General features: G+C 67.6%; 54 protein-coding genes and 1 other RNA gene (2 of these 55 running past the window's edge). 34 read left to right on the forward strand and 21 right to left on the reverse strand.

All coding sequences use genetic code 11. The features are described from left to right. From HNR11_RS08920 to dapF, 12 genes are all read left to right on the forward strand, one after another. Positions 1–1,484, forward strand: the 3' portion of a protein-coding gene (locus HNR11_RS08920; RefSeq protein WP_179442003.1) for a ribonuclease J. 199 nt of this gene lie to the left of the window's left edge; 1,484 of the gene's 1,683 nt are visible here — the last part of the coding sequence; its start codon lies beyond the left edge, outside the window; its stop codon occupies positions 1,482–1,484. Positions 1,485–1,693: 209 nt separating this feature from the next. Beyond that, positions 1,694–4,993 (forward strand): DNA translocase FtsK 4TM domain-containing protein, encoded by a 3,300-nt coding sequence (locus tag HNR11_RS08925; protein ID WP_179442004.1) that lies wholly within the window; start codon positions 1,694–1,696, stop codon positions 4,991–4,993. Positions 4,994–5,000: 7 nt separating this feature from the next. Further along, positions 5,001–5,696: a CDP-diacylglycerol--glycerol-3-phosphate 3-phosphatidyltransferase gene (gene pgsA, locus HNR11_RS08930; RefSeq protein WP_179442005.1), complete on the forward strand. Its 696-nt coding sequence runs from the start codon at positions 5,001–5,003 to the stop codon at positions 5,694–5,696. Then, positions 5,689–6,363: a CinA family protein gene (locus tag HNR11_RS08935; protein WP_179442006.1), complete on the forward strand. Its 675-nt coding sequence runs from the start codon at positions 5,689–5,691 to the stop codon at positions 6,361–6,363. Before pgsA ends, HNR11_RS08935 begins: the two co-directional genes overlap by 8 nt. 94 nt (positions 6,364–6,457) lie before the next feature. After that, positions 6,458–6,904 carry a helix-turn-helix domain-containing protein gene (locus HNR11_RS08940; RefSeq protein ID WP_179442007.1) on the forward strand — a complete coding sequence of 149 codons (447 nt, stop codon included), beginning with the start codon at positions 6,458–6,460 and terminating at the stop codon, positions 6,902–6,904. A gap of 77 nt (positions 6,905–6,981) precedes the next feature. Next, positions 6,982–7,542 carry a MarR family winged helix-turn-helix transcriptional regulator gene (locus HNR11_RS08945; RefSeq protein WP_179442008.1) on the forward strand — a complete coding sequence of 187 codons (561 nt, stop codon included), beginning with the start codon at positions 6,982–6,984 and terminating at the stop codon, positions 7,540–7,542. Beyond that, entirely contained in the window at positions 7,539–7,757 is a 219-nt protein-coding gene (locus HNR11_RS08950) for a DUF3046 domain-containing protein (protein WP_179442009.1), read from the forward strand. The genes HNR11_RS08945 and HNR11_RS08950 overlap by 4 nt, the downstream gene beginning before the upstream one ends. A gap of 294 nt (positions 7,758–8,051) precedes the next feature. Beyond that, entirely contained in the window at positions 8,052–9,095 is a 1,044-nt protein-coding gene (gene recA, locus HNR11_RS08955; protein ID WP_058888603.1) for a recombinase RecA, read from the forward strand. A 12-nt stretch (positions 9,096–9,107) separates the two neighbouring features. Further along, positions 9,108–9,965 carry a regulatory protein RecX gene (locus HNR11_RS08960; protein ID WP_246310367.1) on the forward strand — a complete coding sequence of 286 codons (858 nt, stop codon included), beginning with the start codon at positions 9,108–9,110 and terminating at the stop codon, positions 9,963–9,965. A gap of 11 nt (positions 9,966–9,976) precedes the next feature. Continuing rightward, positions 9,977–11,551, forward strand: a complete 1,575-nt coding sequence (gene miaB / locus HNR11_RS08965; RefSeq protein ID WP_246310368.1) for a tRNA (N6-isopentenyl adenosine(37)-C2)-methylthiotransferase MiaB — start codon at positions 9,977–9,979, stop codon at positions 11,549–11,551. After that, entirely contained in the window at positions 11,548–12,519 is a 972-nt protein-coding gene (gene miaA / locus HNR11_RS08970; protein ID WP_179442010.1) for a tRNA (adenosine(37)-N6)-dimethylallyltransferase MiaA, read from the forward strand. The genes miaB and miaA overlap by 4 nt, the downstream gene beginning before the upstream one ends. A 132-nt stretch (positions 12,520–12,651) precedes the next feature. Continuing rightward, positions 12,652–13,626 carry a diaminopimelate epimerase gene (gene dapF, locus HNR11_RS08975; RefSeq protein ID WP_343050631.1) on the forward strand — a complete coding sequence of 325 codons (975 nt, stop codon included), beginning with the start codon at positions 12,652–12,654 and terminating at the stop codon, positions 13,624–13,626. A gap of 120 nt (positions 13,627–13,746) precedes the next feature. On the opposite strand, the gene HNR11_RS08980 is transcribed toward dapF, so the two are convergent. Beyond that, positions 13,747–14,364, reverse strand: coding sequence for a methyltransferase (locus HNR11_RS08980; protein WP_179442011.1), 618 nt, complete (start codon positions 14,362–14,364; stop codon positions 13,747–13,749). Positions 14,365–14,673: 309 nt separating this feature from the next. Between HNR11_RS08980 and hflX the strand changes: the two genes are divergently transcribed. Then, a complete protein-coding gene (hflX, locus tag HNR11_RS08985) occupies positions 14,674–16,299 on the forward strand; it encodes a GTPase HflX (protein WP_179442012.1) in 1,626 nt (541 codons plus the stop codon). Between the two features lie 2 nt (positions 16,300–16,301). Continuing rightward, complete coding sequence (locus tag HNR11_RS08990; RefSeq protein WP_343050632.1) at positions 16,302–18,329, forward strand: ATP-dependent DNA helicase; 2,028 nt, start codon at positions 16,302–16,304, stop codon at positions 18,327–18,329. A gap of 144 nt (positions 18,330–18,473) precedes the next feature. Here the strand turns inward: HNR11_RS08990 and lexA are convergent, their stop codons facing one another. Next, positions 18,474–19,193 carry a transcriptional repressor LexA gene (gene lexA, locus HNR11_RS08995; RefSeq protein ID WP_179442013.1) on the reverse strand — a complete coding sequence of 240 codons (720 nt, stop codon included), beginning with the start codon at positions 19,191–19,193 and terminating at the stop codon, positions 18,474–18,476. 218 nt (positions 19,194–19,411) lie between these two features. On the opposite strand from lexA, the gene HNR11_RS09000 reads away from it, so the two are divergent. From HNR11_RS09000 to HNR11_RS09025, 6 genes are all read left to right on the forward strand, one after another. Continuing rightward, the gene (locus HNR11_RS09000; protein ID WP_179442014.1) at positions 19,412–19,777 is read left to right on the forward strand and encodes a LysM peptidoglycan-binding domain-containing protein; all 366 of its coding nucleotides are present in this window, start codon (positions 19,412–19,414) and stop codon (positions 19,775–19,777) included. A 52-nt stretch (positions 19,778–19,829) separates the two neighbouring features. Continuing rightward, positions 19,830–20,969 carry a histidinol-phosphate transaminase gene (locus tag HNR11_RS09005; protein WP_179442015.1) on the forward strand — a complete coding sequence of 380 codons (1,140 nt, stop codon included), beginning with the start codon at positions 19,830–19,832 and terminating at the stop codon, positions 20,967–20,969. A 38-nt stretch (positions 20,970–21,007) separates the two neighbouring features. Beyond that, complete coding sequence (gene hisB / locus HNR11_RS09010; protein ID WP_179442016.1) at positions 21,008–21,625, forward strand: imidazoleglycerol-phosphate dehydratase HisB; 618 nt, start codon at positions 21,008–21,010, stop codon at positions 21,623–21,625. Then, complete coding sequence (gene hisH, locus HNR11_RS09015) at positions 21,622–22,263, forward strand: imidazole glycerol phosphate synthase subunit HisH (protein ID WP_058888613.1); 642 nt, start codon at positions 21,622–21,624, stop codon at positions 22,261–22,263. The genes hisB and hisH overlap by 4 nt, the downstream gene beginning before the upstream one ends. 127 nt (positions 22,264–22,390) lie before the next feature. After that, positions 22,391–23,152, forward strand: coding sequence for a bifunctional 1-(5-phosphoribosyl)-5-((5-phosphoribosylamino)methylideneamino)imidazole-4-carboxamide isomerase/phosphoribosylanthranilate isomerase PriA (gene priA, locus HNR11_RS09020; protein ID WP_179442017.1), 762 nt, complete (start codon positions 22,391–22,393; stop codon positions 23,150–23,152). Next, positions 23,149–24,048, forward strand: a complete 900-nt coding sequence (locus tag HNR11_RS09025) for an SseB family protein (RefSeq protein WP_179442018.1) — start codon at positions 23,149–23,151, stop codon at positions 24,046–24,048. Before priA ends, HNR11_RS09025 begins: the two co-directional genes overlap by 4 nt. Positions 24,049–24,153: 105 nt before the next feature. Here the strand turns inward: HNR11_RS09025 and HNR11_RS14270 are convergent, their stop codons facing one another. The 3 genes from HNR11_RS14270 to HNR11_RS09040 all read right to left on the reverse strand — a co-directional run bounded on the left by HNR11_RS14270 (position 24,154) and on the right by HNR11_RS09040 (position 28,929). Further along, positions 24,154–24,807: a MarR family winged helix-turn-helix transcriptional regulator gene (locus HNR11_RS14270; protein ID WP_343050633.1), complete on the reverse strand. Its 654-nt coding sequence runs from the start codon at positions 24,805–24,807 to the stop codon at positions 24,154–24,156. Between the two features lie 55 nt (positions 24,808–24,862). Continuing rightward, complete coding sequence (locus tag HNR11_RS09035) at positions 24,863–25,549, reverse strand: PepSY domain-containing protein (RefSeq protein ID WP_179442019.1); 687 nt, start codon at positions 25,547–25,549, stop codon at positions 24,863–24,865. 152 nt (positions 25,550–25,701) lie between these two features. After that, positions 25,702–28,929 (reverse strand): FtsK/SpoIIIE domain-containing protein, encoded by a 3,228-nt coding sequence (locus tag HNR11_RS09040; protein ID WP_179442020.1) that lies wholly within the window; start codon positions 28,927–28,929, stop codon positions 25,702–25,704. 968 nt (positions 28,930–29,897) lie between these two features. Between HNR11_RS09040 and HNR11_RS09045 the strand changes: the two genes are divergently transcribed. The 11 genes from HNR11_RS09045 to smpB all read left to right on the forward strand — a co-directional run bounded on the left by HNR11_RS09045 (position 29,898) and on the right by smpB (position 39,495). Next, a complete protein-coding gene (locus tag HNR11_RS09045; RefSeq protein ID WP_179442021.1) occupies positions 29,898–31,124 on the forward strand; it encodes an ATPase, T2SS/T4P/T4SS family in 1,227 nt (408 codons plus the stop codon). Then, entirely contained in the window at positions 31,121–31,978 is an 858-nt protein-coding gene (locus tag HNR11_RS09050; RefSeq protein WP_179442022.1) for a type II secretion system F family protein, read from the forward strand. The genes HNR11_RS09045 and HNR11_RS09050 overlap by 4 nt, the downstream gene beginning before the upstream one ends. After that, positions 31,975–32,919 (forward strand): type II secretion system F family protein, encoded by a 945-nt coding sequence (locus HNR11_RS14275; RefSeq protein WP_179442023.1) that lies wholly within the window; start codon positions 31,975–31,977, stop codon positions 32,917–32,919. Before HNR11_RS09050 ends, HNR11_RS14275 begins: the two co-directional genes overlap by 4 nt. A 79-nt stretch (positions 32,920–32,998) precedes the next feature. Then, the gene (locus tag HNR11_RS09060; protein ID WP_179440560.1) at positions 32,999–33,193 is read left to right on the forward strand and encodes a hypothetical protein; all 195 of its coding nucleotides are present in this window, start codon (positions 32,999–33,001) and stop codon (positions 33,191–33,193) included. Next, positions 33,168–33,602 (forward strand): TadE/TadG family type IV pilus assembly protein, encoded by a 435-nt coding sequence (locus tag HNR11_RS09065; protein WP_179442024.1) that lies wholly within the window; start codon positions 33,168–33,170, stop codon positions 33,600–33,602. Before HNR11_RS09060 ends, HNR11_RS09065 begins: the two co-directional genes overlap by 26 nt. Continuing rightward, positions 33,589–34,071 carry a hypothetical protein gene (locus HNR11_RS09070; protein WP_179442025.1) on the forward strand — a complete coding sequence of 161 codons (483 nt, stop codon included), beginning with the start codon at positions 33,589–33,591 and terminating at the stop codon, positions 34,069–34,071. The genes HNR11_RS09065 and HNR11_RS09070 overlap by 14 nt, the downstream gene beginning before the upstream one ends. A 61-nt stretch (positions 34,072–34,132) precedes the next feature. Continuing rightward, the gene (locus HNR11_RS09075) at positions 34,133–34,564 is read left to right on the forward strand and encodes a pilus assembly protein TadG-related protein (RefSeq protein WP_179442026.1); all 432 of its coding nucleotides are present in this window, start codon (positions 34,133–34,135) and stop codon (positions 34,562–34,564) included. A 30-nt stretch (positions 34,565–34,594) separates the two neighbouring features. After that, a complete protein-coding gene (gene prfB, locus HNR11_RS09080; RefSeq protein WP_058888689.1) occupies positions 34,595–35,710 on the forward strand; it encodes a peptide chain release factor 2 in 1,116 nt (371 codons plus the stop codon). Between the two features lie 3 nt (positions 35,711–35,713). Further along, positions 35,714–38,008 (forward strand): cell division ATP-binding protein FtsE, encoded by a 2,295-nt coding sequence (gene ftsE, locus HNR11_RS13880; RefSeq protein WP_218849680.1) that lies wholly within the window; start codon positions 35,714–35,716, stop codon positions 38,006–38,008. Continuing rightward, entirely contained in the window at positions 38,005–38,922 is a 918-nt protein-coding gene (gene ftsX / locus HNR11_RS09090) for a permease-like cell division protein FtsX (RefSeq protein ID WP_058888690.1), read from the forward strand. Before ftsE ends, ftsX begins: the two co-directional genes overlap by 4 nt. Positions 38,923–38,955: 33 nt before the next feature. Next, positions 38,956–39,495, forward strand: a complete 540-nt coding sequence (smpB, locus tag HNR11_RS09095) for an SsrA-binding protein SmpB (protein ID WP_179442027.1) — start codon at positions 38,956–38,958, stop codon at positions 39,493–39,495. Positions 39,496–39,519: 24 nt separating this feature from the next. Here smpB and HNR11_RS14065 read toward each other — a convergent pair whose 3' ends face one another. Together HNR11_RS14065 and HNR11_RS09105 are read right to left on the reverse strand one after the other, a co-directional pair. Next, on the reverse strand, positions 39,520–39,909 hold the full coding sequence (locus HNR11_RS14065) for a DUF6480 family protein (protein ID WP_246310369.1): 390 nt from the start codon (positions 39,907–39,909) through the stop codon (positions 39,520–39,522). Positions 39,910–39,994: 85 nt separating this feature from the next. Next, positions 39,995–41,092: an aldo/keto reductase gene (locus HNR11_RS09105; RefSeq protein ID WP_179442028.1), complete on the reverse strand. Its 1,098-nt coding sequence runs from the start codon at positions 41,090–41,092 to the stop codon at positions 39,995–39,997. A 123-nt stretch (positions 41,093–41,215) separates the two neighbouring features. Here HNR11_RS09105 and HNR11_RS09110 point away from each other — a divergent pair, with 123 nt between their 5' ends. Next, the gene (locus HNR11_RS09110; RefSeq protein WP_179442029.1) at positions 41,216–41,491 is read left to right on the forward strand and encodes a YrhK family protein; all 276 of its coding nucleotides are present in this window, start codon (positions 41,216–41,218) and stop codon (positions 41,489–41,491) included. Positions 41,492–41,673: 182 nt separating this feature from the next. Here the strand turns inward: HNR11_RS09110 and ssrA are convergent. From ssrA to HNR11_RS09165, 11 genes are all read right to left on the reverse strand, one after another. Continuing rightward, positions 41,674–42,046: a transfer-messenger RNA gene (gene ssrA, locus HNR11_RS09115) on the reverse strand. A 65-nt stretch (positions 42,047–42,111) separates the two neighbouring features. Then, positions 42,112–42,516, reverse strand: coding sequence for a CrcB family protein (locus HNR11_RS09120; protein ID WP_179442030.1), 405 nt, complete (start codon positions 42,514–42,516; stop codon positions 42,112–42,114). Between the two features lies 1 nt (position 42,517). Next, the gene (locus tag HNR11_RS09125; RefSeq protein WP_218849681.1) at positions 42,518–43,057 is read right to left on the reverse strand and encodes a fluoride efflux transporter FluC; all 540 of its coding nucleotides are present in this window, start codon (positions 43,055–43,057) and stop codon (positions 42,518–42,520) included. 29 nt (positions 43,058–43,086) lie between these two features. Beyond that, a complete protein-coding gene (locus tag HNR11_RS09130) occupies positions 43,087–43,851 on the reverse strand; it encodes a metal-dependent transcriptional regulator (protein ID WP_179442032.1) in 765 nt (254 codons plus the stop codon). Beyond that, positions 43,852–44,763: a metal ABC transporter permease gene (locus tag HNR11_RS09135; protein ID WP_179442033.1), complete on the reverse strand. Its 912-nt coding sequence runs from the start codon at positions 44,761–44,763 to the stop codon at positions 43,852–43,854. It abuts the gene before it with no gap. Then, positions 44,763–45,557, reverse strand: a complete 795-nt coding sequence (locus tag HNR11_RS09140; protein ID WP_343050634.1) for a metal ABC transporter ATP-binding protein — start codon at positions 45,555–45,557, stop codon at positions 44,763–44,765. Before HNR11_RS09140 ends, HNR11_RS09135 begins: the two co-directional genes overlap by 1 nt. Next, entirely contained in the window at positions 45,554–46,534 is a 981-nt protein-coding gene (locus HNR11_RS09145) for a metal ABC transporter solute-binding protein, Zn/Mn family (RefSeq protein WP_179442034.1), read from the reverse strand. Before HNR11_RS09145 ends, HNR11_RS09140 begins: the two co-directional genes overlap by 4 nt. Before the next feature lie 117 nt (positions 46,535–46,651). Then, complete coding sequence (hisN, locus tag HNR11_RS09150) at positions 46,652–47,464, reverse strand: histidinol-phosphatase (protein WP_179442035.1); 813 nt, start codon at positions 47,462–47,464, stop codon at positions 46,652–46,654. 47 nt (positions 47,465–47,511) lie between these two features. After that, positions 47,512–48,627, reverse strand: a complete 1,116-nt coding sequence (gene rsgA, locus HNR11_RS09155; RefSeq protein WP_179442036.1) for a ribosome small subunit-dependent GTPase A — start codon at positions 48,625–48,627, stop codon at positions 47,512–47,514. Beyond that, the gene (locus HNR11_RS09160) at positions 48,624–50,150 is read right to left on the reverse strand and encodes a 3-phosphoshikimate 1-carboxyvinyltransferase (protein WP_179442037.1); all 1,527 of its coding nucleotides are present in this window, start codon (positions 50,148–50,150) and stop codon (positions 48,624–48,626) included. Before HNR11_RS09160 ends, rsgA begins: the two co-directional genes overlap by 4 nt. Positions 50,151–50,191: 41 nt before the next feature. Continuing rightward, on the reverse strand, positions 50,192–50,848 hold the full coding sequence (locus tag HNR11_RS09165; protein ID WP_058888703.1) for a DoxX family protein: 657 nt from the start codon (positions 50,846–50,848) through the stop codon (positions 50,192–50,194). 293 nt (positions 50,849–51,141) lie between these two features. Here HNR11_RS09165 and HNR11_RS09170 point away from each other — a divergent pair, with 293 nt between their 5' ends. Both HNR11_RS09170 and rsrA read left to right on the forward strand, forming a co-directional pair. Next, the gene (locus HNR11_RS09170) at positions 51,142–51,780 is read left to right on the forward strand and encodes a sigma-70 family RNA polymerase sigma factor (protein ID WP_058888704.1); all 639 of its coding nucleotides are present in this window, start codon (positions 51,142–51,144) and stop codon (positions 51,778–51,780) included. A gap of 95 nt (positions 51,781–51,875) precedes the next feature. After that, positions 51,876–52,118 (forward strand): mycothiol system anti-sigma-R factor, encoded by a 243-nt coding sequence (gene rsrA, locus HNR11_RS09175; protein WP_246310602.1) that lies wholly within the window; start codon positions 51,876–51,878, stop codon positions 52,116–52,118. 175 nt (positions 52,119–52,293) lie between these two features. Here rsrA and HNR11_RS14365 read toward each other — a convergent pair whose 3' ends face one another. The 3 genes in view from HNR11_RS14365 to HNR11_RS09185 are tightly spaced (at most 30 nt apart) and all read right to left on the reverse strand, a layout consistent with a single transcriptional unit that may run on beyond the window. Then, a complete protein-coding gene (locus HNR11_RS14365; protein ID WP_369699669.1) occupies positions 52,294–52,368 on the reverse strand; it encodes a 50S ribosomal protein bL37 in 75 nt (24 codons plus the stop codon). A gap of 30 nt (positions 52,369–52,398) precedes the next feature. After that, positions 52,399–53,058, reverse strand: coding sequence for a GDSL-type esterase/lipase family protein (locus HNR11_RS09180; RefSeq protein ID WP_058888706.1), 660 nt, complete (start codon positions 53,056–53,058; stop codon positions 52,399–52,401). 4 nt (positions 53,059–53,062) lie between these two features. Further along, positions 53,063–56,137, reverse strand: the 3' portion of a protein-coding gene (locus tag HNR11_RS09185; protein ID WP_179442039.1) for a multifunctional oxoglutarate decarboxylase/oxoglutarate dehydrogenase thiamine pyrophosphate-binding subunit/dihydrolipoyllysine-residue succinyltransferase subunit. 873 nt of this gene lie beyond the right edge of the window; the window shows 3,075 of its 3,948 coding nt (coding positions 874–3,948); its start codon lies off the right edge, out of view; it ends in the stop codon at positions 53,063–53,065.

Consider the following 56,137-nt stretch of genomic DNA (forward strand, 5'->3'; position numbering starts at 1 on the left):
ACATCGAGAACCGGCTGGACGACGTCGTCGGCCTGGTCCTCACCCACGGGCACGAGGACCACATCGGTGCCGTGCCCTATCTGCTGCGGAAGAAGCCCGACATTCCGCTGATCGGCTCCACGCTGACCCTGGCCTTCATCGAGGCGAAGCTCGCCGAGCACCGGATCAAGCCCTACACCCTGGAGGTCAAGGAGGGCGAGGTCGAGGACTTCGGTCCCTTCCAGTGTGAGTTCGTCGCGGTCAACCACTCCATCCCGGACGCGCTGGCAGTGTTCATCCGCACCGAGGCCGGCACCGTGCTGCACACCGGCGACTTCAAGATGGACCAGCTGCCCCTGGACGGGCGGATCACTGATCTGCGCCACTTCGCCAAGCTCGGCGAGGAGGGCGTGGACCTGTTCCTCACCGACTCCACCAACGCTGACGTCCCTGGCTTCACCACCCCGGAGAAGGAGATCGGTCCGACCCTGGATCAGCTCTTCGGCACCTCCAACCGGCGGATCATCGTCGCCTCCTTTTCCTCCCACGTGCACCGCGTGCAGCAGGTGCTCAACGCCGCGCACGCGCATAACCGCAAGGTCGCCTTCGTGGGCCGCTCGATGGTGCGCAATATGGGCATCGCCTCCAAGCTCGGCTTCCTCGACGTCCCTGAGGGCATCCTGGTGGACATGAAGAAGGTGGACAACTACCCCGATTCCGAGGTGGTCCTGATGTCCACCGGCTCCCAGGGCGAGCCGATGGCGGCGCTCTCCCGCATGGCCAACGGGGACCACCCGATCCAGGTGGGCCAGGGCGACACCGTGATCCTGGCCTCCTCCCTGATCCCGGGCAATGAGAACGCGGTCTTCCGGGTGATCAACGGGCTGCTCAAGCTGGGCACCGACGTGATCCATAAGGGCACCGCCAAGGTCCACGTCTCCGGGCACGCCTCCGCCGGTGAGCTGCTCTACTGCTACAACATCGTCAAGCCCAAGAACGTCATGCCGGTCCACGGCGAGACCCGGCACCTGATCGCCAACGGCAAGCTCGCCGAAGACACCGGAGTCCCCAGCGACCGGGTCATCATGGCCGACGACGGCACCGTGGTGGACCTGCACAAGGGCGTGGCGCAGGTGGTCGGCCAGGTCGAGTGCGGCTACGTCTATGTGGACGGATCCTCCATCGGAGAGATCACCGACAGCGACCTCAAGGATCGCCGGGTGCTCGGCGAGGAGGGCTTCATCTCGGTGATCGTGGTGGTCAACCGGCAGACCGGGAAGATCATCTCCGGACCCGACATCCACGCCCGCGGCGTCGCCGAGGAGGACCAGGTCTTCAAGGACATCAAGCCGAAGATCTCCCGGGCGCTGACCGAGGCGATCCAGGACAACAAGGAACACACCACGCATCAGCTGCAGCAGATCGTGCGCCGCACCATGGGCTCCTGGGTGGCGCGCAAGCTGCGCCGCAAGCCGATGATCGTCCCGGTGGTCGTCGAGACCTGATCCGCACCGGACCCTGCAGGTCCCCTCGCAGCACCGCTTTGGGCCTCACCTCGTGTGGGGCCCAAAGTCGTCTCCGGGCCCGATCCGGAGTTGATCGGGGCGGGAGTGTGTGCTGGTCAGGGCCCGGGGCGACGGGGCTCACGCTCCAGCCGGGGCCAAAGGTGTGCCGATCGGTGACCGGACCCCGGATCGAGGGTAGGTTAGCCCCTATGGCGACACGTACTTCCCCCTCGCGAGCCGCCAGCACCAAAGGAAGCAAGTCCTCCAAGGGTGCCTCAGGCCGCGCGACGACGTCGAAGAATTCCTCCAACCCCGCAGCAGAGTCCCCGCAGGGGAACCTGCTGGCCTCCGCCGCGCGCGGCTTCTGGCTGGCACTTGCCACCCCGGTGGCCTCCGCTGTGCGCGGGATCGGTCGGCAGGTGAAGGTTCACCCCGATGATCGCCGGGACGGCGCCGGACTGGTGTTCTTCCTGCTCGCTGCGCTGACCGCCGTCGTCGACTGGTGGGGCGCGCGCACCATGGATCACTGGGCGCTCAACCTGGTGCACACCTCCACGGCAGGAACCTTCGGCTGGGCCTCGGTGATCCTGCCGCTGATCCTGCTGATCGCAGCGGTGCGCTACTTCCGAGCACCGCAGGACCACGCCGGCAATGCCCGGATCGCCGCGGGCAGCGCCATCATCCTCATCTGCGCCGCCGGCATCGTGCACCTGGCCAACGGGCTGCCCACGATCAACGAGGCGTTCACGGTCGGCGAGGACGGCGCCTTCACCGCGCTGCTGAACTCCGGGGGAGTCATCGGCTACCTGGTCAGCGTGCCGCTGGCCTCCCTGGTCACCCCGTACCCGGTCTGGGTGCTGCTGATCCTCGCGCTGCTCGCCGGCCTGCTGGTGCTCACCGACACCCCGCTGCGCCGGGTGCCCGACCGCGTCGCCGTGGCCAAGAGCTTCATCGTCGGAGAGCGCCGCGAACCGCTTGAGGACCCGCAGCTGCCTGCCGGCGGGCAGGCCCAGCAGTCGGCGCCGACGCGCAAGTCCAAGTCCACCCCCGCCCAGCCTGCCGCCACGCATCCCGACGACGACGCCCCGGCCCGGCCACGACGCGCCGCCCGCCACGCCGACTCCTCCGGTGAGGGCCACGCCAAGAAGTCGCTGCTCTCCAAGATCATGGGCTCCAAGGACGAGGACGCGGGGAACTCGGAGGCTCGCGGCGCCGACGCCCGGGACTCCGACATCGAGTCCTTCGGACACCAGGACCCCGAGGCCGCCCGCGCGACCGAGGGCGCCTACGAGGACCCAGTCTTCGACGAGTCCGACGGGGACCCAGCCGCCGCCCCCGCGGTCCCCGCCGGGGTCCGTCGTCCCACCGCCCAGGAACGCGCCATCCAGCGCGCCCGGGAGCGGGCCGCCCCCGCCGCCGCCGCGGAGGCCGCTGCCACCGAGGCGTCCGCCGCGTCGGCCTCGGAGGTGCCCTCCTCGGCCGCTCTGAAGCGCAACCCCGACCCCGAGGCGCCCGCCCCGGCGGCGGCCATGCCGGTGCGCTCGGAGCAGCTCACCCTGGGCGGGGACGTCACCTACACCCTGCCCGAGCAGGGGCTGCTGCCCTCGGGCCCGCCGGCCAAGGAGCACACCGCCGCCAACGACGAGATCGTGCACGCCCTGAACCAGACCTTCCAGCAGTTCAAGGTCGACGCTCAGGTCACCGGCTTCTCCCGAGGCCCCACAGTGACTCGGTACGAGGTCGAGCTGGTCCCCGGCACCAAGGTGGAGAAGGTCACCGGGCTGGAGAAGAACATCTCCCTGGCCGTGGCCTCCAACGAGGTCCGGATCCTTTCTCCGATCCCCGGCAAGTCCGCCATCGGCATCGAGATCCCGAACAAGGACAAGGAAGTCGTCGTCCTGGGCGATGTGCTGCGCTCGAACGCCGCGCGGAAGACCGATCACCCCATGGTCATGGGAGTCGGCAAAGACGTGGAGGGCGGGTTCGTCGTCGCCAACCTGGCGAAGATGCCCCACCTGCTCGTCGCCGGCGCCACCGGTGCGGGCAAGTCGGCGTTCGTGAACTCGATGGTCACCTCGATCCTGATGCGCGCCACTCCCGACGAGGTGCGCCTGGTCATGGTGGACCCCAAGCGGGTGGAGCTCACCGCCTATGAGGGCGTCCCGCACCTGGTGACCCCGATCATCACCGACGCCAAGAAGGCCGCCGAGGCGCTGCAGTGGGTGGTCAAGGAGATGGACAACCGCTACGACGATCTCGCCCACTTCGGCTATAAGCACGTGGACGACTTCAACAAGGCGGTCCGCAGCGGCAAGATCCAGCTGCCCCCGGACTCCAAGCGGGACCTACGTCCGTACCCGTACCTGCTGGTGATCGTCGACGAGCTCGCCGACCTGATGATGGTCGCCCCGCGCGACGTCGAAGACTCGATCGTGCGCATCACCCAGCTCGCCCGCGCCGCCGGCATCCACCTGGTGCTGGCCACCCAGCGCCCATCGGTCAACGTGGTCACCGGGCTGATCAAGGCGAACATCCCCTCCCGGATGGCCTTCGCCACCTCTTCCTCCACCGACTCCCGCGTGGTGCTGGACTCGGTGGGCGCGGAGAAGCTGCTGGGTCAGGGCGACGCGCTCTTCCTGCCTGCCGGCCGGCCGAACCCGATGCGCGTCCAGGGGGCCTGGGTCAACGACTCCGAGGTCCACGCGGTGGTCGAGCACGTGAAGTCCCAGCTCAAGGCGCAGTACCGCGAGGACGTGGTCCCCGAGAAGGTCTCCAAGAAGATCGACGAGGACATCGGCGATGACCTCGACGTGCTGCTGCAGGCCACAGAACTGGTGGTCACCACCCAGTTCGGGTCCACCTCGATGCTGCAGCGCAAGCTGCGCGTGGGCTTCGCCAAGGCCGGGCGCCTGATGGACCTGATGGAGTCCCGCGGGGTGGTCAGCGCCTCCGAGGGCTCCAAGGCCCGCGACGTGCTGGTCTCCCCGGAGGAGCTGCCCGGGCTGCTGGCCACCATGCGTGGTGAAGAGCCGCGAGCCGCGGCGCCCAGCGAGGCCGCTCCGGAGGCCTATGACAACACCGGGATCGAATATGAGCCCGGACATTCGGTGCAGACCGCGCCCAGCGCAGCGCTGCAGGCCGCGGAGTCCGCTCCGAGTCCGGTCCATGCGGCTGACCTGGGACCAGAGGAGCCGGACCATCAGCCCCCGTCCGGGTCGTTGGCCGACCCCGGCTACCGCGCCGCCTCAGGTCATTCGGCAGTCTCTGCGGTCTCGGCCGGCTCGGCCCCGGATCCGTCCGGGACGGAGGACTCCCACCAGGAGCCGGCGCCGACCGGTCCCACCCAGGCTGTCGGGCAGCGCCAGGTCAGCCGGGCCTCGCTCTCCAGCGCCGATCTGATCGCCCGTGATCTGGCCGAACGCACCGCGGCCCTGCCGCAGGCGAGGGACTATCATGACGGGCATGACTCCACGTCCGGCGAGGACATGTGGGAACTGACCGGACGCTGAGGGGCTCATGACTGACACACCGCGCGAAGGAGCCGCACAGACCGGGGAACCGGCTGCACCTCCGCTGCTCAACATCGCCAACATCCTGACCATGGTGCGCATCGCTCTGGTCCCGGTCTTCATCTGGTTCCTGGTGCTCGACGCCGACGGCCAGGTGTTCGGCGCCGGGACGGCTGAGGCCAACAACGGAGGCTGGCGCTGGGCGGCGGCCGGGGTATTCGCCCTGGCGGTGCTCACGGACAAGATCGACGGCGACCTGGCCCGCTCGCGCAACCTGGTCACCGACTTCGGCAAGATCGCCGACCCCATCGCCGACAAGCTGCTCATCGGAGCGGGGCTGGTCATGCTCTCGCTGCTCGGCGAGCTGCCCTGGTGGGTGACCGTGGTGATCCTGGCCCGCGAGCTCGGCGTCACCGTGCTGCGCATGGTCGTGATCCGCTACGGCGTCATGCCTGCCTCCCGCGGCGGCAAGCTCAAGACCGTGCTGCAGTCCGCGGGTCTGCAGCTGATGCTGCTGCCTCTGGTGGTGCTCGCCAGCTGGCTGGCCGACGTCGCGTTCTGGATCATGATCCTTGCCCTGGTGGTCACCGTGGTCACCGGAGTGGACTACCTGATCTCCGCGATCAGGATGCGCAGCCGGGTCCGTCGGGACCGGGCCGATGCACCCGGCCCGGGACGTGCCGGAGAACCTTCAGATGGCTGAGTTCTCCGACCAGGCAGACGAGCGCTCCGAGCAGCCCGCGAGCCTCTCCGGGGATGCAGATGAGCTGGCGCGAGCCGCCGAGCGTGCGACCTCGCCGCGCGGGATCATCCAGACGCTGGCGCATCGCGGCCTCACGCTGGCCACCGCCGAGTCGCTGACCGCCGGAGGATTGTCCTCCCGCATCGCTGAGGTGCCGGGCACCTCGGTGGCGCTTCTGGGCGGCGTCGTGGCCTACGCCAGCGCCGTGAAACGTAATGTTCTCGGCGTCGACGCGCAGCTGCTTGCCGACCGGGGCGCGGTCGATCCCGATGTGGCTGCCGCCATGGCGCGCGGGGCGGCCTCCTGCACCGGCGCGGATATCGGCATCGCGACCACCGGTGTGGCCGGGCCTGAGCCGCATGAGGGCAAGCCGGTGGGCACCGTATATCTCGGACTGGCCTGCAGGAACAGCGCGCGCGAACGACTCGAGCTCGCGCTGCCCTCCGGATGCGCCGCTGCGGCGGCCGGGCTTGGCCCGGAGACCGCCGACCAGTGGCTCTCCGGCTCCCTGCGTCTCGAGCTGCACGGTGACCGCGCCGCGATTCGCGCCGCCTCGGTGGAGGGCGCCCTGAAACTCGTCGAAGACTTCTTGGCCACCGCACCGCATGGCCTCGGGTATTCGGTCTAGAGTAGAGCCACGAGGACCAGCAGCCACACCGGGAAGAAAACACCTGCGAACACCGTTGACCACAGGTGGAACATACCGAAAGAGGAGTGAGTCCATGGTGAGACAACCAGTCACCGTCAACGGCGTGACCCGTTGGAAAGATATGGACGTCGACGGCGTCGCTGCGGCCCAGCCCCGAGAGTCCAAGGGAGTCGTGCTGCGCCAGGAGATCGGTGACGTTCTGCGCAGCATCCGTCAGGCCGAGGGTCGTACCCTCCGGGATGTCTCCCATGACGCCCGCGTGTCCCTGGGGTATCTCTCCGAGGTGGAACGCGGCCAGAAGGAAGCCTCCTCGGAGCTACTGGCATCGATCTGCACCGCACTCGAAGTGCCCCTCTCCGCGATGCTCTCCCAGGTCGCTGAGCGCATCGCCACGGCCGAGGGTCTACAGGTTCCCGACACCGTTCCCACTGAGTTCCAGCGGGAGTTCGGCGGCGGAGTCGTCCCGGACCGCGTGCCGGATGCGCTGACCCGCGAGGAGCTCGCTCGCAGCGGATCGTGATCCGTCCCGCAGCTTGAATCTGTGCAGGAGGGCCGCCCTATGGGGTGGCCCTCCTTCACTGTCATAGACTGTTGCCCATGGGAAGCTTCGATCGACGCGCCAAGGTCCACGAGCTGGAGCAGGAGTTCAACCGACTCTTCGTCCGGCGCCGATTCAACGCGCTGCAGCTGGCACGTCAGATCGACTCCGAGATCGAGCCGGCGTCCTACTCCGTACTGGCCACACTGCAACAGATGGGGCCGCAGCGGATGACGGCGATCGCCCGTCACCTTGGGATCGGCAAGCCCACCCTCTCGCGTCAGCTCAGCACGCTGGAGCATCGGGGCTTCGTCGAGAAGGCCACCGATCCTGCAGATGGTCGGGCGCAGATGGTCTCACTGACCGAGGAGGGCCGGGCCCGACTGGAATCCGCCCAGGGAGACCGGGCCGAACGGTACCTCCAGATGCTCACGCCGTGGCAGGAGCAGGAGATCGAGACGCTCTCCCGGCTGCTGGCGAAGCTGAACAAGTCCTATACCGAATTCGACGCCGAGCATGATCCCGCGCTGGCCCATGGATCGGCGCTTCCCGGGGCCGTGAATGTGAAGGATCCGGCGGGGAAGCCGAATGAGAACGCCGCAGATGAAAGGGCCTTGTGAGAGAGAGTCGATTCTGGTTCCTCATGGAGGGTGAGTTCGGGCCCAACTACGCCCACGTGCTCGCGGACTCGCTGGTGCTCAGTCAGTACCAGATGAGCGTGAAGGCCACCCTGGAGGCCGGGGTGAGCCCTCGGGACGTCTGGGACGCCGTCTGCGACCAGCAGGATGTCCCCGCGGAGCGTCGGCTCGGCCGCGACATCGCGCCCAAACGCTGAGCTGCGCTGAGCACCGGTCAGCACCGGTCAGCACCGCTGAGGCAGGAAGCTCAGGTTCTCGACCCGCTCTCCGGGTGCAGCACAGCGGAGGATCGATCCGGAACTCTGGGATCGGACACGCCCAGGCCGGGAATCGAAGATATGTTCGACTGAATGCGCTAGAGTTTTCCCCAGAAGCCCCGTGCTGCGGGACGGACTCCTTCAGACGCACACGGCCTGAACGTGCACGAAGTCATGTCAGAGGGTCCGCCTAGTCTGGCACCACACACATACAACGAGTCATCGAGGTGAATCATGGCAGTCAGCAAGGATCGTGAGAAGGCGCTTGAAGCGGCGCTCGCCCAGATCGACAAGCAGTACGGCAAGGGTTCTGTCATGCGCCTCGGTGATGACACCCGCGCACCGATCGAGACCATCCCGACCTCCTCGATCGCATTGGACGCCGCGCTCGGCATCGGAGGCTTCCCCCGCGGACGCGTGGTGGAGATCTACGGGCCAGAGTCCTCCGGCAAGACCACTGTCGCCCTGCACGCAGTAGCCAACGCTCAGAAGCAGGGTGGCATTGCGGCATTCATCGACGCCGAGCACGCCCTGGACCCGGTGTACGCCCAGAAGCTGGGCGTGGACACCGACGCGCTGCTGGTCTCCCAGCCGGACACCGGTGAGCAGGCACTGGAGATCATGGACATGCTGGTCTCCTCCGGCTCGATCGACATCGTGGTGATCGACTCCGTGGCAGCCCTGGTGCCCCGCGCCGAGATCGAAGGCGAGATGGGTGACTCCCACGTCGGGCTCCAGGCGCGGCTGATGTCTCAGGCGCTGCGCAAGATCGCCGGACGGCTCTCGCAGACCAAGACCACCGCGATCTTCATCAACCAGCTGCGCGAGAAGATCGGCGTGTTCTTCGGCTCCCCGGAGACCACCTCCGGCGGCAAGGCGCTGAAGTTCTACGCCTCGGTCCGTGTGGACGTGCGCCGCATCGAGACCCTCAAGGAGGGCACCAACGCGGTGGGCAACCGGACCCGCGCCAAGATCGTGAAGAACAAGATGGCTCCGCCGTTCAAGCAGGCCGAGTTCGACATCGTCTACGGCGAGGGGATCTCCCGCGAGGGGGGACTCATCGATGTCGGCGTCGAGAACGGCCTCGTGAAGAAGTCCGGCGCCTGGTTCACCTACGACGGGGACCAGCTGGGCCAGGGCAAGGAGAAGGCGCGCACCTTCCTCAAGGACAATCCCGACCTCGCCGATGAGATTGAACGGCGCATCCGCGAGAAGCTCGGTCTGACCTCCCCGCTGGAAGAAGAAGGCGGGCCCGCCCTGCAGGCAGTCGACGGCTGATAGGAGGTCGCCATGGGTGATCAGCAGCAGAAGATCGACGCGCTGCGGGCCGCCATGACCAACATTCAGGAGCGGGACCCTGACGCCCCAGTTCCTGACTTCCTGGTGGTGGATACCTCGGTGCCCGCGGTCACGGAGGACGGTGAGCCTGACAGCTCGCCGGGGGCTCCACACACCGCACCGGCGGATCCCGGTTCCGCCGTGAGCAGCGCCGCGACTCTTGGATCCGCCGCGACCGCAGACTCGACTGAGATAGCCGAGGACGCGGAGGGAGATGAGAGCGCGGAGGATTCTCGCGGCGCGGGGGATGATCAGGGCCCGGAGGACGAGGAGGACTCCGCCTCAGGGGCGCACTCTGAGCTGAGTCCCGCGGAACAATACGAGAAGGCGCGCGCGGTGGTGCTGCGCCGACTCACCGGTTCCCCGAAGTCCCGGCACCAGCTGGCTGTGGCACTGCAGGAGAAGGAGTTCAGCGCCGAGATCATCACCCGCGTGCTGGACCGGATGGAAGAGGTCCATCTGGTCAACGACAGCGAGTTCGCCCAGACCTGGGTGAAGGGGCGGCACGAGCTGAAGAACCTCGGGAAGTCTGCGCTGCGCCGCGAGCTGCGTGAGAAGGGCATCAATGATGCTCTCGCCGCAGAGGCACTGGAACAGATCACCCCCGAGGACGAGGGTGACGCGGCGCGAGAACTCGTGCAGCGAAAGCTGCAGGGAAAGAGCGTGCCCACCGGGCCCAGTCCGGAGGAGCGCGCCGAGCGGGACAAGATCACCCGGAGGCTGGTGTCGATGCTGGCCCGCAGGGGACACGCCCCTGGAGTGGCGTTCCAGATCGTGCGCGACGCGATCGACGATCATTCCAACGCGTAGAATCCAGTGCGATGAGTGATGCACTGATGGACCGCGCCCAGAGCCCTGCGCCGGAGGCCGACGGCGCCGCGCGCCCCGCCGAGGAGACTCCGAGGGTGCGCCCACGCACCTACGAGGTCCGCACCTTCGGGTGTCAGATGAACGTCCACGACTCGGAGCGGATGTCCGGGCTCCTCGAAGACGCAGGCTATGGGCCGGTGGAAACCGGTGATACCCCTGACCTGGTCGTCTTCAACACCTGCGCGGTCCGGGAGAACGCCGATAACAAGCTCTACGGCCACCTCGGAATGCTCCGGAAGACCAAGGCCGAGCACGAGGGCATGCAGATTGCGGTCGGCGGCTGCCTGGCCCAGAAGGACCAGGAGACCGTCCAGAAGCGGGCACCCTGGGTCGACGTCGTCTTCGGCACCCACAACATCGGCTCGCTGCCCACGCTGCTGGAACGCTCCCGGCACAACGCCGAGGCCGAGATCGAGATCCTCGAGTCCTTGGAGACGTTCCCCTCCACGCTGCCGACCAAACGGGAATCGGTGCACTCCGGATGGGTCTCCATCTCGGTGGGATGCAACAACACCTGCACCTTCTGCATCGTGCCCTCGCTGCGCGGGAAGGAACGCGACCGACGCCCCGGAGAGATCCTCGCCGAGGTGCGTGCCCTGGTCGCCGACGGCGCCGTGGAGGTCACCCTGCTGGGCCAGAACGTGAACACCTACGGCGTGGAATTCGGCGACCGTGGCGCCTTCGCCAAGCTTCTGCGCGCCTGTGGAGAGATCCAGGGGCTCGAACGGGTGCGCTTCACCAGTCCTCATCCGGCCTCCTTCACCGACGACGTCATCCACGCCATGGCAGAGACCCCGAACGTCATGCCGCAGCTGCATATGCCGCTGCAGTCCGGTTCCGACAAGGTGCTCAAAGACATGCGCCGGTCCTACCGGTCCAAGAAGTTCCTGGGCATCCTGGAGAAGGTCCGCGAGTCCATGCCGCACGCCGCGGTCACCACCGACATCATCGTGGGCTTCCCCGGGGAGACCGAGGCCGACTTCGAGGAGACCATGCAGGTGGTCGAAGCGTCGCGATTCGCCTCGGCCTACACCTTCCAGTATTCGCCACGCCCAGGCACCCCCGCGGCGACCATGGCGGAGCAGGTGCCCAAGGCGATCGTGCAGAAGCGCTTCGAGCGGCTCTGTGCCCTGCAGGATCGTATCGGGGCCGAGGAGAACGCGAAGCTGCTCGGCACCTCCCAGGAGCTGCTGGTCACCGCGGACTCGGGGACCAAATCCAGTGAGACTGGGCGCCTGACCGGGCGGGCCCGCGATAATCGTCTGGTCCACTTCTCGGTCCCGACCGGGGAACCGGTCCCGCGCCCTGGTGACTTCGCCACCGTCCCGATCACCGAGACCGCCGGGTTCCACCTGCTGGCCGATCCGGAGGACACCGCGGACTACCAGCTGCGCCGGTCTCCGGCCGGGGACGCCTGGGACCGCTGGCAGGCGGATTCCTGCGGTGTGGGGACCACCCAGGTGACCGGTTCGACCCCGGGAGCGGTCTCTCTGGGCATGCCGACGCTCCCGCCGGTCTCCCGATGACCCCGGGGGACCACGCCACCCAGGCGGGGACGGTGCGCCCCGGATCGCCCACGTCAGACCTTCCGCTGATCGTGCTGGTGGGCCCCACCGCCTCCGGTAAATCCCGGCTGGGCATCGAGCTCGCAGAGCGTCTGGATGGGGAGATCATCAACGCCGACTCGATGCAGCTCTACCGCGGCATGGACATCGGCACCGCCAAGGTCACCGCAGAAGAGTCCCGAGGGGTGGCGCATCACCTGCTCGATGTGCTCGACGTGACCGAAGAGGCCTCTGTCGCGGACTTCCAGAACCGGGCGCGTGAGGTCATCGACGAGGTCAGGTTTCGGGGCAAGACCCCCATCATGGTCGGCGGCTCCGGACTCTACGTGCGGGCCGTGATCGACGTCATCGAGTTCCCGCCCACGGATGCACAGCTGCGCAGCCGCTTGACGCTGCGCCTCGAGGAGGAGGGTGCGGCGGGGCTGCGTGCGCAGCTGCGCGAGCGTGACCCCGAGTCTGCCGCCGTGATCAAGGACGACCGTCGCCTGATCCGGGCCCTGGAGGTCGTGCAGCTCACCGGCCGGACGTTCTCCTCCTTCATGCCGCAACGAGTCCATGAGCCCCGCCTGGGGCCGATCGTGCAGCTTGGACTCCACATGGAACGGCTCCTGCTGCATGAGCGCATCGCTGGGCGCGTGCACCACATGGCCGGAGATGGTCTGCTCGAAGAGGTGCATCAGCTCGACCTCGCCGGTCTGCGCCGCGGGCGCACCGCTTCCCGGGCCATCGGATACCAGCAGTTCCTTCAGGTCCTCGACGGCGAGCTCACCCAGTCGGAAGCGGTGGAGGCCACCACGGTGGCGACACGGAAGTTCGCCCGCAGACAGGAGACCTGGTTTCGGGCGGACCCCCGAGTGACCTGGCTGCCCGCTTTCTCGGAGCACCTGGCGAACCAGGCGGAGGAAGCGATCTCTGGCTCCCGACGTTGAACACCACAGCATGGTCCTGGTGAATCTCCAGGGCCCACGGCGCACGGCCCAGCCAGCAGCGCCGGTCCTGCACCATCTATCCTGAAGCATCGATCCAGCACCATTGATCCATCCGCATTGAAGGAGAACCGCGTGGCTCACCACCTCACCGGCCTGGAGTCTCTCGCCGGCACAGCCGTCACCAAGGCCCACGCCACCGGCAACGACTTCGTGATGCTCGCTGACCCCCTGGGCGAGCAGGACCTCGAGGCGCACCAGGCCGCGGCACTGTGCGACCGCCACCTCGGCATCGGAGCCGATGGGGTCATCCGCGCCGTCCCGGCGCACCGTGTGACCGGGGACGCCGTGGTGTCCCGGCTGCTGGCCGAGAGCACCCAGCTCAGCAGCACCGACGACGAGCCGCTGTGGTTCATGGACTATCGGAACTCCGACGGATCGGTGTCCGAGATGTGCGGCAACGGAGTGCGCGCCTTCGCCCATTTCCTGATCGCAGAAGGCCTGGTGCAGCTCACCGAGGGTCACCGGCTTCCGGTGCTGACCCGCGCCGGGCTGCGCAGCGTGCGCAAGGTTCCCGAAGGCTACGCCATCGGCATGGGCGTGTGGTCCTTCCTGGACCCCGAGCAGGCGGCCGCGAACGCCTCAGACGCACTGGTGATCGCCGCAGGACTCGAGGAACCGCGTCCCGCCCTGAGCATCTCGATGGGCAACCCGCACACCGTCGTCGCTCTCGGCGACGAGGTGACGCTGCAGGAGCTGAACCTCCATGAGGCGCCCAAGGTGGACCCGGTTCCGCCGGCCGGCACCAACGTCGAGTTCGTGGTCCCGGCCGAGCCGCTGGTCACCGACGACGAGGACGGCCAGCCCGTGGGCAGAGTCCGGATGCGCGTCCACGAACGCGGGGTCGGGGAGACCATGTCCTGCGGGACCGGCGCATGTGCTGCTGCCGCCGCGGTGCGTGTATGGGCCGCCGATGACAGCGTCAACCTCTGGAAGGTCGACGTTCCCGGCGGTCAGGTGAGCGTGCGATTCACGGCCCGGGAAGACGGCGCGGAGGATGTCGAGCTCGCCGGACCCGCCGAGCTTGTGCTCACCGGCACGCTGACCTGAGCCACTGTCCGATACGCACCGGGAACGGGTGCTGCACAGCTGAAGAGCCGGGCCGACGGCGCAGCACGCGGCCGAAACAGCTGGCAGCGGCCGAGGCTGCCCGCCTCCGGGAACCCCGGTTCAGTCTCTGCTGATCCGCAGCAGTCGGAAGCCTTTCGCGGTCTCCGCGCGTCCGCTCTGGAAGTCCCCGTCGGCGGTCTCGAGCATCGAGGAGATCCAGGTGAGCAGCGAGTCGGCTCCGAGGTTCTTCTGCACCACCAGCCAGGCATCGCCTCCGGGACTCAGTCTGGGCAGCCAGTGCTGGAGCAGCCCGTGCAGCACCTCCTTGCCGACCCGGATCGGCGGGTTGGACCAGATGGTGTCGAACTGGATATCCGCCGGAACCTCTTCGGGCGCGAGCACCCGCACGTTGCTCAGTCCCAGGGCCGCCGCGTTCTCTGCGCAGAGCGTGCGGGAGCGTTCATTGACATCCACAGCCCAGACCGTGGCCTGGGGTGAGCGCATCGCCATGGTCAGCGCCAAGGGACCCCAGCCGCAGCCGATGTCCAGCAGGTTCCCCTCCGGTGCCGGATCCGGCGCATGTTTGAGCAGCACGGCCGTACCCTTGTCCACGCCATCGGGGGAGAAGATCCCCCCGGCCGTGGCGACGGAGACCTCTCCCCCGTCCAGGTTGACCGAGACGGCGCGGCGGGTGAATGGCCCCTCGGGGGACGCGGAGAAATAGTGCTGGGAGCTCACAGGGTGAATCGTAGTAGACTCTTTCTCATGTGGATTCACCTGACGTACTCCCGCCCCCGCGGTTGAGTCACCTTCTGATCGCCCGGCCGGCCTTCTGAGTCGGCCCTGTTGCCAGTGCGCGGAGCCCGGCACGCCGAAGACCCATCTTCGGTCTTGCGGGCCGCGACTGCGGCACACGCCATCCACACCACGAGCAAGTCCCGACCGATCTCCACAGCGGACCCGTGCACTTAACCATGTCCCGGGTCGAACGTAGGATGGAGATCCACGGCGGGCAGGGCCAGGCCGAAAACTGGTCCTAAGGAGATCATGACCAAGCAGAACCACACGCCCGAACCTTCCGGCGAGACCCCCGAGGGCACCCCGGCGTCAGCCGCAGAGCAGTCCTCCGTCGATGCCACCATCGAGCGGATCCTCGCCGCCGACCGCGCCCGCGAGCAGACCCCAGGGCGGACCACCCGTTTCGAGGCTGAACCCGGTTCCCGGCGGGGCGGCATTCTCGGCGAGCAGGCCCGGGAGCTCTCCGATGAGACCTCACACACCGACTCCGACGGTGAGCAGTATGACCTCATGGAGCGCCGCTCGCTGCGCCGGGTGGATGGACTCTCCACCGAGCTGGAAGATGTCTCCGAGGTTGAATACCGTCAGCTCCGTCTGGAGCGGGTGGTCCTCGCCGGGCTCTGGGGCGAGGGCACCGTGGCGGAGGCGGAGTACTCCCTGCGCGAGCTCTCCGCCCTGGCGGAGACCGCAGGCTCCACCGTCCTCGACGGGTTCCTGCAGCGCCGCGCCAAACCCGACCCCGGAACCTTCTTCGGGTCCGGCAAGGCCGAAGAGATCAGAGTGGCCGTGGCCGAACTCGGCGCCGACACCGTCGTGGTCGACTCCGAGCTCGCCCCGTCCCAGCGCCGCGGACTCGAAGACATCGTCAAGGTCAAGGTGATCGACCGCACCGGTCTGATTCTGGACATCTTCGCTCAGCACGCGAAATCCCGCGAGGGCAAGGCCCAGGTGGAGCTGGCGCAGATGGAGTACATGCTCCCGCGGCTGCGTGGCTGGGGCGAGTCGCTCTCCCGCCAGGCAGGTGGCCAGGTGGGCGGCGCGAGCGCGGGCATCGGGTCCCGCGGACCCGGTGAGACCAAGATCGAGCTGGACCGTCGCCGGATCAACGCGCGCATGTCCAAGCTGCGCAAGGACATTGCGGCGATGAAGCCGGCCCGTGATGCCAAGCGGGCCAACCGCAAGCGCAATGCTGTCCCCTCCGTGGCGATCGCCGGGTACACCAACGCCGGGAAGTCCTCGTTGCTGAACCGGCTCACCGACGCCGGAGTGATGGTCGAGAACGCGCTGTTCGCGACCCTGGACCCCACCACCCGCAAGGCGGTCACCCCGGACGGGATCGGTTATACGCTCTCTGACACGGTGGGCTTCGTCCGCCAGCTGCCCACCCAGCTGATCGAGGCGTTCCGCTCCACTCTGGAGGAGGTGGCCGACGCCGATCTCATCCTGCACGTCGTCGACGCGTCGCACCCCGAGCCCGAAGGGCAGATCCAGGCGGTCCGCACGGTTCTGGCCGAGGTGGACGCGCACGAGGTGGACGAGATCATCGTGCTGAACAAGGCCGACGTCGCCGACTGGGACGTGGTGGAACGAATCCGACGGCGGGAGCCACACACCATCGTGGTCTCGGCTCACAGCGGAGAGGGCATCGCGGAGCTGCGCGAGCTGATCAGCAGCTCCATCCCGCGCCCCAGCGTCCCGCTGGAGCTGATGGTTCCCTACTCACACGGTGACATCGTCTCCAGGCTCCATGCCGAGGACGCCGAGATCCTCTCCACCGAGTACCTGGAGGAGGGCACCTTGTTGAAGGTGCTGGTCCGTCGGGAGCTCGCCGGGGACCTCTCCGAGTTCCAGGTCACCGCAGAGCCGACGCCTTGAGCGTGAGCACCAGCCGGTCCACCGGATACCAGGAGACGACGGAGCTTCTCGAACGTGCCGTCACCGCGATGGGCGGGGTCAAGCGGTCCGGGCAGGTGACCATGGCCGAGCATGTCGCCATGGCGCTGCGCAAGCGGCGCCATCTCCTGGTCCAGGCGGGTACGGGCACCGGAAAGTCTCTGGCCTACCTGGTCCCGGCCGTGGTCCACGCCCTGGACGCGGAGAAGCCGGTGCTGATCTCTACCGCGACCCTGGCGCTGCAGGCGCAGATCATGGGTCGTGATCTTCCCCGACTGCTGGAGAACATCGCCGAGCACGTGGAGCGTGAGGTCGATGTCGCCCTGGTCAAGGGTCGGGCGAACTACGCGTGCAAACACAAGATGGACGGCGGATTCCCCGAGGACGACGACGAGCAGGCGCTGTTCGCCTTCGCCGACGAGCCGACCGGAGGGGTGTCCGCCGTGGAACCCGGCTCGCAGCTGGGCAAGGAGATTGTGGCGCTGCGCGAGTGGGCCGAGGTCACCGAGACCGGGGACCGCGACGACCTGCCCCACGGGGTGACCGACCGGGCCTGGCGCCAGATCTCGGTGAACGCAGTGGACTGCATCGGGCCCCGAAAGTGCCCGATGGCGGCCGAGTGCTTCTCCGAGCGCGCCCGGGAGAAGGCCAGGGACGCGGATCTGGTGGTCACGAATCACGCCATGCTCGCCATCGACGCCTTCGAGGGCCTCGACGTGCTGCCGGAGCACGACGCGGTCATCGTCGATGAGGCCCACGAGCTGGCTGACCGGGTGACCTCTGCGGTCACCGCTCAGCTCTCCGCGGCGATGATCAAGGCCGCGGCGTCCTCGGCCCGGCGGCATACAGCGATCAACGTCGAGGCGCTTCAGAGCTCTGCGGTCGCCGTCGAGGCGGCCTTCCACCGGGTGGACTCTGGCCTTCTGGCGCGCGGACTGAACCCTCAACAGCGCGAGGCCGTGGAGCTGGCACGAAACGCCGCCCGCACCGCCCTCTCGGACTCGAAACCCTCCGGCGACGCCGAAGCCGATCCGGGGCGCAACACGGCCAGGTCGCGGATGCAGGCCGTGCTCGAGACCGCGAACCGGATCCTGGAATCTCCGGAGACCCCCGATGTGGTCTGGCTGAACCGGCCGGGCAGCTTCGTCCCGGGGCGGGGATACCAGGAGGCCGATCTGGAGGAATCTCCGCTGATCTACGTCGCGCCGACGTCCGTGGCCGGGCGGCTGCGCGATGGGCTCTTTGGTGATCGCACCGTGGTGCTGACCTCCGCCACCCTGACCATCGGTGACAGCTTCGACCCGGTGGCGGGGTCGCTGGGCCTGGCGGGGGAGAAGGCTCCTGCCTGGGATGCCGTGGACGTGGGAAGCCCGTTCGACTACCCCAAGCAGGGGGTGCTCTATGTTGCCAAGCACCTGCCCCCGCCCTCGATGAAGACCGCCCAGGCCCAGCGCGATGAGCTGGCCGGGTTGATCGAGGCGTCCAAGGGCGCGACCCTGGCACTGTTCTCCTCTCGCCGTGCGGCGGAGGAGGCGGCCGAGGACCTCCGTGAGCGACTGGACCTCCCGATCCTCTGCCAGGGAGACTCCACCATGTCCTCGCTGGTGCGCGCCTTCGCCGAAGACGAGGAGACCTGCCTCTTCGGCACGATGAGCCTCTGGCAGGGCGTCGATGTCCCCGGGCGCTCCTGTCGCCTGGTCGCCATCGACCGGATCCCCTTTCCACGCCCCGATGACCCGCTGGTAAGCGCACGCAGCCAGGAGGTCACTCGGCACGGCGGGAACGGCTTCATGCAGGTCGCTGCGACGCACGCCGCCACCAGGTTGGCTCAGGGCGCCGGTCGGCTGATCCGCACTTCGGAGGACAAGGGGGTGCTGGCGATTCTGGACTCACGTCTGGCCACCGCGCGCTACGGGGGATTCCTCAAGCGCTCGATGCCGGACTTCTGGCCGACCGCCAACGGGGACCTTGCTCGCGGAGCTCTGGCGCGCCTGGCTGAGAACGGGCGTTGAGCCGAACGCTGGACTCTGTCCGTCTCCGGCGCGCCCAAGCCCTTCCGGGGCGGCCCGTACCGGGGTAGCCGTCGTTCAGGCGCGCTGTCCCGTCGAGTGGCCGCCGTCGTTCAGGTGCGGCGGCTGTTCAGAGGTTGCGGTCACTCAGAGGCTGCGCAGCACCGTGACGACCTTGCCCATGATGGTGGACTCGTCGCCGAGGATGGGCTCGTACTGCCGGTTCTGGGGCAGCAGCCACACATGGCCGTCCCGGCGCTTGAGCGTCTTCACGGTGGCTTCATCGTCCAACAGGGCGGCGACGATGTCACCGTTCTCGGCCGTGCTCTGACGTCGCACCACGACCCAGTCGGCTTCGAAGATGCCGGCCTCGATCATGGAATCACCGCGCACCTGGAGCATGAAGAGTTCGCCCTCGCCGGTGAGCTGGCGGGGAAGCGGCATGATGTCCTCGACCCGCTGCTCGGCCAAGATCGGACCACCCGCAGCGATCTGTCCCACCACAGGGATCTCCGCGATCCGACTGTCCGACTCCTCCCGGTAGCCGTGGAGGTCGACCACGGCGTCCTGGTCGGATGAGTCGGATTCCTGGGCAGGTTCCCCGAGCACCAGCGCGCCGCTTGAGTCGCGCAGGACCTCCATGGCCCGGGGGCGTCCGGGGACCCGCCTGAGGTATCCCATCTCCTGCAGACGAGCCAGCTGATGCGTCACTGAGGAGAGCGAAGCCAGCCCGCAGGCGTCACCGATCTCCCGCATGGAGGGCGGATAGCTGCGCTCGGCCAGCGATTCCTGGATGACGTCGACGATCTGCCGCTGCCGATCCGTCAATCGCGGCGCTGCTGATGAGTCCTGGGTGTTGCGCGCCATTGCTGCCTCCGTAGTTGTGCCGGCCCCGTGTCAGCATCCATGTCAGACCCTGCTGATGGACTGTTCACAGTGAGATTCGCTTCGAAGATCACTTCGAACATGGCGCTCAGGTTACTCGAAATCGTAGAGAGATTCCATCAAATCTGCGGCGAGTCTGGCCAAGTTTCGAAACTATGTGCTAGAAATAGTACACACGTTCGAATGAGAGGTTCTTTCCCATGAGTACAGCACAGCTTGGATTCGCACCCGCCGACTCTGCTCCTGCCTCGGGCGTGCACCTGACCCGTCGCGGTCGCTTCCTCCTGTTGGGCCTTCCTGTCCTGGCCGCCCTGACGATGGCGCTCCTCGGGGCGCTGATCCTGGCAGCCTCATGGATGAACCAGGCGCAGGCCTCCTCGAGTGAGGCCCCCGGCGTGGAGGCCCAGGTGGTCACCGTTGGAGCGGGGGACACGCTCTGGAGCGTGGCGGCCTCCGTGGAGTCAGACGAACGCCCCCAGGTCCTCATCGGACAGATCGCTGAGCTCAACGACCTCAGCGGCTCCGAGCTCACCCCCGGCCAGGAGCTTTTCGTCCCGGTGGACTGAGAAGGTTTCCTGTCCCGGAGGTCGGAGCGGCGCACCCCGCTAGAATATTGCGGTGACTTCATCTCGCTCCCGGAACCTGTCCCGTCTGCCGCTGCGCGAGGAGCTCCAGGGTCAAGAACCCTACGGTGCGCCGCAGCTGAGCGTGAAGGCGATGCTCAACGTCAACGAGACCACCTACGACGTCCCCGCCGACGTCGTGGACGCGATCGGCAAAGAGGTTCGCGCCGCGGCCGCCCATCTCAACCGCTACCCGGACCGGGAATTCTCGGCTCTGCGGGACAAGCTGGCCGAGTACCTCAACCGAGATCTCGCCTCAGAAGCCCAGCCTGCTGAGCTGACGGCCGAGCACATCTGGGCCGCCAATGGCTCCAACGAGATCATGCAGCACATCCTGCAGGCCTTCGCCGGTCCCGGCCGCTCGGTGCTGGCCTTCCCGCCCACGTACTCCATGTACCCGCTCTATGCGCGCGGCACCTACAGCGAGTACATCGCGGGCACCCGCGCTGCAGACTTCACGCAGACCCCCGAGGATGTCGCCGCGCAGATCCGGGAGCACCGCCCGAACGTGGTGATCCTGTGTTCTCCGAACAACCCCACCGGCACGGCGCTCTCCCTGGAGACCGTGGAAGCGGCCTACGCTGCGGCTGAGGAGTCACAGACCATGGTGGTCGTGGACGAGGCCTACGGCGAGTTCCGCCAGTCCGGCACCGGGTCGGCGCTGGCTCTGCTGCCCGGGCGGGCGAAGCTGATCGTCTCGCGCACCATGAGCAAGGCCTTCGCGCTGGCGGGGGGTCGACTGGGGTACCTGGCCGCCGCCCCTGAGGTCACCGACGCCATGCGACTGGTCCGGCTGCCCTATCACCTCTCCGCGGTGACGCAGGCGACCGCCGTCGCTGCCCTGGACCACTCGGCCACGCTGATGGCCAACGTGGAACGGATCAAGGAACAGCGCGACCGGATCGTGAGCAGTCTGAAACAGATGGGGCTGCACCCGGCGCCCTCGGATGCGAACTTCGTCTTCTTCGGAGGGCTCGCCGACGAGAAGGCCGCCTGGCGGCACCTCCTGGACGACGGCATCCTGATCCGCGACGTCGGCATCCCCGGGCACCTGCGCGTCACGGCAGGCACCGCGGAGGAGACCTCTGACTTCCTGGCCTCGTTGCGGCGATTCATCACCAGCACCACCGCGTAGACTCAAGAGTTGGCGTACCCCACCACCAAGCAGGAGTTATGGGAGCAGAATTGATCTCTGGGCGCATCGCCCAGATGGAACGTGTCACCAGCGAGTCCAGCGTCAAGGTCCGGATGGACCTCGATGGGACCGGCACCTCGAACATCAGCACCGGCGTGCCGTTCTATGACCACATGCTCACCGCGCTGTCCCGGCACTCCCTGATCGACCTTGATGTCGAGGCCTCCGGAGACACTCACATCGACGTGCACCACACCGTGGAGGACACCGCGATCGTCCTGGGCGAGGTGCTGCGGGTCGCGCTGGGAGACAAGCGCGGGATCCGCCGCTTCGGCAACGCCACCATCCCGCTCGACGAGGCGCTGGCTCAGGCCGTGGTTGATGTCTCCGGCCGGCCATACCTGGTGCATTCCGGGGAGCCCGAAGGTCAGCAGTACCACCTCATCGGGGGACACTTCACCGGGTCCATGACCCGCCACGTCTTCGAGGCGATCACCTACCACTCCGGGATCTGCCTGCACATGACGCTGCTCGGCGGTCGCGACCCGCACCACATCGTGGAGGCCCAGTTCAAGGCCTTCGCCAGGGCGCTGCGCGAGGCCGTGGAGTCTGACCCGCGCACCGATGAGATCCCCTCCACCAAGGGTGCACTGTGAGCGGCAAGCCCGACGTCGTCGTCCTGGACTACGGCTCCGGCAACATTCACTCCGCGGTCCGTGCCCTGGAGCGCGCCGGCGCGCAGGTCACCCTGACCAAGGACACCGAGTCGGTGCTCAACGCCTCCGGCCTCGTGGTCCCCGGGGTGGGCGCCTTCGCGGCGGTGATGTCGGCCCTGCGGGAGATCGACGGTCCGCGCTGGATCGGGCGCAGGATCGCCGGGTCACGCCCGGTGCTCGGCATCTGCGTGGGCCATCAGGTGATGTTCGACCGCGGGGTGGAGCACGGCATCCCCGCCGAGGGCCTGGGGGAGTGGCCCGGTGAGGTCACCGCCCTGCCTGAGGACGCCGTGGTGCCGCATATGGGGTGGAACACCGTACGACCGCCCGAGGACAGCGTGCTCTTCGAGGGGCTGAAGGACGAGCGGTTCTACTTCGTGCACTCCTACGCCGTGCAGTCCTGGGACTTCGATCAGTCCATCGAGTCGATGAACCCGCCGAAGGTGACCTGGAGCCACCACGGCACCGACTTCATCGCCGCAGTGGAGAACGGACCGCTCTCCGCCACCCAGTTCCACCCGGAGAAGTCCGGGGACGCCGGGATGCAGCTGCTGCGCAACTGGATCCTGAGCCTCTGACCCTGGGCCACCCAGCTGCTGCGACTCTGAGCGCCGGACCCCCGGGCTCTGCCACGCTTGAACCGCCATCTGACACTCCGCACTGATTCCTCCAGCCATCCAACCAGCCGAAAGTAGAACACGATCCATGACTGAGCCCTCCGCGCCCACCGCCACCGTTCCCGCGCTGGAACTCCTGCCCGCCGTCGACGTCGCCGATGGTCAGGCCGTCCGCCTGGTCCAGGGCGAGGCCGGTTCGGAGACCGGCTACGGCGACCCGCTGGAAGCCGCCCTGAACTGGCAGCAGCTGGGCGCGGAGTGGATCCACCTGGTGGACCTCGACGCAGCGTTCGGCCGTGGTGACAACCGCGACATCATGGCCCGCGTGGTCAAGGAGCTCGGCGTGAAGATCGAACTCTCCGGCGGCATCCGCGACGACGAATCCCTGGACCGCGCCCTGGAACTCGGCGCCACCCGGGTCAACCTGGGCACCGCCGCGCTGGAGGACCCGGAATGGACCGCCCGCGCCATCGAACGCCACGGCGACGCGATCGCCGTGGGCCTGGACGTGCGCGGAGAGACCCTCGCCGCCCGCGGCTGGACCCGCGAGGGCGGCAACATCTGGGAGGTGCTGCAGCGCCTGGAAGACGCCGGCTGCCCGCGCTATGTGGTCACCGACGTCACCAAGGACGGCACCCTGCGCGGCCCCAACACCGAGCTGCTGGCCCAGGTCTGCGCCAAGACCAAGAAGCCCGTGGTCGCCTCCGGCGGCATCTCGTCCTTGGAGGACATCAAGGCCCTGGCGAAGATGGTCTCCCTCGGGGTGGAGGGCGCCATCATGGGCAAGGCGCTCTACGCCGGGAAGTTCGAGTTCCCGGATGCCCTGAAGGTGGCCGCAGCCTCCGCATGAACCAGGACGACGCCGCCAGCAGGGATCTGCCCGGTCATATCGCCGCCCTGCTGCAGCGGCAGGCCCGGGATGAACACGGCCGACCGGCAGACTCTGCGGGCGTGCCCTGGGAGGATCGAGACCTCTCCGGAGACGGCAATCCGCTGCACACCTTCGACGGCGACGACGGCCTAGCCACCCCGGCGGTCCGTTCCGCCCGCGAGCGGCTGCTCGCCGGGGAGCTCGACGAAGCCGGGTTCGTCAACTCCCTGGCCGGACAGCGACTCTTCGTCCCGGTCCTCGCGGAGCTGGCCGAGGAGGCCGAGCCCGTCCCGAGCGGGCCCGGGAAGCAGAACGCGCCGGCGGGGGACAAGCAGGCGGATATCACCCTGATCAGCATCACCAGCCGCGACGGACGCCAGACCATGCCGGTCTTCAGCTCCGTGCAGGCGCTCACCGCCTGGCATGACAAGGCCCGGCCGGTGGCGGCGGAGACCGAGCGGATCATGCTCGCCGCCCTGGCCGAGGGGGCCGAGCTGGCGGTGCTCGACCCCGGATCCGAGCTGAGCTTCGTGCTGCGCCGCCCGGCGGTGGAAGCACTCGCGCAGGCCACCGGTTGGGTGCCCTCCTATCAGGACCCTGAGCTGGCCGAGGCGCTGGGCGGCATCTCGGACCTCTGCCCAGGGGTGGTCCAGCTGCAGCTGCAGCCCGGCGACGGCGTCGGGACCCGCACCGCGGCAGGAGACGCGGTACCCGGTGGCGGCAGCGGACCGGAGCTGAACATCGGGGTGGTGCTGGTGCCAGAAGCCGACGATGTGGATGCTCGGCTGGCGCTGGCCAGCGTGCAGGCCGCCCTAGGTGAGGTGCAGATGCTGCGTGAGCGCGCGGACTCGGTCCAGGTCAAGCTGGCGCGCTGAGCCACACTGTCGGCCCCGGCAGACGCCCCATGTTCAGGGCCGGTCAGGACTTGTCAGCCGCGGCCCAGCAGATGGGTGGTGTTCCGGTGAGGCAATGGGGTCTGTTCAGGTCTGGTCTGCGGTGGCGACCGTGTCTTTGATCTGCTCGCAGATCTCCCGCAGCGCCTCCGCTTCGGCGTCGTCCACGGCGGGGTGAAAGAGCTGCTTGATGTGTGTGGCGTGCAGCCGGGAAGCCTGCTCGAAGACTCGGTGCCCCTCCTCGGTGAGCTGGGCCGTCATGCCGCGCCGGTCCTCGGTGTCGGCGAAACGATCGATCAGCCCCCGCTTCTGCAGCGACTTGACCTGGTAGGACAGCCGGGAGGGAGAGAAGACCATCCCTGCGGCGAGTTCTCCCATGCGCAGCTGGTTGCCCTCCGCCTCGGCGAGCAGGAGCATCAGGTTGTAGTCGGTCAGTCGCAGCCCGGTGCTGGAGTGCAGGCGCTTCTCCATCTGGTCACTGATGATCGCTGAGGTCTCGAAGAAGGACCGCCACGCCCGTGCCTTGGGGGAGGAGCCGGTGAGGTCGTGGCGCCCGCGCGGCTCACGCTCAGGGCTGGCCCCCGGTGTCTCTGGTGCCGGCCCTGCGGTGCGGCGCGCTGCGGTCTGCTCTGAGCGGGTCGCTGCGGTCTCCCCTGAGGAGGCCGCGGCGGGCTCATCGGGGGCAGCAGTTGCCGTCTCATGCGGGTGGTCACCAGTGGAGTCTGTGGGTCCTGCGCTCACGATGCCACCCCTTCTCTGCCCTGATCGACTGAAGCTTCGATCAGTCCAGTCTATGTCAGCTGCCCGGGTTCACGACCTCCCCGCTGGCGACGTCCACGTAGACCTCGCTGCCGTTGTCCAGTTCGATCTCCCAGGTCACCGTGCCGTTCTCATCGTCGAGTTCGGCCTGCTCCGGGGTCCCGTCGGCCTCCTCGGCGGCGGTGCGCAGCGCATCGGCGAACTCGATCTCCACTGCGTCGGCATTGCGCTGATCGTCGGAGTCGACGTCGTCTTCTTCGGTGTTGCTGATCTCGAAGCTCTCCCGGTCCACATCCAGCTCCCACTCGGAGCCGCTGTCGAGGATCGTGAACTCGTAATAGCTGGACTCGGTGTCGAAATCCAGGACGACGGCGTCGGGGTACTCCTGCTCCACCGCGTCCACCGCCTGGTAGATCGCGTCCTCATCGGAGGCGGCGGAGTCGTCGGTGGCCGAGTCATCGCTGGAGGGGTCGTCGGTGGCCGCATCATCAGTCTCGGTGGCATCGGCCGTCTCCGTGGGCTCCCCGGTGGGCTCCGCCGTCTCCGAAGCGTCCTCGGTGCTCTCCTCGGTCGGCTCGGCCTCCACGGTCTCGGTCACGGTGGCGGTGGGCTGCGCGTCGTCGTCCTCGGCGCCCAGCTCGTCACTGGCGCAGGACGTCAGGGCGAGAGCGGAGACGGCGGCGACGGAGAGCAGAGCCGAGGAGTTGTTCCAACGCGAGTTCATGGTGGTTCCTTCGTTCCAGTGGGGCCAGAGTCTGTGTCGTGCTCCTCATTGATAGTCCCCCCACCTGCGTGAATGCTGAACGGCCGCACCGGATTCTCGTGACAGATGCGTTGCGTGTGAGGGGGCCGGTTGGGCCCAGCGGCTTTCGCCGCTCAGGGACCCGAGAGATCCTGGTGCTTCCACCACTGGATCATCTGAACCCCCTCCACCCCGATCCAGGCTGCGCGTCCGGGGGTCAGTCGGGTCAGGACCGGAACCGAGGCTCCGAGGGCGTCTCCCTGTGCCCTGCTCATCGGGCTGAGCAGGAAGTTCGCCGCTGCCCCTCGTGCTCGGTAGGCCCAGGGAAATTGGCTGAAGACACTGAAGTGAGGTGCCGCCGTGGCCAGCACCTTGCCTCCGGAGCTGAGCCACTCTTCGATGCTCCGGTGCTCCAGCGGGGTGCAGCGGTCTGCATCGTCGACCAGCAGGAGCTTCGGAATCTCGGGATGGCTGACCTCTGAGGCCGTGGCCTCGGCCAGCTCATCCAGAGTCCAGCAGCGCCGCTGGGCGGCGATCACGCGCAGTGCGTTGGTCTTCCCGGTCTGCGCCGCCCCGAGGATCAGCCCGACCTGCCATGAGCGATCCTGCAGCATCGCGTGTGCGTGGGTGAACTGCCGAATGCCCAGCGTCAGCGCGCCCGGCGGAGGGCCTGGCGTCGGGAGCTCGACCGACCCCGGCAGGGGGTGCACCGTGAGCATGGACGCGCGCCCGGACTCGGCAGCTCTGGGCGGTGTCCTCCTCTGTCGGTGATCGAGGATGTCGGTCACGAGCTGGATTGCGAGACCCGGCGGGGGGTGATCGGGGCCGACGAGGACACCGCGACCAGGCAGACGGTCTGTGGCGCGAAGCTTCGGCCAGAGGTAGCGGATCTCCTCGGGCACGCCGTAGGGAAGGTAGACCCGGCGGGGGAGCCGCGAGCCCAGCTTGCCGAGCGCCAGGTCACGTCCACCGCTGATCAGGGCGCTGAATCCGAAGCCAGCGCCCTCAGTGATCAGCGCTCCGAGTCCTTGTTCGAACCCACTGCCGCCGATCGTGTGGTCCAACCCGTGCCACCGTGAATGCCCCGACATCACCAGGATCATCGGGACTTGCCCCTGGGGCAGGGCGATCCGCCGGCGTGTGACCCTGCGGTGCAGTTCATGGACCAGGTGCTGGGCCTCTTGCGGGTGATCGGTGGTGACCCAGGAGCCGACCCGGGGGTGTCTGCGGAACATCTCGAGGCTGTGATCGCCGTCCAACAGATAGACGTGGACCTCATGGGTGAGGGCCAGGAGCTGGCGCACCAGGCACTGCAGAGCCGCAGTGCCCCCAGATTCGGCCTCTCCCAGCAGGGCGGTGCCCTGGCCTTCCCCCAGGTCTAGGCGGAGCAGGTGCTGTTTCTGATGCCCCGGATCATCGATCAGACCGAACTGGATCTCTTCTGCAGGCAGTGGTGCACTCAGGGTCTCCGGCAGTCCCGGGCAGATCGGCGTGTGCGGTCGGCGACGGAGCTGTTCGAGCAGATGCCCGTCCAAGACCTTGACCAGGTCCGGCGTGGTCTCCCGCCACCCTGGCGCGGCTGAGGCCGGTGACTTCTCGGGTCTTGCCCGGAGTTTCACCGAAGCGTCCAGCAGCTGCACCCCCTGGAACCCCACCGGGGGTTCCCCGGGGCGCTGTATCACCCCACGCCCAGGGATCTGGCGTGGGATACGTCCTGGCTCGGGGGTTCCCACCAGATCACGTGCCTCGTCCTCGCTGCGCAGCCGCAGGCAGATGATGGAGCCGATGTTCGCACGGATGTCTGCGGTCACGACTCCCTGCGGACGCTGGGTGGCGAGGATCAGGTGCAGGCCAAGTGATCGGCCCAGGGTCGCCAGTCGCATCAGTTCGTCCATGGCGGCAGGAAGTTCCTGCGTGAAGACCCGGAACTCGTCGATGACGACAAGGAGCCGGGCGAGTGGGGCATCCGGATGCGATTTCCGGTAATCGGCGTAGTCTGTGGCACCGGATTCCAGGAACAGCTGTTCGCGACGCGTCAGCTCGGACCGTACGCCTTCCAGCGCACGCTCCGACTGGGCCTGTGTGAGGTCCGTGACCAGTCCCAAGGTGTGTTCCAGTCCCACCAGTGGTTGGAAGGTGGATCCACCTTTGAAGTCGAAGAGCAGGAGGTTCAGCTGTTCGGGGCCGTATCTCGCCACCCAGCCGAGCAGCATGGACTTCAGGAGCTCCGACTTCCCGGCCCCCGTGGTTCCGGCGAGCAGGATATGCGGCCCGTCCGCCACCAGGTCGAGGAACTCATCCTCGGAGGCGCTGCGGCCCAGCAGCGTTCGCACACTCAGCTGGGCGCTGTGCGTCATGAGGGGAAAGGGCAGGGGCGTGGCGTAGTGCAGGGGGATGCCGACGTCGTCGGTCGGTCTCGCGCTGTGCCGCAGCCCCAGCCTGAGGTGCTCGTGCAGGGTTCTTCGCGAGAGTCCGTCGGGGAGCAGGTCGGTGCCGACGCTGCGTGCGGTGCCTGCCTCGATCCGGTGAATCTCTCCGGAGGTGAGGTTCACCTGCCATCCGCCGTCCAGCGGTGCAGGCAGCTGTGGCCAGCCCCCCGGTGTCCGCAGCGCTTGGGTGCCGGCAGGGGCGCTCAGCAGGATGACGTGCCAGCCCGCGGCGAGCGCCGCCCTGAGCTGGGCCGGTTCCAGCCCAGTCAGACTGAGCAGAACCGACGCTGGATCCATGGCCGAGCGTGACTCTCGAAGCTGCAGTGACGCCTGCAGGTTGTCCCCGGAGGCCATGGTGACGCGGGGGTAGTCGCGCAGTTCCGCCAGATCCACCAGGTCAGTCAGCCGAGCGTCGGTGTTCTCCCCAGAACCTGCGGTGAGCAGCAGCTCAGGGCCGGGATGAAGATGGTGCGTCAGCTGAGCCAGAACCCAGCGCAGCACACTGAGCTGCTCACGTTTCGGTCCCAACAAGACCGTGCATTCCGCCCCGAGGAGCGTCATGGCCGTTGCGGTGGCGACGCGCGCCTCGGGCAGATCCGGTCCGGGCTCGACCTTGCAGTCAAGGTCGACCTCGATCCTCGCCTCGCCCACGGTGACGACGACGCCGCCGGCGGCTGTGAACGCCCCGCGGGGGCGGCTCCCGGCGCGCAGCGCTCGCACGGCGTGTCCAGGAGTGGGCAGGAGAGCCTTGCGTCGATGCGCCCATTGGGCGGCCGCGGCGCGAACCGCGCGGCGGAATCGGCGACGCTTCCGATGTCCGTCGACGACCGTGCTTCCCGCGACGACCGCCGACAGGGCGCTGAAGAGAAGTAAGAACCACATGCCGGTGACCAGGACGAGCACTATTCCGATGACCAACGGTGCAAGGGACATCAGCAGAATCCTGCGGTGGCGCCCTGAGGGTGGCTTCTCCGTGATTGTCATCGGTGGCAGGGGCCACGCGGCGTCCGGTGTCGGCGAGGGCGGTTCTTGGGCCAGCTGGACGCGAGAGCTGCCGAGGTCGACTGATGCATCGGTGCTCATCCTCAGCTTCACCGCTGCCTCCGGGCGAGTCAGCGTCACCTCAGACGAGCTGACCATGATCCTGGCATGGGAGCGTTCCAGCAGAGGGTCATTGATACGGATATCTGCCGCGCCGCGCTGCCCAGTGCCTCGACCCAACACATGGACGCCCCGCGGGAGGTTCACCAACCACCCTGAGTCCGGGCCCGCGCTGACGCACAGGCGCAGCCGAGAGGGTCCATGCCGACCCGTGGGGCGTCGACCGGCGCGCGGGTGCAGCGTCACGACCATTCCGGGATGGATGGCTGCGGACCCCGTCCCGTGATCCTGTAGCGGAACTCGATCCAGGGTCGCGATCCAGCTCGGGGCACTACTGACCGACCGCCCTGGCGAGGTCGAGGCATGGCGTGCCTGGACGCTGCGGATCCATGCAGACAGTGCTTCATAGATCTGCACCCCGGAAGGAGTGGCCGAGCCCTCCAGCAAGATCCTCACCTCATGCGGATGGGCACCGCCCGCCTCCCGGTGCAGCAGGTTCCAGAACGACTCCGGGACCGCCCCGGGAGCATGCACAAGGGTGCAGGCCAGGGCTGTTGAAGGTGTCGCGATCACCTGAGATCCTTCCCGTCCTGAAGCTGCGCCTTCACACCCCAGGCGGCGGGCGGGATGCTGCACCGAGGCTATGACCCGGGACCCGGTGGTCCCACGGTGGGCGGCCAGCTGTGGAGAACCTGTGATCGTGGCGTGATTTCCACAGATATTGAACAATCTCTGGTCAGTTTGTGCCGGGCTGGCTATCGTGATCTCACCACATTGGAATCAAAGATGAGGCCTAGCCTGTGGATGCTTTGACGATCGTTGAAGATGAGGTGCGGGAACAGATCCGCCACCGTGGGCTGGACCCTGCTGAGAATCCGCTCGGAGTCCAGGAGCTGGTCGAGGCGGCAGTCGTGGAATACGACCGCCGCTCCATGGTGACCGCCCTGCCGCTCATCGGCCCCGTCCAGCAGGCTGTGAAGCACGTGGTCGCGGCCGTGGCCGGTTTCGGAGAGCTCCAGCCGCTCCTGGAAGACCCCTCGGTCGAGGAGATCTGGATCAATGGGCCCAGCGCGGTGTTCGTTGCCAGGGCTGGACGCTCCGAGCTCACCTCCATCTCACTGAGTGAATCTCGCGTCCGCGATCTCGTGGAGCGCATGCTCAAGAGTTCAGGGCGCCGTCTGGACCTGTCTTCCCCGTTCGTCGACGCCACGCTGCCGGATGGCTCCCGTCTGCACGTCGTCATTCCGGACATCACCCGCCGCCACTGGGCTGTCAATATCCGAAAGTTCATCGCGCGCGCTCAGACGCTCCAGGACCTGGTCCGGCGGGGCTCCCTGAGCACCTTGGCCGCGGAGTTCCTGGAGGCCTGCGTCGACAGTGGCCTGAACATCTTGGTCTCCGGTGCCACGCAGTCCGGCAAGACGACCCTGTTGAACTGCCTCTCAGCCGCCATCGGGCCGCGGGAGCGCGTCGTCACGGTGGAGGAGATCTTCGAGCTGCAGCTGGCGCTTCGCGACGTGGTGGGCATGCAGTGTCGTCAGGCCAATCTCGAGGGCGAAGGGGAGATCCACCTGCGTCGCCTCGTGAAGGAGGCGCTGCGCATGCGTCCCGATCGGCTCATCGTCGGAGAGGTCCGAGAAGCCGAGAGTCTGGACATGCTGATTGCGCTGAACGCAGGCTTGCCAGGGATGGCGACGGTCCACGCCAACAGCGCCCAGGACGCGCTCACCAAGATCTGTACGCTGCCGCTGCTGGCAGGGGAGAACATCTCTCGCAGCTTCATCCTGCCCACCGTGGCGTCCTGCCTGGATCTCGTGGTGCACTGCGTGCGTGAGCGCGACGGCAGCCGTCATGTCGCCCAGATCCTTGCTGTGGGAAGCAGGGTAGAGGCCGAGACCATCGAGGCGACCTTGCTCTTCGAAATGACCGACGGTGAGCTCACGGTCACAGACTCAGCGGTCTTCGATCTCCCGAAGCTCTCGCCGAGACACCAGGCACGATTCGCTCAGGCGGAGACGCGGGCATGAGCCTGCTGCTCGGACTGGGACTGGGATTCGGCCTGCTGCTGATCTATGCCTCCTTCTGGGCTCGCACCGCGAAGGTCTCAGCTCCTCGAGTGCGGAAGAAGAGAGTCCGCAAGCTTCTCGACGAGGCCGGACACCCCAGGGTCCCTGCCACGGGGGTCTTCACCGGGGTCCTGGTCTGCGCGAGTTCGGCATTCCTGGTCGTCTTGGTGCTGACCGCCGCGATCCCCCTGGCGCTGTGCTTCGCCGTCTTCGCGGGGATGCTGCCGGTGGTGGCCCTGCGCTGGCAGGCAGGGAAGCGTCGAGAGGTGCTGCGCAGCATCTGGCCAGATGCCGTGGATCATCTTCGCTCAGCGGTCAGGTCGGGGATGTCGCTGCCCGAAGGGCTGATCCAGCTGGGCATCACGGGACCGGAACCGCTGCGCGCCCCGTTCGAGGAGTTCGCCAAGGACTACCGGGCGGGACAGACGCTGAGAGTTGCGCTGGAGAGGCTCAAGCAGCGCCTCGCTGATCCGGTGGGGGATCGGATCGTGGCTGCCCTGCTGATCACCCGCGAAGTGGGAGGCTCAGATCTGGGCAGGCTGCTGAGCACCTTGGCTGAGTTCCTCCGAGAGAACGCGAGGACGCGCAGCGAGCTGGAGGCACGTCAGTCGTGGACCGTGAACGCCGCGAAGCTCGCTGTGGCCGCGCCCTGGATCGTGGTGCTGCTGCTCTCCCTTCAGCAAGAGGCAGCCGAGGCCTACCGAGGGGCCACCGGTATGTTCGTGCTTGGTGCGGGACTTCTCGTGTCCCTGGTGTGCTATCGCCTGATGCTGCGGATCGGTGCTCTGCCCCAGGAAGTCAGGGTGCTGGCGTGAATCATGCGGCGTTCGGCTGGGTGCTGATCTGCGGGATGCTCCTGGGGGTCGGCCTGCTCATGATCTTCCGAGCCCTTCCGGTGAACAACCGGCCCAGCTTCTCCACCCGGGTGGCCCCCTATCTGCGCTTCACAGACGCGCGGTTCGCGCTCACCGATCCCGGCGTGGAGTCCACCTTGGCGCTCGGAGCTCTGGCCAGGATGCTCACACCGCCGATCCGCCAGGCGGGTCGGCACCTGGATCGCTTCGGCCTCGACGCCGAAGAGCTCCGTCACCGCCTCGGTCAGGCGAACTCGCGACTGAGCCCCAGCGACTATCGCCTCCAACAGTTGGGCCTCGGAGTTCTCGGCGCGCTGCTCGGCACCGTGCTGAGTCTGCTCGGGGCCTGGGCGGGCAGCGTCAACGGGATCTCCGCGGCCGTCATCGTGCTGGGACTCGCCGGGGCCGGTGTGGCGCTGCGCGACAATCTGCTCACCGGCCAGGTCCGGCGTCGACAGGGGCGCATGCTCGCGGAGTTCCCGACCATCGCGGAGATGATCGCTCTGGCCGTCAGCGCCGGAGAAGGGGCTCCCGGGGCTTTCTCGCGTGTGGGACGACTGGCACGAGGCGAGCTGGCCCTGGAGCTGACCCGGGTGCTGCACCAGACCCAAGCCGGCACCAGCTTCTCCACGGCGTTGAAGCACATGTCGACTCGGGTGGGGTCCGCGCCGATCTCGCGTTTCCTGGAAGGGATCATCGTCGCGATGGAGCGGGGAACACCTCTGGCGGAGGTCATGCACGCTCAGGCCCACGATGTCCGTGAGCTGGCCAGGCGTGAACTCATCGAAACGGCGGGGAAGAAGGAGATCGGGATGTTAATTCCGTTGGTCTTCGGAGTGCTGCCCCTGACGGTGCTCTTCGCGATCTACCCGGGACTCTCGCTGTTGGAGATCGGCATCTGAACTGCGAACCACCAGGCGTCCAACACAGAAGCTCAGTGCACAGGCACCAACAAAGACACCACAGGAGAAGGGGAAGAACATGTCGCATGGAGAGAGAATCGTCCAGCACACGGCGAGGGCCGCAGCATGTATCCGGGAGGAAGAGCGCGGGGACGTGCCCGGCTGGGTGATGATCACCCTGATGAGCGCGGTGCTGGTGGCGGGGTTGTTGGCCATCGCGCAACCGGCACTGCAGGGGCTGTTCAACGATGCCATCAACCAGGTCTCACGCTGAGTCTGCAGGACGCCATGCGGCGGCGCCAGGACACAGTGCGCTGGACGACCGCGGTGCCGCCACGGCAGAGTTCGCCATGGTCTCCGCGCTGCTGGTGCTGCTGAGCTTTGCGCTGCTGCAGCTGACCCTGATGATCCACGTGCGCAACACCCTGATCGACGCGGCATCCACCGGAGCACGTTTCGGCGTGCTCGAGGACCGCACCGCCGAGGACGGGGTCCAGCGCACCCAGGCCCTGATCGAATCCTCAATCTCCGCTCGCTACGCCGAAGCTGTGGGCTACGAATATGTGGCCCAAGCCGAGGGTCAGACGCTGCGGATCACAGTCCAGGCTCAGGTCCCGGTGCTGGGGCTCTTCCCCGGGGTCGGCCAGCTCGAGGTGACAGGCAGCGCCTATGACTTCGAATGAGTCGAGGACCGTGCTTCGCAGAGTGCGGCCGCAGCGCAGGCTGCGGCTGATGCAGGACGAGTCAGGATCCACGCTGGTCGAGTTCGTCATGCTCACCGTGCTGGTGTTGATCCCGGTGATCTACCTGGTCCTGGGAGTCGCAGCGGTCCAGGCCGCTGCCTACGCCAGCCTCGGAGCGTCGGACCAGGCCGCCAAGATGTACGTTCTGGGCAGCGAGGACCTGGGGGCGGGGGAGCGTTCAGGGAGGAGCCAGGCAGCGGCGTCGGCGGCGCTCGCCGATTTCGGCATCAGTCCAGACCAGGCGCGGATCACCATGTCCTGTCCCTCCGGGGGCTGCGAGGACGACGGCGACGTGGTCACCTTCACCGTGCAGGTTCAGGTGCCCGTGCCGCTGGTCCCGGAGATCGGGAGCTGGCGGTCGACCCTGGTCACGGTCTCCGCAACCTCCGCCCAGGTCCGGGCGGGCTGAGTCGATGGCTCCCCGGACGGTTCCACGGCGCCGGCCCCGGCCGCACCCCAGAGGCTCCCGCATGCGCCAGCTGCAGGCCGAGGAAGCCGGACAGGCCAGCGTCCTGATCCTGGGGCTGCTGCTCGTGGTCCTGCTGCTGGTCTCCGTGATGGCCGGCGCGACCGCGGTGAACCTGGAGGCGCGCAAGCTTCTCTCAGCCGCCGACGGCGCAGCAACAGCCGCCGCGCAGGCGGCTGAACAGGGTCCCGACGGGCCCACCCCGAGGGTCAGCAGCGACCAGGTGCGCGCACAGGCTCAGGAATACCTCACCGTCTCCGGTGCGCACAGCCGGTTCGGTGACCTCTCGGTCTCCCGTGCCTGGGTCAGCGACGCGGGGGAGACCGCGCACGTGGAGCTGGCCGCCGTCGTCGACCTGCCGCTGGTCTCGGTGATCCTGCCGGCGCGGGTGCCGATCAGCGTGGAGTCTCATGCCCGGGTGAGTCTCAACCGGTGAAGTCCCAGACGACGGTACTGTAGTGCTGTTATGGCTGAGACTGATTTCCCCACCGCAATCCGTGACCTGCGCAATACCCTGCGCCGCATCACGGAGGTCACCGACGTTGAAAAGCTCAAGGCGAAGATCGTCGAGCTCAGTGATATGGCCGTCGCGCCCGATCTCTGGGACGACCAGGCCAACGCCCAGAAGGTCACCTCCCAGCTCAGCCATGCGCAGACCGAGCTGGAGCGGCTGGAACGTCTGGAGACCCGGATCGACGACGTCGAGATGATGGTCGAGATGGCCAAGGAGGAGGGCGACGACGAGGTCCTCGCCGACGCCACCGCCGAGGTCGCCTCGATCCACAAGGCGCTGGAGTCCCTGGAGATCGTCACCCTGCTCTCCGGGGAGTACGACGAGTACGACGCCGTGATGACCATCCGCTCCGGCGCCGGGGGCGTGGACGCCGCCGACTTCGCCGAGATGCTGCTGCGCATGTACACCCGCTGGGCCGAGCGCCGCGGCTGGAACGTGAAGGTCCTCGACACCTCCTATGCGGAGGAGGCCGGGCTGAAGTCCGCGACCATCGAGATCAACGCTCCCTACGCCTTCGGCACCCTCTCGGTCGAGGCCGGCACGCACCGTCTGGTGCGGATCAGCCCCTTCGACAACCAGGGGCGCCGGCAGACCTCCTTCGCCGCGGTGGAGATCATCCCGCTGCTCGAAGACACCGAGAGCGTCGACATCGACGAGAACGACCTCAAGATCGACGTGTTCCGCTCCTCCGGGCCCGGGGGACAGTCGGTGAACACCACCGACTCCGCGGTGCGCATCACCCACCTGCCCACGGGCACCGTGGTCTCGATGCAGAATGAGAAGTCCCAGATCCAGAACCGCGCGGCCGCCATGCGCGTGCTGCAGGCCCGGCTGCTGGTGCTGAAGAAGGCCGAGGAGTCCGCTGAGAAGAAGGCGCTCGCCGGGGACATCAAGGCTTCCTGGGGTGATCAGATCCGCTCCTACGTGCTGCACCCCTATCAGATGGTCAAGGACCTGCGCACCGAGCACGAGGTCGGCAACACCCAGTCCGTGCTCGATGGAGACCTCGACGGCTTCATCGACACCGGGATCCGCTGGCGCAACGAGACCGCGGCCGAGGACGACTGATCAATGATCCGATTCGAAGAGGTCACCCGTCGATATGAAGCAGGCGGGCGGCCGGCGCTCGATGACGTCACCGTGGAGTTCTACCGTGGCGACTTCGCGTTCCTGATCGGCGCCTCCGGCTCGGGCAAGTCCACCCTGCTGCGAATGATCCTGCGGGAAGGTCTGCCCCAGCGCGGGAAGGTCACCGTGGCCGGACAGAACCTCGGACTGATGCTCGACCGCCGGGTCCCAGATTTCCGGCGCAGCATCGGCATGGTCTTCCAGGACTTCCGTCTGCTGCCGGATAAGACCGTGTTCGACAACGTCGCCTTCGCGATGCGAGTCCTCGGCGCCAAGCGCGGGGCGATCCGCAAGCGCGTCACCAAGGTCCTGGAGAAGGTCGAGCTCGCCCACCTCGCCAAGCGCTACCCGCACGAGATCTCTGGCGGTGAACAGCAGCGTGCCGCCATCGCCCGCGCCATCGTCAATGACCCGGCGATCCTGCTCGCCGATGAGCCCACCGGCAACCTCGATCCGCGCGCCTCCGCGGAGGTCATGAAGGTCCTGCGCTGGATCAACGCCTCGGGCACCACCGTGATCATGGCCACCCACGACCGCGCCATCGTCGATCACGCGCAGACCCGAGTCGTGCAGCTGCACCGCGGCCGCCTGGTCCGCGACGAGGCCCATGGCTTCTACGACGCACCGGAAGGCTCCGAAGCCTGGGACGTGCTCGCCCAGGAGGAGAGCGAATCCGGACTCCGCGCCCACGACCCCGCACCGCTGAAGACCGCAGTGGCCCCGGCCCTGGGCAGCGCCGCGGTTGATGCCGCTGCCGAGCACGACTCGTTCGATGACGGGGAGCACCACACCTGGGAGCCTGACACGCAGGACCATCACTTCGTGGAGTCCCGTGACGAGTCCATCGATCATGTCGGTGACCACCCCGAGGACCAGGTCATGGCGCCCGGGGAGGACCCCTCGGTGCTCGCCTTCGACGAGGATCCGGTGCTCCAGGAGACCGCTGAGTCCAGTCCCGCGCTCCGTGAACTGGACTTCGATCACCACGGCGATCCCCACGGCGATCCCCACGGCGATCACGACTTCGATCACCACCGCGGCAACGACGTGCACCTCGACGACTCCGGCGCTGCGCAGCACGAGCATCCGGGTATGCGCGATGTGCGGCATGACGCCTGGCCCCTGGACGCCCCGATCCTCGACGAACCGACCCGGGACGCTCCGATGTCAGAGGCCGCAATCCTGGACGAACCCTTCTCGGAAGGTCCGGCCGATGACTCGGGCCGGCACCGTGGGGTCGAGGGGGAGAGTGAGCAGGAGCCCGATGACGAGTTCCATGACGCCGCAGACACCGCCCCGGACGTCAACGAGGACGAGTCCGAGTTCGTGCCGGAGACTAGTTTCAGCGTCACCTGGCCGGATCATCTCCGCGAGGACGTCCACGGCCACGATGTGCCCGAGCCGCATGGAGACTTCGACGGCACCGAGCTGCCGGACCTGGACCAGGACGGCTTCACCGAGGCCGAGGAGGAGCCCGAGCTCGAGGAGCCGCTCACGGGGGAGATCACGCCGATCCCGCAGGCCGTCGAGACCGATCTCCGGCACCACGATCAGGACCTTGACCCGGGCCAGGACCTTGACCCGGACCAGGACCTCGACCCGGAGCGGGATCAGGACCATCGCACCGACCTCGGCGCAGAGCCTGACCATGCCAGTGGCGACGGTTCGGGTTCGGCCCAGGACTCGTCGCGAACAGGCCCGCAGCATCCGGAGCCCTCCGGTGTTCCGCTCACGCCCGCGACCCCCGCGCAGCCCAGGCCGCGGCTGTCCTGGCTCGCGCACGCCGAAGAAGAGAGCCCGCAGCGTCCGGACCACCGGCCCGCAGAGACGCAGGCACCTGCCCGCCCCATCTTCACCTTGGACCCGCCCTCATCTCGCCCACCGCGCGCGCCAGAGTCCCTACTCGACTCGGTGCCTGCTGAGGAACCGGTGCTCGATGGGGATCCAGCAGAAAGCCGCGATCCTGTGCTTGAGCAGGACCTGGAGAGCGACCAGGACCTTGCGCAGGAGCAAGATCCGGCCCCCGAACAGGACCTGCAGTCCCAAGACGCGGCTGAGCGCCCCGCCGCATCGGAGAGTGGACCTGAGGGCTACCCCGTCCCGGAGGAGCGCCCGGTGCCCAAGCCCATGTCCTCTGCTTCCCAGTCCACCTACACCGACGCGCGTCGAACCGCCGAACACCTCGGCTTACCTCGATCGCGCCGATCGATCATGCGCCGCCTGAGGAGGGACGGATGAACCGCCTTCTCTACATGCTCAGCGAGACCTTCAGCTCGCTGCGACGCAACGTCGCCATGGTCGCCTCCGTCATCCTGGTCACCTTCATCTCGCTGACCTTCGTGGGCTCCGCGGCACTGATGCAGACCCAGGTCAGTCAGATGACCGACGACTTCTACGATCGTCTGGAGCTTTCGGTGTTCCTCTGCACCGAGAACTCCCCGCAGTCGGCCTGCCCCACGGGTGCCGTGAGCGCAGATCAGCGAGATTCTCTGGAGCACACGCTCAGCGACGGTGCGGCCAGTCAGTATGTGGCCAGCTACCGCCACGAGACCCAGCAGGAAGCCCTCGATGACCTTCTGGAGAGCCGGGGGGAGAGTTCCCAGACCGCGTCCCTGACCGCCTCAGACATGCCGGAGTCCTACCGGGTGCTGCTTGAGGATCCGGAAGAGTTCCCAGTGGTCACCGAGCTCTTCGGGTCCGCCCCCGGGGTGGAGTCCGTGGCGGACCAGCAGGAGGTGCTGGACCAGATCTTCGGCATCCTCAACGGGCTGACCCTGGTGGCGCTGATCATCGCGGGGGTGATGATCGTCTGTGCGCTGCTGCTGGTGGCCACCACCATCAGACTCTCTGCCTTCAGTCGGCGCCGAGAGACGGGCATCATGCGCCTGGTCGGTGCCTCCAAGTCCATGATCCGGATGCCCTTCGTCTTTGAGGGCGTCATCGCAGCGTTGTTGGGCGGACTCCTGGCCTGCGCGGCCACCTGGGTGGTCGCCGAGTTCGTGCTGGGCCAGTGGATGGCGCAGCAGGTCCCGAGCATCCGCTTCATCGACTCGGGGCAGTCCTGGGTGATCATGCCGGGCCTGCTGGGGATCGCCGTAGTCCTGGCGATCATCGCCTCCTGGGTCACAGTGCGCCGATACCTGCGTGTATGATCGAAGGTCGGCTCTTCTGGCCACTGCAGAAGAATGCCGAGATCAGCGACTCATGGTGGAGGTGACACGGTGGCGAAGAAGAAGGGCGCGAAGAAAGAGCGCGATCCGAACAACAGCATCGTGGCCACGAACCGCCGTGCGCGACACGATTACGAGATCCTCGACAAGTACGAGGCCGGAATGGTGCTCAGCGGCACCGAGGTGAAGTCGCTGCGCGAAGGCACAGCCAACCTCACCGATGGGTTCGCCGGGTTCTCCAGCGGCGGGGAGCTCTGGCTGGAACAGGTCAACATCCCGGAATACCTCAACGGCACCTGGACCAACCACTCAGCGCGGCGCAAGCGCAAACTGCTGCTCCATCACAAGGAGCTCGTGAAGATCTCGCGCCAGATCGAGGATCCGGGCCTGACCATCGTGCCGCTCTCGCTCTACTTCAAGGATGGCCGGGCCAAGGTCGAGATCGGCATCGCGCGCGGCAAGCGCGAATTCGACAAGCGGCAGACCCTCCGAGAGAAACAGGACAACCGCGAGGCCCAGCGCGCAATGCGCTACCGAAACCTGCGGTCGTCCTGACACTCCCGTGGATCAACGGCCGTCTCAGTCGAGCAGCCCCGCGATGTAGCCCACGAAGATCAGCAGCACCACCACGACGATCGCAATGATGACCCCCGTCATCACCAGATTCGACTTCGGCGGTTTTGTCGGTGCGTCCTGCTTGGGGGAGGCAGTGGCCGAGTTCGAATCCGGCGGGGTGTCACCTGGTTTCACGCTGCCGCCGTCCTCCAATCCCGGAGTCTCAGTCGGTTCAGGATCCAGTCCCGGATTCCGGGCCGCCTCGTCGCGGTGGTGCTCACCGTGGGCGTCCTGGTTCCCGCCACCGCGCTGGTGCGGGGGAGTCTCCAGCGGCGCAGCATCGTCTGTGCCGGCCGCGCCGTGCCCCTCGGCCTGCGGCTGATCGTCTGCAGGATTGTTCTCATTCGTCGTCATCTGCTGCCTCTCTGTTGAGATCTCTGGAGTCCACACTAGTCAGGGCACCCTTGGATCCTGTCCGCAGGAGCTGGACGTCAGCTGACTACTCGCCGATCGTCTCAGCGAGTTCACGCTTCGTGGTGGCCATGATCGACTCATCTGCCGGGCTCATCCGCTCGCTGGCCATGTCCGCCTGGTGCCAGAACGGGTAGGCCAGCGCCGGACGGCCGGCGTCGTCGATCGCTCGGCGGTCCTGCTCATCCAGATCGACCTCGAGGCTGCCCAGCAGATCCTCGTACTGCTCCAGGGTGCGTGCTCCCACGGCAAGGTTGGTGACTCCCGGGCGGGTCAGCAGCCAGGCGAGCACCACCTGCGGAATGGTGGCGTTCCTGCGCTGGGCGACCTCATCGAGGACGTCGACCACGCGGTAGAGCTTCTCCCAGTCCGCGACCCGGAGCTCAGAGCCGTCACCGTCGACCATCCGCGCACCCGACTCGGGGCGGCGGTCGCGGCGGAACTTGCCGGTGAGCAGCCCCATGCCCAGCGGACTCCACGCCTGGGTGCCGATGCCCTGATCGATCCCGGCGGGAATCATCTCGTACTCCGCCTCTCGAGAGAGCGGCGAGTAGTGGATCTGCTGGATCACAGGCTTGATGAACCCGTTGACCTCACAGACCTTCAAGGCCTTCATCAGCTGCCAGGCAGTGTAGTTCGACACTCCGTAATACCGGATCTTGCCCGCGCGGACCAGCCCGTCCATGGTCTGCAGCGTCTCCTCCAGAGGTGTCTCACCGTCCCAGTGGTGGAGGTAGAACAGGTCGAGGTGATCCCGTCGGAGACGACGCAGTGAGCTCTCCACCTCCTGGAGCAGATGCCAACGGGAGGCGCCTCCGTCGTTGGGTCCGTCTCCGATCACCATTCGGGCCTTGGAGGTGACCAGGAACTGGTCGTAGCGGCCGCTGCGCGCCAGGGTCTCACCCAGCACCTCCTCGGCCACGCCGAGAGAATAGAGGTTCGCCGTGTCCAGGAGATTGACCCCGGCCTCGAGGGAGCGATCCAGCAGGACCGCGGCGTCGTCGGGGCCGAGGTTGCCCATATGGCTCATGCCGTTGGCGCCGCCGAAGGGGAGCGTGCCCAGCGCGAGTGGAGAGACGCGCAGGCCGCAGGTGGGGGAGAGCGGGCGGTAGAAGGGGGTGCTCATCGGGCTCCTTCAAAGAAGAATCAGGGACCCTGCGGATACTACGCCGACTAGCCCTGCCGTATCGAAGATTCAGCGCGGAATCAGGTCTGCCCGGCACCTGGCGCGCGCGGCTACCCTGGGCCTATGACTGATCCTGATCTGGTCCTGCACCTGGGGCACGAGGAACTGGTGATCCGACGCCGCTACGAGACGCTCAGCATCGTCAACGACTTCCTGATCGCACTGGCCTTCACCGTGGGCAGCGTCTTCTTCTTCAGCGAGTCCACGATGACCGCAGGCACGTGGCTGTTCCTTCTCGGCAGTGTGCTGCTCATGGTGCGCCCCGCCATCCGGCTGATCCGGCGAACCCACCTGATCAGAGTGGGCGGCTCGATGCCGGACGCTGCCCGGGACTTCTGAGCCCCACGGGAACACGCGCACACCGGGGCACCAGCACACGGCGACGCCGGGACCCCAGCACACCGGGACGCCGGGGCACCCGGGGCGCCAGCCCACCGCGGCGACGGGCACCAGGATGCCGGCCCGCCTCAGCGACGCCAGGCACGAAAGAGCCCGAGCAGGCTGGGCCTGCTCGGGCTGAGAAGTGGAGACGGCGGGAATCGAACCCGCGTCCGATCTGGATTCACATGGGCTTCTCCGGGTGCAGTCTGCTGATAGATTTTCTCGGCCCCAGCCGTCACGCAGACAAGCGGCTGACGGGCCCAGTCGTGTGAATTGTCGACCCAACTCCCCACGACGAGGAGTTGGAACCAGTGGCTATCTAGCTGATGCCAGGATCTGGGTCGATAGCAGACCCAGGCTGACAGACTCGCGTCGCTGCTTAGGCAGCGAGGGCGAAGTCAGTGCGCTTAGTTTCGGCACTTATTGTTTTGCAGAGAAGTATTTACGAGGTCACTCTGCATCCTCGACCCGCTTCACCATGATCAACTCAGATCGTCGAAACCGATCGTCCCCTTATGTTGTTATCAACGAGTCCCGCAGGGCTCTTCCCACTCACCACCAGCTCGCGAGCGGACTTTTCAGTATAGACCCGAGATTCGGGACAGTGCAATGCCTGCTGCCGCGGCCGCGAAGCCCAGACCCACGTGCGCGACCCAGATCCCCGCTGCGCGCAGCTGCCGGCCAGCCATCCAGGTCTGTGCCACCCGGACCGAGACCGTGGCGAAGGTGCTCAGCGCGCCGAGGGTCCCGATCGCCAGGACCGTGGAGCCGGTCTCGGAGAGCAGCGCCGTGAGCACTGCGCCGCCGGGCGCTCCGCCGTTCTCGGCGAGCCAGGTCAGTTCCCCGAAGAGGTATCCCAGGACCAGGCAGCCCAGCACGTTGGCCAGCAGGATCCCGGCGCGCAGGTAGCGGTCGAGCAGGAAGCGCAGCACCGCCCCGACGGCGCCGCCCGCGGCGACACCCAGGACCACGCGCAGGCTCATCTCAGGATCCATGGGGGCCCTCGCTGCTCACACCGAGATCGGCGGATTCGGCGCCGAGCTGACCGAACAACGCCCGGCTGATGGTCAATCCCGCCGCAGCCGCGGCGGTGCTGCCCAGGACGCTGATGAAGAGGTAGGTGAGCATCTCCATGGCCCCGGGGCTCACATAGGTCACCACGCGGAGCCCGTCGTAGGCCGCCCCCGGCATCGAGGGCATCACCGCCAGGATCACCGCAGAGAAGGTCGTGTAGGAGGCCAGCAGACCCGTGCCGAAGGTGGGCACCACCCAGTCTGGTGTGCTCGGTCGGGCCCGGGCAGCCCCGATCAGCAGCCCCAGCAGCCCTGAGCCGCTGAGGTTGATCGCCAGGGTGGTCCAGGGGAACTTCATCCCCTGCTCCGGGATCAGCTCCCCGACGACCAGACGCAGCAGCGCCCCGCCTGCACCGGCAAGGGCGACCAGCAGGACCAGCACCGTCAGCGAGGTGGCCGGCCGTTTGGGGCGCGGCCGCCGGTGAGCGGCAGTGGAGGCGGAGGAAGACACCATGCCAGGATACGTCGCGGGACCTGTGCTCAGCGGATGACGCTCACGCGCATGGCGTGGGCCACCTCATGAGTCAGCCGGATGCTGCTGGGTGCCGGCGCCGTCGAAGAGCTCATCGCGGAGTTCGCGGTGGCACCGGCCGCCAGGGCGGTGGTCCCGGCCGGGGTCAGCACGACGGCGCCGCCCTCGGTGGCCTGCACCGTGACCTGCGCACCGATGGGAACCCGGTGGGCGTCGAGTGCGGAGAGCGCATCGGGCACGGCGTCGTCGACCTGTTCCAACCGGACCTGGGCCATGGCCTGGACGCGGCACAGCAGCAGGGTCTCGGGGTAGTGCAGCTGCAGATCGGGACCCGGGATCGGATCGCCGTGCGGGTCCACCCGCGGCTGTCCCAGCCGCACATCGAGACGGTCCACGAAGGTCTCCGAGACCGCGTGCTCCAGGCGTTCGGCCTCATCATGGACCTCACCCCAGTCGTATCCGAGCTCGCGCACCAACCAGGTCTCGATCAGTCGATGCCGCCGGACCATGGCCAGCGCGAGCTCGCGCCCGGCGCTGGTCAGCGCGATAGGGGCATAGGGGCGGTGCTCCACCAGTCCGAGGTCTGCCATCTTGCGCACCATCAAGGAGACCGACGGGTTCGAGACGCCCAGCGTCTTGGCCAGCGCCGAGGCGGTCACCGAGGCGCCATCCCACTCGGAGAGGCCGTAGATCGTCTTCGCGTAGTCCTCCACCGAGGTGGTGGCGGCGTCGATCGCGGTGGAGCGGCCCTGTGCTGAGGTGCGGGGAGTCATCTAGGCGGGGTCCTTCACATCGAGGAGCTTGTGGATCGGACGGGCGGGCTCTCCATGCTCGGAGGTGGGGCGCTGTCTGCGCCGCCGCAGCCGCGGGACCATCCCCTTCACCGGAGCGAAGAGATAGGCGAGTGCGAACTGACCCGACTGTGCCAGCACGATCGAGCCGCCTGTGGAGATGTCCAGCCAATAGCTCGCGTAGACACCGATCACCGCCGACGCGGCCGCGCTGGACGCGGCCACTGCGAGCATCGGACCGAAGCGGCGGCACAGCAGCAGCGCGGTGGCGCCCGGCACCACCAGCATAGCGACCACCAGCAGGATTCCCAGGGTCTGCAGCGAGGTCACCGTGGTCAGGGCGAGCAGAGCCAGCAGCAGGACCGAGAGTGCCCCGGTGGAGAGCCCGATGGTGTGCGCGTGGACCTTGTCGAAGGCCAGCAGCACGAAACTGTGCCGAAGGGTCAGCAGCAACGCAACCGTGGCGAGACCCAGGCCGGCGGTCTGCAGCAGGTCCTGCTGCGAGATGCCCAGCACATTGCCGAAGAGGATGTGGGTCAGATGCGTCTCGCTCGGGGTCCGGGAGACCAGGACCAGCCCCAGCGCGAAGAGCGAGGTGAACACCACTCCGATGGAGGTGTCGTGCTTCAGCGTGGACCCCCCGCTGATCCCCCCGATGAGCAGCACCGCGAGCATCCCGAACACGAAGGCCCCCAGTGCCATGGGCACTCCGAAGATGTGCGCCAGCACGATCCCCGGCAGGATCGAGTGCGCCACTGCTTCGCCCATCAGCGACCACCCCATGAGCACCAGCCAGCAGGAGAGCATCGCGCAGACCACCGAAGAGATGACCGCAGCCGCCAGGGCATGCTGCATGAAGGGAAACTCCATCGGCTGGACGAGCAGCTCCCACATCAGGGGGTCTCCCGCAGCACGGCGCCGAAGCTGCGGCCCAGCTGATCCTCGGTGAGCACCTCGGCGGGACTGCCGGAGGCGAGCACCCGCTGATGCAGCAGCACCACCTCATCGGCGAGGTCCTCGACCCCGGCCAGATGGTGGGTGGAGACCAGCACCGTGGTCCCGGCCGTGTCTCGCAGCGACTTGAGCACCTTGATGATCAGCTCCTCGGAGCCCCGGTCCACACCGGCGAAGGGCTCATCCAGCAGCATCAGGGGTGCCTGCTGGGCGATCGCCCGCGCCAAGAAGGCCCGCTTGCGCTGCCCTCCGGAGAGCTCACCGATCCCGCGCCGGCGCAGCTGGCTCAGCCCCACCTCTTCCAAGGCCTGATCACACGCATGCCGGTCGCTCGGCCGCGGCCGACGGGTGAGGCCCATATGCCCGTAGCGTCCCATCATGACCACCTGCTCCACGCTGACCGGGAAGCTCGTGTCGACCTGCTCATGCTGCGGCACATAGCTGACCTGGTTGCGACGTCGGGCCCTGGCCGGGTCCAGCCCGAAGAGCCGCACGCCCCCAGAGGTGGGCCGGTGCAGTCCCAGCAGCGCCCGGAACAGCGTGGACTTCCCCGAGCCGTTGGCGCCCAGCAGGGCACAGATGCTGCTCGGCGCCACGGTGAGGCTGACCTCTTCCAGGGCCCGGACGCCGGGATATCCGGCGCTGAGCCGGTCGACGACGACGGCGGCGCGCGCTGCTTCCGGACGGTCGGCGCTGCGCTTTGGGTTCGTCTCTGAGTGCACGGAGGTGCTCACGGTCGGGCTCCTTCTAGGATCAGGTCCAGGTCGTGTTCCAAGAGCTCGAGGTAGCTCGGCGCCGGGCCGTCGGCCTCGGTGATCGAGTCCACATGAAGAGGTTCGCTCAAGGTGGCCCCGGTGGTCTCGGCCACCTGGCGCTGCGCGGAGTCGTTGACGGTGGACTCGCAGAAGATCGTGGGCACCTGGTGCTCCTCGACGTAACGGATCTGCGCCTGGACCTGTTGCGGGCTGCCCTCATCCTCGGCGTTCAGCGGCCACAGGTAGTGCTCGCCGAGGTCCAGATCCTCCGCCAGGTAGCTGAAGGCGCCCTCACAGGTCACCAGGTGCACGTCAGTGTCCTCTGGCAGCGACTCCAGCTGCTCCTCGGCCCGGTCCCAGATGGCCTGGATCTCCTCCCGGTACGCGGTGGCGTTGGCGGAGAACTCCTCGGCATGTTCTGGTGCGAGCCGAGTCAGGGCGACTTCGATGTTCTCCACGTACACCATGGCCTGGGCCGGTGACATCCAGGCATGCGGGTTGATCGGCAGCTCGGCGCTCGCATCGCCCTCAAGCGTCTCTGCTTCGACGTCTCCGCCGGGGGAGTCCCCGGGAAGGCGTGTCACCGGCAGGGTCTCGACCGAGTCCGAGAGCAGCACCACCTCGACCTCAGAGTGGCTGAGGAACTGCTCGTACCAGGCCTCCAGGCCGAGTCCGTTGAAGAAGATCAGGTCTGCTGCGGCGGCATCGCGGAGGTCCCCGGGGGTGGGGGAGTACTCGTGGATCTCCACCCCGGGCGGGGTGATCGAGCGGGTGTCCACCAGCTCCCCGCCCACTGCGCGGGTCATATCCGCCAATACCGAGAAGCTGGTCAACACCACCGGCAGCTGCGACTCCCCGGGAGCATCCGCAGAGTCGGGGCCTGCAGCGGCACATCCGCTCAGGCCGAGGGCGCAGGCGAGCCCGGCGGCGAGGAAGGGAATCCTACGGCGATGCATGCCCATAGTATGATTTAGGCACACCTAAAACTGCAAGCGAAGGTGGGAGGAGCTCAGGACGGGGCGGCGCTCAGACCCGCCGGGGCTCAGAACTGGGGCGGCTCCGAACAGGCAGGCTCAGAACGGGGCGGGCCGGTCTGCGGCCAGTGCACCCAGTGCGGCGTCGTGGAGCAGCCCGTTGGTGGCCAGCCCGTTGCTTCCGGTGCAGCCGGGTTCCCCGTCGAGCGAGGTGAAGATGCCCCCGGCCTCGCGGATGATCGGCACCAGCGCCGCCATGTCATGCAGGTTCAGCTCGGGTTCAGCCGCCATGTCCACCTGACCCTCGGCGACCATGCAGTAGGACCAGAAGTCCCCGAAGGCGCGGGTGCGCCAGACCGTCTCGGTGAGCTCGAGGAAGTTCTGGCTTCGGCCGAGCTTCCGCCATCCGGCCAGCGAGGAGTAGGAGAAGAAAGCATCCTCGAGCCGGCTGACCTTGGAGACCTGGAGCCGCTTGGCCGCGGCCAGGGACTTCCCGGTATAGGCTCCGCCGTCCTTGGCCGCCCACCAGCGCCGGCCCAGCGCTGGTGCACTCACCAGCCCGATCACCGGCTCTCCGTCGTCGACCAGGGCGATCAGTGTGGCCCAGGCGGGCACGCCGCGGATGAAGTTCTTGGTCCCATCGATCGGGTCGATGATCCACTGGCGCGGACCCGACCCGGTGGAGCCGAACTCCTCACCCAGGATCGCGTCGCGGCCGCGTGCCCGGCCGAGCTGGCCGCGGATGAGCTCCTCGGCCTGACGATCCGCCTCGGTGACCGGGGTGAGGTCGGGCTTGGTCTCGACCTCGAAGTCCATGGAGGAGAAGTAGGACATCGTCTTCGCATCCACGGAGTCGGCGATCATATGCGCCAGGCGCAGGTCATCGGTATAGGCGCTGGTGCTAAGGCTCATAGCGCCACGCTAGCAATCACCGGGCGAGACCCACCGCATTCACGGCCTTACGCGCCGAGGCGCTTCTCCGAGGGGACCTCTTCGGTGCCCGCCATCGAACTGATCAGCCCGCGCAGCGAGGCCAGCCGGGCGGCGCCGTGGTCACCGGCGTGGCCATCGGCCACCCACGCGTCCAGGGCGCAGCCGCCCTCCGGGGAGATGTGGGCACACCCGGGTTCGCACTGGGTGGAGCCCTCGACCAGATCGGAGAAGGCGCCGAGCACATCGTCGGGGGCGACGTGGGCCAGACCGAAGGTGCGCACCCCCGGGGTGTCGATCACCCAGGAGTTCCGGGCCGCCCGGGCGCTCAGGGACTCCGCAGGCTCCAGGTTCAGCGCCACGGCGGAGGATGAGGTGTGCCGGCCCCGCCCGGTGACCGCGTTGACCCCGCTGGTGGCCCGGTCCGCGCCGGTGAGCGCGTTGACCATGGTGGACTTCCCCACACCGGAGTGGCCGATCATCGCGGTGACGCGTTCGGTGAGCGCGCTGCGCAGCGCAGTGACCGCGGCCGCGTCCAAGCTCGGTGACGCCGAGGCCGCACCTGCGGCCTGCTGGGAGATCACGGTCTGCAGATCCAGCTCGGCGTAGTGGCTGACCAGTCCGGCCGGGTCTGTCGCGTCCTCGACCAGGTCGGCCTTGGTGACCAGGAGGATCGGGGTGATCCCTGCGTCGTAGGCCGCGACCAGGGCACGGTCGATGAATCCGGTGCGCGGGGCCGGATCGGCGGCCGCCACGACGATCAGCAGCTGATCTGCGTTGGCGACGATCACCCGCTCCGCGTCGTCGGTGTCCTCGGCGCTGCGGCGCAGCAGTGTGGAGCGCTCCTCGATCCGGATCAGCCGTGCCAGCGAGCCGTCGTCCCCGCTGGTGTCACCGACAAGGCCGACGATGTCACCCGGGACCACCGGGGTGCGGCGCATCGCGCGGGCACGCACTGCCGAGACGATCCGCTCGGCGCCGTCGGAATCCTCCAGACGCACGGTGTACCGGCCGCGGTCCACCGTGACCACCCGGCCCAGCTCGGCGTCGGCGTAGTCGGGGGACTCCTTCGTCCGGGGACGCGAGCCCTTCTTGTTCGGGCGCACCCGTACATGTGACTCGTCCCAGTCCGCCCAGCGGCTCATCGGCGCCGTCCCGACTCGGTGCGACGTTCCGGCAGCGGTGCGTCCCCGGGTCCGGGCTCTGCGCCGTCCTGCGTCTCATGCTCGAGCGCGATCATCGCCGTCCAGAGCTGCGGGAAGTCGGGCATGGTCTTGGCCGTGCAGGCGATGTCTTCGACCTCGACGTCGTCGATGGCCAGTCCCAGCACGGCGCCGAAGGTCGCCATCCGGTGATCGGCGTAGCTGTGCACCAGACCGCCGTGGGTCACCGGTGCGGTGATCTTGAAGCCGTCCTCGGTCTCCTCCGCGGAGCCGCCCAGGCGACGGATCTCGGTGACCAGGGCGGCGATCCGGTCGGTCTCGTGGCCGCGCAGGTGCCCCACCGAGGTGAACACGGTGGGCTCCGGGCACAGCGCGGCGAGTGCGGCCACAGTCGGCGTGAGCTCGGCGGTGCCGTCGACGCTGCCTGGACTGCGCAGCCCGGTGCCGCGCACCTGCAGGGTCGCCGTGGTCGAGGTCTCGGGCTGGTGCTGGACCTCGGCGCCGAAGGCTGGAAGCAGCTCGGTCCAGCGGCGTCCGATCTGGGTGGAGGTCAGGGGCCAGCCGCGCATGGTCACCTCGCCGCCGGTCACGGCCGCCGCGCAGAGGAACGGTCCGGCGTTGGAGAGGTCAGGCTCCACACGCACCGTGAAGCCGGGGATCGGGCCGGGCTCCACCCGCCAGGTGTGCAGTGCGGGGCTGCTGACCTGGACTCCAAGTTCGGCGAGCACCTGGGAGGTCATCTCCACGTGTTCCAGGGACGGCACGGCGTCCCCGACGTGGCGCAGCGTGAGTCCGCGCGGCATCCGCGCGGCGGTGAGCAGCAACCCGGAGATGAACTGGGAGGAGGCTGAGGCGTCGACGGTGATCTCATCGCCGTGCAGGCCCTGTGGTGCGTGCACGGTGAAGGGCAGGTGGCCTTCACCTCCCGGGGCCGGTGCACCTGCTCCGGTGATCTGTACCCCGAGCTGGCGCAGGCCATGCTGGACGGCTCCCATCGGGCGCAGCCGCGCCTCAGGGTCGCCGTCGAAATGAACTGCTCGCCCGGTCAGCGCGGCGACTGCGGGCAGGAAACGCATCACGGTTCCGGCGAGTCCGCAGTCGATGTGCAGCTCCTCGGGGGACTCCGGGGCGGCTGCGGTCTCTGCTGCGAGCTCATCAGCCGAGCGGTGCGGGGGCCGAGCCGCCTGCTGTGTGCCGTCAGCGGCAGCGAGGTCCTCAGGGCCGCCGGGACTCTCGGGCAGTCCGGGGAGCGGGGAGATCCGCACGGCGGGGACCCCGGAGCCCTCCCAGTCCGGAAGGTGCTCGACGGTGCTGCCGAGTGCTGTGAGCGCGTCGAGCATCAGTCGGGAGTCGCGGGAGCGCAGCGGATTGATCACCACCGACGGCGCGTCGGCCAGCGCCGCGAGCAGCAGATACCGGTTGGTCAGAGACTTCGATCCTGGGACGGTGACCTCTGCGCGCAGAGATGCCCCCGCGCGTGGCGCGGGCCACGGCTGCGGGGGCATCTGTGCAGCAGGTGTAGATGTAGTGCTCACGTCGTGGGGCTCTAGGCTCCGACCTTCTTCTTGGTGGCCTGTGTCTTCTTCTTGGCACCCTTGGAGGCGTCGCTGATGGCCTTCAGAGCGTCCTTCTCGGCGCGCTGGAAGTTCTTCTTGGCGTTCTTCTCGAAGTTGCGGACCTTCTTGGTCGCATCGCTGCCGAGATCATCGGCCCACTTGAAGGTCTTGTCGCCGAACTTGGCGCCCTTCTTCCGGGTGGTCTTCGCCAGGTGCTCGGCGCGCCAGGACAGCGAGGGCTTGCCGTCGAGGTCCACCAGGGCCAGGGTCAGACCGCCCAGGATCGAGGCGTTCTTCAGCAGCGTCTTGCGCTGAGCCGTGACGTCGGAGTCGTTCTCGATCTCAGCGTTGCGGTACTCGGCGTAGCTGTTGAACTTGTGCACCCCCGCCAGCATCAGCGCCGAGGCGCGGGGGAACCGGCCGACGGCCAGTGCGACGCCGGCGACGACCTCGACCCCGCCCAGGACCTGGGTGGTGAGCTTGGCGTTGGACACCAGCGGCTCGGCCTGGGGGAGAAGTGAGCCGATCTCCTCGAGGGTGGACTCGATCCTCGCCGAGGCCTCATCGGTGTTGCGCAGACGGTCGACACCGCCGGCGATGAAGCTTGCGCCCAGCAGTGGGCGGGCGAATTTACGAAGCAGAGACATAGTGTCCTCCTGTAGGAGTGTGGCGCTGAGGCATCGTTCAAGGTCCAATCTACCCAATCGGGGCTGTCACGGGAATCAGCACCCGGATCCCGGGGATCAGAACGCACCCCGGGCGCGGCTGTGGCGCCTTCCTCGAGGTCGTCCCACCAGACTGGCGTCTGGACAGGAATGCGGAGCGCGGCGTCGTCGTTGTGCCCGGTATGACCACACCGACTCTGACCCCGAGGCGCGTCCGTGACAGCACGCGCGACCTCCGACGGCAGGTGTGCGCTGTGCGAGTAGACTCAGAGGTGATGGAAAAGCCCGCAGCCACCGGCCCAGATGCAGATCCCAGCAGCGTCGTCGTCGCCGAAGAGACCGAACAGCAGCGTCGCGTGCGTTTCGAGAGCGAGGCGCTGCAATACGTGGACCAGCTCTATTCAGCTGCCATGCGGATGACGCGCAACCCGCAGGACGCCGAGGACCTGGTTCAGGAGGCCTATACCAAGGCGTACTCGGCGTTCCACCAGTACAAGCCGGGAACGAACCTCAAGGCTTGGCTCTATCGGATCCTGACCAACACCTATATCAACATCTACCGGAAGAAGCAGCGCCAGCCGCTGCAGGCCAACACGGACACCGTGGAGGACTGGCAGATGGCTCAGGCCGCGGAGCACACCTCCTCCGGGCTGCGCTCGGCCGAGGCAGAGGCGCTGGATCACCTCCCGGACTCCGACGTCAAGAGCGCGCTGCAGCAGATCCCCGAGGAGTTCCGGCTCGCGGTCTACTTCTCCGATGTCGAGGGATTCGCCTATAAAGAGGTCGCCGAGATCATGAACATTCCCATCGGCACGGTGATGTCTCGACTGCACCGCGGCAGGAAGCTGCTGCGCGAACTTCTCAGTGACTATGCCCGTGAACGTGGCTTCAAGAAGCAGGAGGCCAAACCATGAACGACCAAGACCCCACTCAGGCCACCGAGGTCCGCCCCGGGAAATGGCTCGACGAGAATTGCAAGGACGGGGACTGCACCGAGCAGCAGACCCGCATGGAACGCATCTATGAGTACGCCGATGGCGCGCTGAGCCGGGAAGACATCGGTGAGGTTGAAGCCCACCTGCATGCCTGCCCGGAGTGCGCGAATGACTACGACCTCGAGTGCATCATCCGCACCGTGGTCCGCCGCTCCTGCGCGGAGCGCGCCCCGGAGACGCTGAAGGTCACCATTCTGGAGCGGATCAGCCAGATCCGCATCGAGGCCGGACACCAGCAGGACGACGCCGCCCGCTGAGTCCCCGGGCTGATCAGCCCGGCGAATGCTGGGCTTCAGCCGGGCTGAACCCTGCACCGCCCATACCTGGTCCGAGACGAGAGAACCCCCTGCAGAGCATCTCTGCAGGGGGTTCTGTCTTCTGCGCTGCCGGGAGAATCACGTCAGCCGCAGCAAGACCCGTGCACCACTGAAATCAGGAGTTGGGGCGCTTGCCGTGGTTGGCGTTCTTCTTGCGACGAGCGCTGCGCTTGCGTCCACGCTTGCTCATGATGAACTCCTTTCGTCGGCTGGGATAATTCTAGGCCACCGGCTCCTGGAGCCCTAACCACGGATACCAGCCGCGGTGCAGCACCAGCCAGGCGAGCAGGCCGTAGCCGGCCTGGCCGGGGAGTCCACCGTTCGCCGCGAGGTCACTGCGCCACTGCTCATGGCCGACCAGCGGGGCATAGGCGTCCACATAGACATGGGACCGGCGCGAGGCCACGTCCCGGTAGGCGGCGTTGAGCTCGGAGATCCGCTGGTTGCGCTCGGCATCCAGGGTCGGGACCGGGCCCAGCACCAGGCAGCGGATGCCCTCCTGTGAGGCTCGGTCCAGGATGTTGGCCAGGTTCAGCCGGGACCTGGCGGAGGAGGTGGCGCTGTAGAGGTCCGTGTCGTTCAGTGCGACGACCAGATGGCGCTCCGGTGTCCCGCCGTCGGCGGTCACCGCGGAGAAGCGGGCTACCGCCTCGTCCTGCCAGCGCTCCGAGAGCGCCTCGGTGCCCTCGCCGGGCATGGCGAGGGCGTAGTGCTCCAGGGTGATTCCCTCGATCGGGGTCTTGGAGATGACCCGACCGAACCACCCCAGGGCGCGGGGGTCACCGACGCCGCTGAGCAGCTCGTCGCCCAGGGCGACGATGCGCACGTGGCGCCGGTGACCGGAGGCTGCGGCTCTGAGATCCTGAGTGGACTGTTCCATCAGGTCACAGGTCCAGGTGCGGGAAGGCCTTGCTCAGCAGGCCTTCCAGCTCCTTGGCGTGACGCTTGGCCTGCCCCACGGAGGTGGCGGCAGACTCAGCGCGGGAGACCAGCTTCAGCTCCTGCTTCAGCAGCGGACGCAGGTTCATGCCCAGGAACGGCCAGGGTCCCTGGTTGATCGGCTCGTCCTGCGCGTAGACGACCTCCTCAGCCGAGGAGTATCGGTCCAGCTCGGCCTGCAGCTCCTCGACCGGCATCGGATAGAGCTGCTCGAGCCGGACGATCGCGGTGGTCTCGTCCTTGTGCTTGTTCCGAGTGGCGATCAGGTCGTAGTAGAGCCGGCCCGAGACGATCAGCACGCGCTTGACCTTCGCGGCGTCCACCTCGCGATCCGGGATCACCTCCTGGAAGGTGCCGGTGGTGAAGTCCTCCACCGAGTTCGCCGCCGCCTTCAGCCGCAGCAGCTGCTTCGGGGAGAAGACGATCAGCGGACGCCGCGGCCGGGCCACCGCCTGGCGCCGGAGCAGGTGGAAGTAGTTGGCACCCGAGGAGGGCAGGACCACGGTCATGTTGTCCTCGGCGCAGAGCTGGAGGAACCGTTCCGGGCGGCCTGAGGAATGATCCGGTCCCTGACCTTCATATCCGTGCGGGAGCAGCATCACCACGGAGGACTTCTGTCCCCACTTCTGCTCAGCCGTCGCGATGAACTCGTCGATGATGATCTGGGCACCGTTGACGAAGTCGCCGAACTGGGCCTCCCAGAGCACCAGCGCGTTCGGGTTCTCCACCGAATAGCCGTACTCGAAGCCCAGTGCCCCGTACTCGGAGAGCAGCGAGTCGTAGATGAAGAACCGGGCCTGATCCTCGGTCAGGTTCTTCAGCGGGTACCACTCATCACCGTTGACCCGGTCGTGGAAGACCGCGTGGCGCTGCACGAAGGTGCCGCGGCGCGAGTCCTGACCGGCCAGGCGGACCTCGGTGCCCTCCATGAGCAGCGAGCCGAACGCCGCGATCTCCGCGAAGCCCCAGTCGATGCCGCCTTCACGGGCCATCTTGGCCCGCTTCTCCAGCAGGGACTTCAGCTTCGGGTGCGGGGTGAAGCTCTCCGGGATGTTGGTGTGCACCTCACCGATGTGCGCGAGCGCGTCCTCGCTGATCTTGGTGTCGGTGCCTTCGCGCTCCGGAGTGCTGGTCTCATCCTCAGAGGCGGTCGGCGCCATCCCCCGGGTGCCGGAGGCTTCGGGATCAGCCGTGGAGACCGGCTGGGTCTGGGCGGCGTGGGTCTCGGTGAAGACCCGCTCCAGCCGCTGCCGGAAGTCGCGCAGCGCCTGGTCGGCCTCTTCCTGGGTGATGTCACCACGTCCGACCAGCGCTTCGGTGTAGAGCCGACGCGTGGTGCGCTTGGCCTCCACCAGGTTGTACATCTTGGGCTGGGTCATCGAGGGATCGTCACCCTCGTTGTGCCCGCGCCGGCGGTAGCAGACCAGATCGATCACGACGTCCTTGTTGAACCGCTGGCGGTAGCGGAAGGAAAGCTGCGCCACGCGCGCCACGGATTCCGGGTCATCGGCGTTGACGTGGAAGATCGGCGCCTGGATGGCCTTGGCCATGTCCGTGGAGTAGGTCATCGAGCGCGCAGCCGAGGGTGCGGTGGTGAAGCCGACCTGGTTGTTCACGACCACGTGCACGGTGCCGCCGGTGCGGTAGCCGCGCAGCTGAGACATGTTCAGCGTCTCCGCCACGACGCCCTGGCCGGCGAAGGCCGCGTCGCCGTGGACCAGCAGCGGCATCACGGAGAACGAGTTCAGCGAGTCCGCTCCCTGGTTGATCCGGTCCTGCATGGCGCGCACCACGCCCTCCAGGACGGGGTTCACCGCCTCCAGGTGGGACGGGTTCGCGGCGAGGTAGACGCTGGTCGAGTTGCCGCGGTCGGAGGTGAAGGAGCCACGGGTGCCCAGGTGGTACTTCACATCTCCCGAGCCGGTCCCGGCCTCGCGGCCTTCGAACTCACGGAACACCTGGGCGTGGGTCTTGCCGGCGATGTTGGTCAGCACGTTGATGCGACCACGGTGCGCCATGCCGATCGCGACCTCGTCGAGGCCCTCGTCCGCCGCCTCGGAGAGGATCGTGTCCAGCAGCGGGATCAGCGACTCTCCGCCTTCGAGGGAGAACCGCTTCTGCCCCACGAACTTGGTCTGCAGGAAGGTCTCGAACGCCTCAGCGGCGTTGAGTCGTCCCAGGATCCGGAACTGCTCGTCCCGGTTGGGCTTCTCGTAGGGGTGCTCGATCTCGTCCTGGAACCACTGCCGCTCCTCGGGGGACTGGATGTGCATGTACTCCACACCGGTGCTGCGGCAGTAGGTGTCGCGCAGCACCCCGAGGATGTTGCGCAGCGGCAGCATCGACTTGCCGCCGAAGCCCCCGGTGGGCCACTCCCGGTCCAGGTCCCACAGGGTCAGCCCGTGGGACTCGATGTCCAGGTCCGGGTGGCTGCGCATCTGGTACTCCAGCGGATCCACCGAGGCCATCAGGTGACCGCGGACCCGGTAGGAGTGGATCAGCTGCTGGATCCGGGCGACCTTGTTGATCTGATCCTCAGGATTGACCTGGATGTCGGCGGACCACTGGATGGGTTCGTAGGGGATCCGCAGCGCCTCGAAGATCTCCTCGTAGAACCCGTTCTTCCCGAGCAGGTACTCGTGGATGGTCTTGAGGAACTCTCCTGACCCGGCCCCCTGGATCACCCGGTGATCATAGGTGGAGGTCAGGGTGATGACCTTGGAGACCGCCAGGTTGTTCAGCGTCTTCTCCGAGGCGCCCTGGAACTCGGCGGGGTACTCGAGCGCGCCGACACCGACGATCACGGCCTGGCCCTTGGAGAGCCGGGGCACCGAGTGCACGGTGCCGATGCCGCCGGGGTTGGTCAGTGAGACCGTGGTCCCGGCGTAGTCACCGGGGGTGAGCTTATTGTCCCGGGCGCGCTTGACGACGTCGTCGTAGGCGGCCCAGAACTCGGTGAAGTTCATCTCCTCGGCGGCCTTCATGTTCGGCACCACCAGAGCGCGGGTGCCGTCCGGGCG

It is taken from the genome of Nesterenkonia sandarakina, from assembly GCF_013410215.1.
Classification (GTDB): Bacteria; Actinomycetota; Actinomycetes; order Actinomycetales; family Micrococcaceae; genus Nesterenkonia; species Nesterenkonia sandarakina.

Bases quoted from the DNA above. Each gene is read 5' to 3' on its own strand.
- recA (WP_058888603.1), top strand. From the start codon at position 8,052: ATGGCAGTCAGCAAGGATCGTGAGAAGGCGCTTGAAGCGGCGCTCGCC.
- miaA (WP_179442010.1), top strand. From the start codon at position 11,548: ATGACCCCGGGGGACCACGCCACCCAGGCGGGGACGGTGCGCCCCGGA.
- lexA (WP_179442013.1), bottom strand. From the start codon at position 19,193: ATGGCGCGCAACACCCAGGACTCATCAGCAGCGCCGCGATTGACGGAT.
- HNR11_RS09105 (WP_179442028.1), bottom strand. From the start codon at position 41,092: ATGAGCACCCCCTTCTACCGCCCGCTCTCCCCCACCTGCGGCCTGCGC.
- HNR11_RS08940 (WP_179442007.1), top strand. From the start codon at position 6,458: ATGGTGAGACAACCAGTCACCGTCAACGGCGTGACCCGTTGGAAAGAT.
- HNR11_RS09110 (WP_179442029.1), top strand. From the start codon at position 41,216: ATGACTGATCCTGATCTGGTCCTGCACCTGGGGCACGAGGAACTGGTG.
- prfB (WP_058888689.1), top strand. From the start codon at position 34,595: ATGGCTGAGACTGATTTCCCCACCGCAATCCGTGACCTGCGCAATACC.
- HNR11_RS08960 (WP_246310367.1), top strand. From the start codon at position 9,108: ATGGGTGATCAGCAGCAGAAGATCGACGCGCTGCGGGCCGCCATGACC.
- miaB (WP_246310368.1), top strand. From the start codon at position 9,977: ATGAGTGATGCACTGATGGACCGCGCCCAGAGCCCTGCGCCGGAGGCC.
- HNR11_RS09170 (WP_058888704.1), top strand. From the start codon at position 51,142: ATGGAAAAGCCCGCAGCCACCGGCCCAGATGCAGATCCCAGCAGCGTC.
- HNR11_RS08945 (WP_179442008.1), top strand. From the start codon at position 6,982: ATGGGAAGCTTCGATCGACGCGCCAAGGTCCACGAGCTGGAGCAGGAG.
- hisN (WP_179442035.1), bottom strand. From the start codon at position 47,464: ATGAGCCTTAGCACCAGCGCCTATACCGATGACCTGCGCCTGGCGCAT.
- HNR11_RS09035 (WP_179442019.1), bottom strand. From the start codon at position 25,549: ATGAACTCGCGTTGGAACAACTCCTCGGCTCTGCTCTCCGTCGCCGCC.
- ftsE (WP_218849680.1), top strand. From the start codon at position 35,714: ATGATCCGATTCGAAGAGGTCACCCGTCGATATGAAGCAGGCGGGCGG.
- hflX (WP_179442012.1), top strand. From the start codon at position 14,674: ATGACCAAGCAGAACCACACGCCCGAACCTTCCGGCGAGACCCCCGAG.
- HNR11_RS08935 (WP_179442006.1), top strand. From the start codon at position 5,689: ATGGCTGAGTTCTCCGACCAGGCAGACGAGCGCTCCGAGCAGCCCGCG.
- priA (WP_179442017.1), top strand. From the start codon at position 22,391: ATGACTGAGCCCTCCGCGCCCACCGCCACCGTTCCCGCGCTGGAACTC.
- HNR11_RS09160 (WP_179442037.1), bottom strand. From the start codon at position 50,150: ATGCCCCCGCAGCCGTGGCCCGCGCCACGCGCGGGGGCATCTCTGCGC.
- HNR11_RS09065 (WP_179442024.1), top strand. From the start codon at position 33,168: ATGCCATCAACCAGGTCTCACGCTGAGTCTGCAGGACGCCATGCGGCG.
- rsrA (WP_246310602.1), top strand. From the start codon at position 51,876: ATGGAACGCATCTATGAGTACGCCGATGGCGCGCTGAGCCGGGAAGAC.
- HNR11_RS09050 (WP_179442022.1), top strand. From the start codon at position 31,121: ATGAGCCTGCTGCTCGGACTGGGACTGGGATTCGGCCTGCTGCTGATC.
- HNR11_RS09070 (WP_179442025.1), top strand. From the start codon at position 33,589: ATGACTTCGAATGAGTCGAGGACCGTGCTTCGCAGAGTGCGGCCGCAG.
- pgsA (WP_179442005.1), top strand. From the start codon at position 5,001: ATGACTGACACACCGCGCGAAGGAGCCGCACAGACCGGGGAACCGGCT.
- HNR11_RS09145 (WP_179442034.1), bottom strand. From the start codon at position 46,534: ATGCATCGCCGTAGGATTCCCTTCCTCGCCGCCGGGCTCGCCTGCGCC.
- HNR11_RS09180 (WP_058888706.1), bottom strand. From the start codon at position 53,058: ATGGAACAGTCCACTCAGGATCTCAGAGCCGCAGCCTCCGGTCACCGG.
- HNR11_RS09060 (WP_179440560.1), top strand. From the start codon at position 32,999: ATGTCGCATGGAGAGAGAATCGTCCAGCACACGGCGAGGGCCGCAGCA.
- HNR11_RS08925 (WP_179442004.1), top strand. From the start codon at position 1,694: ATGGCGACACGTACTTCCCCCTCGCGAGCCGCCAGCACCAAAGGAAGC.
- rsgA (WP_179442036.1), bottom strand. From the start codon at position 48,627: ATGAGCCGCTGGGCGGACTGGGACGAGTCACATGTACGGGTGCGCCCG.
- HNR11_RS09025 (WP_179442018.1), top strand. From the start codon at position 23,149: ATGAACCAGGACGACGCCGCCAGCAGGGATCTGCCCGGTCATATCGCC.
- hisB (WP_179442016.1), top strand. From the start codon at position 21,008: ATGGGAGCAGAATTGATCTCTGGGCGCATCGCCCAGATGGAACGTGTC.
- HNR11_RS14065 (WP_246310369.1), bottom strand. From the start codon at position 39,909: ATGACGACGAATGAGAACAATCCTGCAGACGATCAGCCGCAGGCCGAG.
- HNR11_RS09000 (WP_179442014.1), top strand. From the start codon at position 19,412: ATGAGTACAGCACAGCTTGGATTCGCACCCGCCGACTCTGCTCCTGCC.
- HNR11_RS09135 (WP_179442033.1), bottom strand. From the start codon at position 44,763: ATGTGGGAGCTGCTCGTCCAGCCGATGGAGTTTCCCTTCATGCAGCAT.
- HNR11_RS09120 (WP_179442030.1), bottom strand. From the start codon at position 42,516: ATGAGCCTGCGCGTGGTCCTGGGTGTCGCCGCGGGCGGCGCCGTCGGG.
- ftsX (WP_058888690.1), top strand. From the start codon at position 38,005: ATGAACCGCCTTCTCTACATGCTCAGCGAGACCTTCAGCTCGCTGCGA.
- HNR11_RS09075 (WP_179442026.1), top strand. From the start codon at position 34,133: ATGCGCCAGCTGCAGGCCGAGGAAGCCGGACAGGCCAGCGTCCTGATC.
- HNR11_RS09130 (WP_179442032.1), bottom strand. From the start codon at position 43,851: ATGACTCCCCGCACCTCAGCACAGGGCCGCTCCACCGCGATCGACGCC.
- smpB (WP_179442027.1), top strand. From the start codon at position 38,956: ATGCCGAGATCAGCGACTCATGGTGGAGGTGACACGGTGGCGAAGAAG.
- HNR11_RS09040 (WP_179442020.1), bottom strand. From the start codon at position 28,929: ATGTCCCTTGCACCGTTGGTCATCGGAATAGTGCTCGTCCTGGTCACC.
- HNR11_RS09165 (WP_058888703.1), bottom strand. From the start codon at position 50,848: ATGTCTCTGCTTCGTAAATTCGCCCGCCCACTGCTGGGCGCAAGCTTC.